The organism is Streptomyces sp. NPDC051907 (assembly GCF_040681075.1).
Classification (GTDB): Bacteria; Actinomycetota; Actinomycetes; order Streptomycetales; family Streptomycetaceae; genus Streptomyces.
The window spans coordinates 1-56,425 of record NZ_JBFAYB010000048.1; the positions used below are offsets into that span (position 1 = coordinate 1).

At 72.0% G+C, this 56,425-nt stretch carries 50 protein-coding genes and 1 pseudogene (1 of these 51 cut by a window edge); 22 read left to right on the plus strand and 29 right to left on the minus strand.

What is annotated here, in order from left to right:
• On the plus strand, positions 1-797 hold a 797-nt coding region (locus AB0M39_RS23620), incomplete at its 5' end, for an FAD-dependent oxidoreductase (protein WP_365367473.1).
• Between the two features lie 156 nt (positions 798-953).
• Positions 954-1,928 (plus strand): DeoR/GlpR family DNA-binding transcription regulator, encoded by a 975-nt coding sequence (locus AB0M39_RS23625; protein WP_365367475.1) that lies wholly within the window; start codon positions 954-956, stop codon positions 1,926-1,928.
• 195 nt (positions 1,929-2,123) lie between these two features.
• On the opposite strand, the gene AB0M39_RS23630 is transcribed toward AB0M39_RS23625, so the two are convergent.
• Positions 2,124-2,747: a helix-turn-helix domain-containing protein gene (locus tag AB0M39_RS23630; RefSeq protein ID WP_365367477.1), complete on the minus strand. Its 624-nt coding sequence runs from the start codon at positions 2,745-2,747 to the stop codon at positions 2,124-2,126.
• A 68-nt stretch (positions 2,748-2,815) separates the two neighbouring features.
• On the opposite strand from AB0M39_RS23630, the gene AB0M39_RS23635 reads away from it, so the two are divergent.
• Complete coding sequence (locus tag AB0M39_RS23635) at positions 2,816-4,222, plus strand: MFS transporter (RefSeq protein WP_365367479.1); 1,407 nt, start codon at positions 2,816-2,818, stop codon at positions 4,220-4,222.
• An 88-nt stretch (positions 4,223-4,310) separates the two neighbouring features.
• Here the strand turns inward: AB0M39_RS23635 and AB0M39_RS23640 are convergent, their stop codons facing one another.
• On the minus strand, positions 4,311-6,062 hold the full coding sequence (locus tag AB0M39_RS23640; RefSeq protein ID WP_365367481.1) for a biotin carboxylase N-terminal domain-containing protein: 1,752 nt from the start codon (positions 6,060-6,062) through the stop codon (positions 4,311-4,313).
• Between the two features lie 359 nt (positions 6,063-6,421).
• On the opposite strand from AB0M39_RS23640, the gene AB0M39_RS23645 reads away from it, so the two are divergent.
• Positions 6,422-6,871 (plus strand): hypothetical protein, encoded by a 450-nt coding sequence (locus tag AB0M39_RS23645; protein ID WP_365367575.1) that lies wholly within the window; start codon positions 6,422-6,424, stop codon positions 6,869-6,871.
• 90 nt (positions 6,872-6,961) lie between these two features.
• Here the strand turns inward: AB0M39_RS23645 and AB0M39_RS23650 are convergent, their stop codons facing one another.
• The gene (locus AB0M39_RS23650; RefSeq protein ID WP_365367483.1) at positions 6,962-7,573 is read right to left on the minus strand and encodes a nucleoside triphosphate pyrophosphatase; all 612 of its coding nucleotides are present in this window, start codon (positions 7,571-7,573) and stop codon (positions 6,962-6,964) included.
• 839 nt (positions 7,574-8,412) lie between these two features.
• Between AB0M39_RS23650 and AB0M39_RS23655 the strand changes: the two genes are divergently transcribed.
• Positions 8,413-9,681 (plus strand): SGNH/GDSL hydrolase family protein, encoded by a 1,269-nt coding sequence (locus AB0M39_RS23655; protein ID WP_365367485.1) that lies wholly within the window; start codon positions 8,413-8,415, stop codon positions 9,679-9,681.
• Positions 9,682-9,786: 105 nt separating this feature from the next.
• Here AB0M39_RS23655 and AB0M39_RS23660 read toward each other — a convergent pair whose 3' ends face one another.
• Positions 9,787-9,993 (minus strand): acyl-CoA carboxylase epsilon subunit, encoded by a 207-nt coding sequence (locus AB0M39_RS23660; RefSeq protein ID WP_365367487.1) that lies wholly within the window; start codon positions 9,991-9,993, stop codon positions 9,787-9,789.
• A gap of 9 nt (positions 9,994-10,002) precedes the next feature.
• Positions 10,003-11,604 carry an acyl-CoA carboxylase subunit beta gene (locus AB0M39_RS23665; RefSeq protein WP_365367489.1) on the minus strand — a complete coding sequence of 534 codons (1,602 nt, stop codon included), beginning with the start codon at positions 11,602-11,604 and terminating at the stop codon, positions 10,003-10,005.
• 152 nt (positions 11,605-11,756) lie between these two features.
• Between AB0M39_RS23665 and AB0M39_RS23670 the strand changes: the two genes are divergently transcribed.
• From AB0M39_RS23670 to hutH, 5 genes are all read left to right on the plus strand, one after another.
• Entirely contained in the window at positions 11,757-12,623 is an 867-nt protein-coding gene (locus AB0M39_RS23670) for a biotin--[acetyl-CoA-carboxylase] ligase (RefSeq protein WP_365367491.1), read from the plus strand.
• Between the two features lie 394 nt (positions 12,624-13,017).
• Positions 13,018-14,109: an adenylate/guanylate cyclase domain-containing protein gene (locus AB0M39_RS23675; RefSeq protein ID WP_365367577.1), complete on the plus strand. Its 1,092-nt coding sequence runs from the start codon at positions 13,018-13,020 to the stop codon at positions 14,107-14,109.
• A gap of 858 nt (positions 14,110-14,967) precedes the next feature.
• Positions 14,968-15,762 carry an enoyl-CoA hydratase-related protein gene (locus AB0M39_RS23680; RefSeq protein WP_365367493.1) on the plus strand — a complete coding sequence of 265 codons (795 nt, stop codon included), beginning with the start codon at positions 14,968-14,970 and terminating at the stop codon, positions 15,760-15,762.
• A gap of 54 nt (positions 15,763-15,816) precedes the next feature.
• A complete protein-coding gene (locus AB0M39_RS23685; RefSeq protein ID WP_365367495.1) occupies positions 15,817-17,013 on the plus strand; it encodes a diguanylate cyclase in 1,197 nt (398 codons plus the stop codon).
• A gap of 150 nt (positions 17,014-17,163) precedes the next feature.
• On the plus strand, positions 17,164-18,705 hold the full coding sequence (hutH, locus tag AB0M39_RS23690; protein WP_365367579.1) for a histidine ammonia-lyase: 1,542 nt from the start codon (positions 17,164-17,166) through the stop codon (positions 18,703-18,705).
• Between the two features lie 113 nt (positions 18,706-18,818).
• On the opposite strand, the gene AB0M39_RS23695 is transcribed toward hutH, so the two are convergent.
• A complete protein-coding gene (locus AB0M39_RS23695; protein ID WP_365367497.1) occupies positions 18,819-19,184 on the minus strand; it encodes a hypothetical protein in 366 nt (121 codons plus the stop codon).
• 107 nt (positions 19,185-19,291) lie between these two features.
• Here AB0M39_RS23695 and AB0M39_RS23700 point away from each other — a divergent pair, with 107 nt between their 5' ends.
• The 3 genes and pseudogenes from AB0M39_RS23700 to AB0M39_RS23710 form a co-directional block, all read left to right on the plus strand.
• A complete protein-coding gene (locus AB0M39_RS23700; protein ID WP_365367499.1) occupies positions 19,292-19,669 on the plus strand; it encodes a hypothetical protein in 378 nt (125 codons plus the stop codon).
• 280 nt (positions 19,670-19,949) lie between these two features.
• A complete protein-coding gene (locus tag AB0M39_RS23705; protein WP_365367581.1) occupies positions 19,950-21,215 on the plus strand; it encodes an Ig-like domain-containing protein in 1,266 nt (421 codons plus the stop codon).
• A gap of 228 nt (positions 21,216-21,443) precedes the next feature.
• Positions 21,444-21,719 (plus strand): annotated as a pseudogene (locus AB0M39_RS23710) (DUF1330 domain-containing protein); the annotation flags it as partial.
• Positions 21,720-21,841: 122 nt separating this feature from the next.
• On the opposite strand, the gene AB0M39_RS23715 reads toward AB0M39_RS23710, so the two are convergent.
• From AB0M39_RS23715 to AB0M39_RS23730, 4 genes are all read right to left on the minus strand, one after another.
• The gene (locus AB0M39_RS23715) at positions 21,842-23,374 is read right to left on the minus strand and encodes a hypothetical protein (RefSeq protein WP_365367583.1); all 1,533 of its coding nucleotides are present in this window, start codon (positions 23,372-23,374) and stop codon (positions 21,842-21,844) included.
• A 90-nt stretch (positions 23,375-23,464) separates the two neighbouring features.
• On the minus strand, positions 23,465-25,120 hold the full coding sequence (gene abc-f, locus AB0M39_RS23720) for a ribosomal protection-like ABC-F family protein (protein WP_365367501.1): 1,656 nt from the start codon (positions 25,118-25,120) through the stop codon (positions 23,465-23,467).
• Between the two features lie 251 nt (positions 25,121-25,371).
• Positions 25,372-25,797, minus strand: a complete 426-nt coding sequence (locus AB0M39_RS23725) for a cytidine deaminase (RefSeq protein ID WP_365367503.1) — start codon at positions 25,795-25,797, stop codon at positions 25,372-25,374.
• Between the two features lie 11 nt (positions 25,798-25,808).
• Positions 25,809-27,041, minus strand: coding sequence for an epoxide hydrolase family protein (locus AB0M39_RS23730; RefSeq protein WP_365367505.1), 1,233 nt, complete (start codon positions 27,039-27,041; stop codon positions 25,809-25,811).
• Positions 27,042-27,226: 185 nt separating this feature from the next.
• On the opposite strand from AB0M39_RS23730, the gene AB0M39_RS23735 reads away from it, so the two are divergent.
• Both AB0M39_RS23735 and AB0M39_RS23740 read left to right on the plus strand, forming a co-directional pair.
• On the plus strand, positions 27,227-27,664 hold the full coding sequence (locus AB0M39_RS23735; RefSeq protein WP_365367507.1) for a helix-turn-helix domain-containing protein: 438 nt from the start codon (positions 27,227-27,229) through the stop codon (positions 27,662-27,664).
• Positions 27,665-27,690: 26 nt separating this feature from the next.
• The gene (locus AB0M39_RS23740; protein WP_365367509.1) at positions 27,691-28,341 is read left to right on the plus strand and encodes an HAD family hydrolase; all 651 of its coding nucleotides are present in this window, start codon (positions 27,691-27,693) and stop codon (positions 28,339-28,341) included.
• Between the two features lie 51 nt (positions 28,342-28,392).
• Here AB0M39_RS23740 and AB0M39_RS23745 read toward each other — a convergent pair whose 3' ends face one another.
• The 3 genes from AB0M39_RS23745 to AB0M39_RS23755 are packed head-to-tail and all read right to left on the minus strand — an operon-like array spanning position 28,393 to position 31,252.
• Positions 28,393-30,156 (minus strand): caspase family protein, encoded by a 1,764-nt coding sequence (locus AB0M39_RS23745; RefSeq protein ID WP_365367511.1) that lies wholly within the window; start codon positions 30,154-30,156, stop codon positions 28,393-28,395.
• A gap of 10 nt (positions 30,157-30,166) precedes the next feature.
• Complete coding sequence (locus AB0M39_RS23750) at positions 30,167-30,517, minus strand: hypothetical protein (RefSeq protein WP_365367513.1); 351 nt, start codon at positions 30,515-30,517, stop codon at positions 30,167-30,169.
• Between the two features lie 27 nt (positions 30,518-30,544).
• Positions 30,545-31,252 carry a hypothetical protein gene (locus tag AB0M39_RS23755; RefSeq protein ID WP_365367515.1) on the minus strand — a complete coding sequence of 236 codons (708 nt, stop codon included), beginning with the start codon at positions 31,250-31,252 and terminating at the stop codon, positions 30,545-30,547.
• A gap of 24 nt (positions 31,253-31,276) precedes the next feature.
• On the opposite strand from AB0M39_RS23755, the gene AB0M39_RS23760 reads away from it, so the two are divergent.
• Complete coding sequence (locus tag AB0M39_RS23760; RefSeq protein WP_365367517.1) at positions 31,277-31,672, plus strand: recombinase family protein; 396 nt, start codon at positions 31,277-31,279, stop codon at positions 31,670-31,672.
• Positions 31,673-31,711: 39 nt separating this feature from the next.
• On the opposite strand, the gene AB0M39_RS23765 is transcribed toward AB0M39_RS23760, so the two are convergent.
• The 6 genes from AB0M39_RS23765 to AB0M39_RS23790 all read right to left on the minus strand — a co-directional run bounded on the left by AB0M39_RS23765 (position 31,712) and on the right by AB0M39_RS23790 (position 38,232).
• Complete coding sequence (locus AB0M39_RS23765; RefSeq protein WP_365367519.1) at positions 31,712-33,031, minus strand: glycosyltransferase; 1,320 nt, start codon at positions 33,029-33,031, stop codon at positions 31,712-31,714.
• Positions 33,028-33,201: a hypothetical protein gene (locus AB0M39_RS23770; protein WP_365367521.1), complete on the minus strand. Its 174-nt coding sequence runs from the start codon at positions 33,199-33,201 to the stop codon at positions 33,028-33,030. The genes AB0M39_RS23765 and AB0M39_RS23770 overlap by 4 nt, the downstream gene beginning before the upstream one ends.
• Before the next feature lie 161 nt (positions 33,202-33,362).
• Positions 33,363-34,622, minus strand: coding sequence for a nucleotide sugar dehydrogenase (locus tag AB0M39_RS23775; RefSeq protein ID WP_365367523.1), 1,260 nt, complete (start codon positions 34,620-34,622; stop codon positions 33,363-33,365).
• Positions 34,623-35,454: 832 nt separating this feature from the next.
• On the minus strand, positions 35,455-36,048 hold the full coding sequence (locus AB0M39_RS23780) for a hypothetical protein (protein WP_365367525.1): 594 nt from the start codon (positions 36,046-36,048) through the stop codon (positions 35,455-35,457).
• Positions 36,049-36,161: 113 nt separating this feature from the next.
• On the minus strand, positions 36,162-36,827 hold the full coding sequence (gene msrA, locus AB0M39_RS23785; protein WP_365367527.1) for a peptide-methionine (S)-S-oxide reductase MsrA: 666 nt from the start codon (positions 36,825-36,827) through the stop codon (positions 36,162-36,164).
• A gap of 301 nt (positions 36,828-37,128) precedes the next feature.
• Positions 37,129-38,232, minus strand: coding sequence for a hypothetical protein (locus AB0M39_RS23790; RefSeq protein WP_365367529.1), 1,104 nt, complete (start codon positions 38,230-38,232; stop codon positions 37,129-37,131).
• A 197-nt stretch (positions 38,233-38,429) separates the two neighbouring features.
• Here AB0M39_RS23790 and AB0M39_RS23795 point away from each other — a divergent pair, with 197 nt between their 5' ends.
• Positions 38,430-39,584: a cystathionine gamma-synthase gene (locus AB0M39_RS23795; RefSeq protein WP_365367531.1), complete on the plus strand. Its 1,155-nt coding sequence runs from the start codon at positions 38,430-38,432 to the stop codon at positions 39,582-39,584.
• A 168-nt stretch (positions 39,585-39,752) separates the two neighbouring features.
• On the opposite strand, the gene AB0M39_RS23800 is transcribed toward AB0M39_RS23795, so the two are convergent.
• From AB0M39_RS23800 to AB0M39_RS23815, 4 genes are all read right to left on the minus strand, one after another.
• Positions 39,753-39,944 carry a DUF1059 domain-containing protein gene (locus AB0M39_RS23800; RefSeq protein ID WP_365367533.1) on the minus strand — a complete coding sequence of 64 codons (192 nt, stop codon included), beginning with the start codon at positions 39,942-39,944 and terminating at the stop codon, positions 39,753-39,755.
• Positions 39,945-40,044: 100 nt separating this feature from the next.
• Positions 40,045-40,296 (minus strand): hypothetical protein, encoded by a 252-nt coding sequence (locus tag AB0M39_RS23805; RefSeq protein ID WP_365367535.1) that lies wholly within the window; start codon positions 40,294-40,296, stop codon positions 40,045-40,047.
• Positions 40,293-40,763 carry a sigma factor-like helix-turn-helix DNA-binding protein gene (locus AB0M39_RS23810; RefSeq protein WP_365367537.1) on the minus strand — a complete coding sequence of 157 codons (471 nt, stop codon included), beginning with the start codon at positions 40,761-40,763 and terminating at the stop codon, positions 40,293-40,295. Before AB0M39_RS23810 ends, AB0M39_RS23805 begins: the two co-directional genes overlap by 4 nt.
• Positions 40,764-40,787: 24 nt before the next feature.
• The gene (locus AB0M39_RS23815; protein ID WP_365367539.1) at positions 40,788-41,315 is read right to left on the minus strand and encodes a MarR family transcriptional regulator; all 528 of its coding nucleotides are present in this window, start codon (positions 41,313-41,315) and stop codon (positions 40,788-40,790) included.
• Positions 41,316-41,479: 164 nt separating this feature from the next.
• Between AB0M39_RS23815 and ilvA the strand changes: the two genes are divergently transcribed.
• The 3 genes from ilvA to AB0M39_RS23830 all read left to right on the plus strand — a co-directional run bounded on the left by ilvA (position 41,480) and on the right by AB0M39_RS23830 (position 44,842).
• The gene (ilvA, locus tag AB0M39_RS23820; RefSeq protein ID WP_365367541.1) at positions 41,480-42,709 is read left to right on the plus strand and encodes a threonine ammonia-lyase; all 1,230 of its coding nucleotides are present in this window, start codon (positions 41,480-41,482) and stop codon (positions 42,707-42,709) included.
• Between the two features lie 265 nt (positions 42,710-42,974).
• Positions 42,975-43,994: an ATP-binding cassette domain-containing protein gene (locus AB0M39_RS23825; RefSeq protein WP_365367543.1), complete on the plus strand. Its 1,020-nt coding sequence runs from the start codon at positions 42,975-42,977 to the stop codon at positions 43,992-43,994.
• Positions 43,991-44,842, plus strand: coding sequence for an ABC transporter permease (locus AB0M39_RS23830; protein WP_365367545.1), 852 nt, complete (start codon positions 43,991-43,993; stop codon positions 44,840-44,842). Before AB0M39_RS23825 ends, AB0M39_RS23830 begins: the two co-directional genes overlap by 4 nt.
• A 51-nt stretch (positions 44,843-44,893) precedes the next feature.
• Here the strand turns inward: AB0M39_RS23830 and AB0M39_RS23835 are convergent, their stop codons facing one another.
• From AB0M39_RS23835 to AB0M39_RS23850, 4 genes are all read right to left on the minus strand, one after another.
• Positions 44,894-47,218, minus strand: a complete 2,325-nt coding sequence (locus AB0M39_RS23835; RefSeq protein ID WP_365367547.1) for a protein kinase — start codon at positions 47,216-47,218, stop codon at positions 44,894-44,896.
• A 71-nt stretch (positions 47,219-47,289) separates the two neighbouring features.
• Positions 47,290-49,782 carry a PQQ-binding-like beta-propeller repeat protein gene (locus AB0M39_RS23840; protein ID WP_365367549.1) on the minus strand — a complete coding sequence of 831 codons (2,493 nt, stop codon included), beginning with the start codon at positions 49,780-49,782 and terminating at the stop codon, positions 47,290-47,292.
• 106 nt (positions 49,783-49,888) lie between these two features.
• Positions 49,889-50,386, minus strand: a complete 498-nt coding sequence (gene greA / locus AB0M39_RS23845) for a transcription elongation factor GreA (protein ID WP_365367551.1) — start codon at positions 50,384-50,386, stop codon at positions 49,889-49,891.
• A gap of 391 nt (positions 50,387-50,777) precedes the next feature.
• Positions 50,778-51,185: a DUF4307 domain-containing protein gene (locus AB0M39_RS23850; protein ID WP_365367553.1), complete on the minus strand. Its 408-nt coding sequence runs from the start codon at positions 51,183-51,185 to the stop codon at positions 50,778-50,780.
• A 151-nt stretch (positions 51,186-51,336) separates the two neighbouring features.
• Between AB0M39_RS23850 and mca the strand changes: the two genes are divergently transcribed.
• Entirely contained in the window at positions 51,337-52,218 is an 882-nt protein-coding gene (mca, locus tag AB0M39_RS23855; protein ID WP_365367555.1) for a mycothiol conjugate amidase Mca, read from the plus strand.
• On the plus strand, positions 52,211-52,477 hold the full coding sequence (locus AB0M39_RS23860; RefSeq protein WP_365367557.1) for a hypothetical protein: 267 nt from the start codon (positions 52,211-52,213) through the stop codon (positions 52,475-52,477). The genes mca and AB0M39_RS23860 overlap by 8 nt, the downstream gene beginning before the upstream one ends.
• 425 nt (positions 52,478-52,902) lie before the next feature.
• Here the strand turns inward: AB0M39_RS23860 and AB0M39_RS23865 are convergent, their stop codons facing one another.
• Positions 52,903-56,109 (minus strand): tetratricopeptide repeat protein, encoded by a 3,207-nt coding sequence (locus AB0M39_RS23865; RefSeq protein WP_365367559.1) that lies wholly within the window; start codon positions 56,107-56,109, stop codon positions 52,903-52,905.
• A gap of 312 nt (positions 56,110-56,421) precedes the next feature.
• Positions 56,422-56,425, minus strand: the 3' end of a protein-coding gene (locus AB0M39_RS23870; RefSeq protein ID WP_365367561.1) for a Uma2 family endonuclease. The gene runs 563 nt beyond the window's last position; 4 of the gene's 567 nt are visible here — the last part of the coding sequence; the start codon falls outside the window, past its right edge — the gene reads right to left on this strand; the stop codon is at positions 56,422-56,424.

A 56,425-nucleotide genomic window follows, 5' to 3' on the forward strand; every position in this document is an offset into this window, starting at 1 on the left:
CCCTCGTCTCCTCCCGCGACCGCGTGCTGCCCGGCGAGGACCCGGACGCCGCCGCCGTCCTCGAGGACGTCTTCCGCCGGCGCGGCATGAACGTCATGGCCCGCTCGCGCGCCGAGTCCGCCAAGCGCGTCGGCGACCGGGTCGAGGTCACCCTCGCCGACGGCCGGGTGATCTCCGGCACGCACTGTCTGATGGCGGTCGGCGCGATCCCGAACTCGGCCGGGATGGGGCTGGAGGAGGCGGGCGTACGGCTCAAGGACTCCGGCCACATCTGGACCGACAAGGTCTCCCGCACCTCCGCGCCCGGCGTCTACGCCGCGGGCGACGTGACCGGCGTCTTCGCCCTCGCGTCCGTGGCGGCGATGCAGGGGCGCATCGCGATGTACCACTTCCTGGGCGACGCGGTGCAGCCGCTGAACCTGAAGACCGTCTCCTCGAACGTCTTCACCGACCCGGAGATCGCGACCGTCGGCTACAGCCAGGCGGACGTGGACGCGGGCAAGATCGACGCCCGTGTCGTCAAGCTGCCGCTGCTGCGCAACCCGCGCGCCAAGATGCAGGGCATCCGGGACGGCTTCGTCAAGATCTTCTGCCGGCCGGGCACGGGGATCGTGGTGGGCGGCGTGGTCGTCTCGCCGCGGGCGAGCGAGCTGATCCATCCGATCTCGATCGCGGTCGACAACAATCTGACGGTGGAACAGATCGCAAACGCTTTCACCGTGTACCCCTCTCTGTCGGGCTCGATCGCAGAGGTGGCACGTCAGTTGCACACCCGGAAGGCGACCGGCGAGGGGTGAAACCGGGCGTAAACCCGAAGAACCCCGGGCACTCCACGCACGGAGCGATCAACTAAGGGGCCGCCCATACCACTTGGCGGCCCCTTGTATGCACAACTTCTGTTATTCGGCGCATAGTGCTGAAAACTATCGGGCGGTCAGGTTACTGTCAGTTTCGTGTTCGCTGCAGAACGTCGCCAATTGATCCTCGAAATGGTGCGTGCCAACGGGGCCGTGTCGCTCCGTGAGCTCGCCCGCGTCGTCCAGACCTCAGAAGTGACCGTACGGCGGGACGTGCGGGCACTGGAGGCAGAAGGACTCCTCGACCGCCGGCACGGCGGTGCGGTACTGCCGGGCGGCTTCACGCGGGAGTCCGGCTTTCCGCAGAAATCCTTGTCCGCGACCGCGGAGAAGACGGCCATCGCCGACCTCGCCGCGAGCCTCGTCGAAGAGGGCGAGGCCATCGTGGTCGGCGCCGGGACGACCACGCAGGAGCTGGCTCGCCGGCTCGCTCGGGTGCCCGGACTGACCGTGGTCACCAACTCGCTGCTGGTGGCCCAGGCGCTGGCCCACGCCAACCGGGTCGAAGTCGTCATGACCGGCGGCACCCTGCGCGGCTCCAACTACGCGCTGGTGGGCAGCGGCGCGGAACAGTCGCTGCAAGGGCTGCGGGTGTCCCGCGCGTTCCTGTCCGGGAGCGGGCTGACCGCGGAGCGCGGGCTGTCCACGTCCAACATGCTCTCGGCGAGCGTCGACCGGGCGCTGGTGCAGGCGGCGGCGGAGGTGGTGGTCCTCGCAGATCATACGAAGCTGGGCACCGACACCATGTTCCAGACGGTGCCGACGGACGTGATCACCCGCCTGGTCACGGACGAGCCGCCGGGCCACGACGACCGCGCGGCCACGGAACTGCAGGCTCTGGCAGACCAGGGAGTGCAGATCGCGGTGGCGGGGTCGGGCGCGGCGCCGGGCGGCGAGGGCGTTCCGCCGGGGCGCCAGCCCCGCCGGGACGTGCCGCTCCCGGGCCAGCGCCGCACCCGCGGCGGCGGAGGCGGCCCCGGGCCGCAACTGCGCAGCGCATCGGGCGCGCTGGCGGCGGACCAGGTCTCGCCGGAACGAGCGGTCCGGGTGGCGGACCTCCGCCGCCGCTGAGGGGTACGGCGTACGGGTACGGCGTGCCCGACACTCGTGGTTGCGTGTCGGGGATGTGCTTCCGGGAGCGTCAGGCCTGGTGACGGTCGGTTCAAGGACGCCAGGCCGGTAGACGCTCCACTTCATGGCCGCCCGCGTCCGGCCCCCGCGCAGTCGTCGATCCTCGACCCGCAGGGCTCCCGGGCCCCCGCCTCCTCAGCCCGCCGGGTCCTCCGCGCGTAGGCCCCTCAGGGTCAGGCGTAGGAGTCTGTCTGCCAGCTCTCCGTCCTCCGGCGCCTGTTCCGAGGCCAGGGCGATCGCGTTCGTCAGCTGCATCAGGTCGGCGATCGAGACGTCCTCCCGTACCGCGCCGCTCCGCTGTGCCCGGAGCAGCAGGCGTTCGCCTGCCTCCCGCAGCGGGACGCTGCACTGGGCGAGCGCCGACTTCTCGTCCGTCGACGCCGACATCAGCGCCCTCGCCAGGCCCCGGTACTCGCCCGCGTGCGCGATCAGCGCGCGCAGCCAGTCGACCAGCGCGCCGCACGGCTGCTCCGCCGAGGCCAGCTCCCCGGAGTACTGGAGCAGAGACGCCAGGGCCTCCTGGAAGACCGCGTTCATCATCGCCTGGCGGGTCGGGAAGTGCCGGTACAGCGTGCCGATACCCACGCCCGAGCGGCGTGCGATCTCCTCGAGCGATGCATCGGTCCCGTGCTCGGCGAAGACGGAGCGAGCCTCGGTCAGCAGACGTTCGTAGTTGCGGCGCGCGTCCGCGCGCATCGGGCGCGCCGAGCCCGTCTCCGTGCCGGCCGCGGCCGTCGTGCCCGCCGTGCCCGTCTCCATCCGCCGACCTCCCTGAGTCCGCCCCGGGTCCAGAATGCCATCGCACACGAGCTGGAGGCGCCGCCCCCATGTCCCGTCGGCCCGTCCTCGCGCTCGCGCTGATGCTGAGCTGCCAGATGATGCTGATGCTCGACGCGACCGTCGTGAACATCGCCCTCCCCGACATCGGCCGCGACCTCGGCTTCAGCTCCGCCGGACTGTCCTGGGTGCTCAACGCCTACAGCCTCGCCTTCGGCGGGCTCCTCCTGATCGGCGGCCGCGTCGGCGACCTCGTCGGCCGCCGCCGCACCCTGATCGTCGGCGTGCTCGCCTTCACCGCCGCCTCCCTGCTCGGCGGCCTCGCCGACAGCGCGGGCGCCCTGCTCGCCGCCCGCGCCGCCCAGGGCGCCGCCGCCGCGCTCACCGCGCCGTCCACGCTCGCCCTCATCGCCACCGCCTTCGGCGAAGGCCGCGAACGCGATCGGGCGCTCGGCCTCTTCACCTCGATGGCCGCCGCCGGCTCCGCGATCGGGATGATCCTCGGCGGGGTCCTCACCGAGGCGGGGTCCTGGCGCTGGACCCTCTTCATCAACGTTCCCGTCGGGCTATTCGTCGCCGCCCTCCTCCCGGTCGCCGTCGCCGAGACGCCCCGCCGTCGCGCGCCCGGCCGCGGCGGCGTCCGCTTCGACTTCGCCGGGGCCCTGACCGGCACCGCCGGCGTCACCGCCCTCGTCTACGCCTTCATCCGCGCCGCCGACCATGGCTGGGGCGACCCTCCGGTGGCCTGGACCCTCGTCGCCGCGGCCCTGCTGCTGCCCGTCTTCCTCCTCGTCGAGCGCCGGGTCCGGCAGCCGGTCGTGCCCCTGGAGCTGTTCGCCGTACGCGACCGGGTCATCGCCTACGCGGCGATGCTGCTGGTCCCCGCCGCGATGTTCGGCGTCTTCTACTTCGACACGCAGTACTTCCAGTCCGTACGCCACTACAGCCCGCTGCGGGCCGGTCTGGCGTTTCTGCCGCTCGCCGTGGGCATCTTCGCCGCCTCCGCGCTCGCCGGCCGGCTGCTGGCCCGCCACGGCCTGAAGAAGGTCGCGGGGGCGGGGCTCGCCCTGTGCGTCGCAGGGGTGCTGTGGCAGTCCGCGCTCTCCGCGGGCAGCGGCTACTGGACCGCCCTGTTCGTCCCGCTCGCCCTCAACGGCTTCGGCGTCGGCCTGGTCTTCATGCCGCTCAGCGCCCTCATCCTCACCGGCGTACGCCCCGGGGAGGCGGGCGCGGCCTCGGGGATGATGCAGACGATGCAGCAGGTCGGCGGCGCCCTGGGGCTCTCCGCGCTGGTGACCGTGTACGGCGGCGCGGTGCGGGCGGACGGAGGCGCCGGGCCGCACGCGATGGCCCAGGGCTTCTCCGCGGGGCTGCTGGCCGCGGCGGCCTTCATGGCCGCCGCGCTCGCCCTCGTCCTGCTCTCCCGGGTGGGCATACGGGTGGGGCCCGCTCGTTGAGATGCGACGAGCGGGCCCCACACGCGGGTACGGCAGGACGTCAGTCCCTGACGGCGTCAGTTCTCGACGGCGTCAGTCCCTGGCGGCGTCAGTCCTTGATCTCGCAGATGGTGGCGCCGGAGGTGAGGGACGCGCCGACTTCGGCGGAGAGGCCCTTGATGGTTCCGGAGCGGTGGGCGTTGAGGGGCTGTTCCATCTTCATGGCTTCGAGGACGACGACGAGGTCGCCTTCGTTGACCTGCTGGCCCTCCTCGACCGCGACCTTGACGATCGTGCCCTGCATGGGCGAGGCGAGGGTGTCGCCGGAGGCGGCGGGGCCGGACTTCTTGGCGGCGCGGCGCTTGGGCTTGGCGCCGGCGGCGAGGCCGGTGCGGGCGAGCGTCATGCCGAGGGAGGAGGGCAGGGAGACCTCGAGCCGCTTGCCGCCGACCTCGACGACGATGGTCTCGCGGCCTGCCTCGTCCTCGTCTTCCTGGCCGGGCACGGCGAAGGGCTTGATGTCGTTGACGAACTCGGTCTCGATCCAGCGGGTGTGGACCTGGAACGGGTCGGCGGTGAAGGCGGGGTCGGCGACGACGGCGCGGTGGAAGGGGATGGCGGTGGCCATGCCCTGGACGTCGAACTCGGCGAGGGCGCGGGCGGCGCGCTGGAGGGCCTGCTGGCGGGTGGCGCCGGTGACGACGAGCTTGGCCAGGAGGGAGTCCCAGGCGGGGCCGATGACGCTGCCGGTCTCGACGCCGGCGTCGAGGCGGACGCCGGGGCCGGTGGGCGGGTTGAAGGCGGTGACGGTGCCGGGGGCGGGCAGGAAGCCGCGGCCCGGGTCCTCGCCGTTGATGCGGAACTCGAAGGAATGGCCGCGGACCGGCGGGTCGTCGTAGCCGAGGGCCTCGCCGTCGGCGATGCGGAACATCTCCCGGACGAGGTCGATGCCGGTGACTTCCTCGGTGACGGGGTGCTCGACCTGGAGTCGGGTGTTGACCTCGAGGAAGGAGATGGTGCCGTCGGTGCCGACGAGGAACTCGACGGTGCCGGCGCCGACGTAGCCGGCCTCCTTGAGGATGGCCTTGGAGGCGGCGTACAGCTCGGCGTTCTGCTCGGCGCTCAGGAACGGCGCGGGGGCCTCCTCCACCAGCTTCTGGTGGCGGCGCTGGAGCGAGCAGTCGCGGGTGGAGACGACGACGACGTTGCCGTGGGAGTCGGCCAGGCACTGGGTCTCGACGTGGCGCGGCTTGTCGAGGTAGCGCTCGACGAAGCACTCGCCCCGGCCGAACGCGGCTACGGCCTCGCGGACGGCGGAGTCGTAGAGCTCGGGGACCTCTTCGAGGGTGCGGGCGACCTTGAGGCCGCGGCCGCCGCCGCCGAAGGCCGCCTTGATGGCGATGGGGAGGCCGTGCTCCTGGGCGAAGGCGACGACCTCGTCCGACCCGGAGACGGGGTCGGGGGTGCCGGCGACCAGGGGGGCGCCGGCGCGCTGGGCGATGTGACGGGCGGCGACCTTGTCGCCGAGGTCCCGGATGGCCTGCGGGGGCGGGCCGATCCAGGTCAGTCCGGCGTCGAGGACGGCCTGGGCGAACTCGGCGTTCTCCGAGAGGAAGCCGTATCCGGGGTGGACGGCGTCGGCTCCGGAGTCCTTGGCTGCCTGCAGGACCTTGGTCATGTCGAGATAGCTCGCGGCCGGGGTGTCACCGCCCAGGGCGAACGCCTCGTCGGCCGCGCGGACATGCAGAGCGTCCCGGTCCGGATCGGCGTAGACGGCTACGCTCGCGATCTGGGCGTCCCGGCAGGCACGGGCAACGCGGACAGCGATTTCGCCACGGTTGGCGATGAGCACCTTGCGCACGATGGCTCCCTCCTTGAAACAAGCTGAGTTTAGGGACTGCCGACACGGTCCTTCGACCCGTCCCCAATGGTGAGCTTGCCCACACGGAGCGTGATTCGAGGCTCGCGCAAGTCGCGAAATCCCTTGTCGCACCACGGTACGACGGGTTTCCCCTTCGCACAGTAGACCTGAGATGTGGCACAGGTCTCTGTTCGAGCGCCCAGCGACAGGCGACGTTTCTTTGTCGAGTCCCTACGAATGGCCGAATGATTCTTTGCTGTGAGACCCAGCGTGCCGCACCCCTTGTCCAGCCAACTACCCGTTAGTAGCGTTCGCGATGTCGTACGTACTTCCGGTAACTGAGGGGTGGGGGCGCCGTGCTGCGCAGACCGGTGGCCGTGGTGGCTGCGCTTGTCCTGCTGGTCGAGGCCGTCGGAATCGTGGCGATCAACGGCATCATGGCCACCTTCGTCGACAAGCAGGACATGTCCCTGGCGGGCCTGGACCCGGACGCGATGGTCACCGGCACCTGGGCGATGGGCATCGCCTTCGGGCTCTTCCTCGCGTCGTGCGCGGCGGTGCTGCTCGTGGCGGGCCTGCGCGACCGGGCCCCCGGCCGCATCGGCAAGATCATGGTGATCAGCTGCGCGGTCGTGCACGGGGTGCTGGGCGCGCTCACGGTGGGCCTGATGGGCTGGGGCGCGTTCGCCTTCATGATGACCGTGCTGGGGCTGATCGTGCTGGCGCTGCTGGGGTACGGGGACGAGGGCAAGCCGCGCGAGAGCGAGCCGCAGGACACGGCCCCCGCGAACGGGGCCGCGCCGGCCTGAGGCTGACGCGGGGTCGGGTCGGGCGAGGCGCCGTCGTAGCCGTCCGCGTACGGCGAGCCCTGCGCGCGGGGTCGGGCCGGTCGGGTCCGGTCAGGTCCAGAGGTCGGTGATCTCGTGGCCGAGCTCGCGCAGCAGCTTGCGCAGCAGCGGCAGCGAGAGCCCGATGACGTTTCCGTGGTCGCCGTCGATCGAGTCGATGAACGGCGCCGAGCGGCCGTCCAGCGTGAAGGCGCCCGCCACATGGAGCGGCTCGCCGCTCTCCACGTACACGGCGATCTCTTCGTCCGTCGGACTGCCGAAGCGCACCACCGTGGACGCGGTCGCCGAGGCGTAGTGCCCGGTGGCGGTGTCGTAGACGCAGTGCCCGGTCTGCAGGACGCCCGCGCGGCCGCGCATGGACTTCCAGCGGGCGAGGGCCTCCTCGGCGTCGGCGGGCTTGCCGAGCGCCCGCCCGTCCAGCTCCAGCACGGAGTCGCAGCCGACGACGAGCGCGCCGCTGCGGATGACGTCGGCCTTCGCGGCCACGACGGACGCCTTGGCCTCGGCGAGGGCCAGCGCCAGCTCGGCCGGGGTGGGGGCGGATACGGCGTCCTCGTCGACACCGCTGACGATGACCTCCGGGGCGAGGCCGGCCTGCCGCAGCAGGTTGAGCCGGGCGGGGGAGGCGGAGGCGAGGACGAGTCGGCGACGCTGATCGGTCATGAGGTCATCGTAGGCGGCGATCAGCGAGGCCCGACGGACAAGCCGAGAAGCCCACGGCACGTCGCCACGGATCGATCGCCGCGGATCGGTGCGCTGAGGGGTTCTGCACGGGGAGGGGGCCGGTGCGCCGGCGAGTCCGTGCGCCGGTGAGGCCCGTGCGTCGAGGAGCCTGTGCGCCGATGGGATTCGTGCGCTGACGAGACCTGTGCGCGACGAGGCCTGTGCGGTGCCGCGACTCGCGCGGCGAGGGGCCTGTGCGTTGGTAAGACCCGTGTGCCGAGGGGGCCCGTGCGTCGGCAGGTCCCGTCGTCGTCGGGACCTGCACGCTGAGGAGACCTGTGCGTCGGCGAGCCCGTGCGCCGATGAGACCCGCGCGTCGGCAAGACCCATGCGCCGATGAGACCCATGCGCTGACAAGTCCGCGCTTCGGTGAGGATCCGTCATGCCGTGCCGCCTGCGCAGCCAAAGGCTCGTCACGGTGGCGGCCGCCGTGCGGGTGGGTCAGTGGAGGCCGAGGACGAACATCGCCAGCACCATCGCCAGCGCCAGCACCAGCCCCACGCGTCGCATCATGGCCTGCGTCTCGCGCATGTCTTTGGGGGGTTCGTTCTCAGGGTCGGACCACAGCATGCCTTCGATCCTGCTGCCGCCGCGCGCGTCGCGCCTGAGTACGGGTACTCAACCGCCGTGGTTCCGATGGGTTGACTTCGGATGGCCCTCAGGTGGCCAGTAGACGCGCGAGACGATTAAACGGGTCTGGGGTTCCATTAGTAGCTCGCATCCTGCTACTGTCCTGACACGGCTTAAAGGAACTGCCAGCCCATTAGGGGGAACTCGCCATGTACCAGCACGCCCGCCGCACCGCCGTCCCGCTCGTCGTCGCCGCGCTCGGCCTCGCGCTGCTCTCCGGCACCGAGTCTTCGGCCCGGCCGACCACGAGCCAGCCGACGAGCCAGTCGAAGGCGGCGCAGTGGACCGCGGCCTGGGCCGCCTCGCCCCAGACGCCCAGCACCGGCTTCACGCCCAACTGGTCCCAGGAGGGCTTCTCGCACCAGACCGTCCGCCAGGTCGTGCGCGTCACCGAGGGCGGCGACCGGGCCCGGATACGGCTGTCCAACACCTACGGCACCTCCCCGCTGAAGATCACGGGCGCCACCATCGCCCGCACCGCCGGCGGCGCGGCCGTCGACCCCGGCTCCGTACGCCACCTCACCTTCGGCGGGAAGCGCTCGGTCGCCGTCCCCGCGCACGCGGAGCTGCGCAGCGACGCGGCGCGGCTGCCGCTGAAGCCCCTGGAGTCGGTGACCGTCACGCTCTACATCGCCGGCACCACCGGGCCCGCCACCTTCCACTCCCAGGCCTGGACCGACTCCTACCGGGCGGACGGCGACCGCCGCGCGGACCACGCGGGGAAGGCGTTCAAGGACGCGACCCAGTCCTGGTACTACCTCTCCGGCGTCGAGGTCGGCGGGGCCGCGCGGAGCCAGAAGAACGGGATCGTGCTCTTCGGGGACTCGATCACCGACGGCTTCGGCTCCACGCCGGGGGCGAACCGGCGCTGGTCGGACCGGGTCGCCGAGCTCACCCGCCGCCCGGTCGTGAACGCGGGCATCGGCGGCAACCTCGTCCTCAACGACTCGGCCTGGTACGGCGAGCGCGGCACCGCCCGCTTCGGGCGGGACGCCCTCGACCAGCCCGGCGCCTCGACCGTCGTCGTCCTGGAGGGCGTCAACGACATCGGCTTCAGCGAGACGAAGGACCAGCCCACCTACAAGCCCGCGCCGGTCGTGTCGGCGAAGGAGCTCATCGAGGGCCACCGCGCCCTGATCCGCGCGGCCCACGCGAAGGGCCTGCGCATCGTCGGCGCCACCCTGCTCCCGCTGAAGGGCTCGGACCACTGGGGCGCGAACGCGGCGAAGGTCAGCGCCGAGGTGAACGAGTGGATCCGCACGTCGGGCGAGTACGACGCGGTGGTCGACTTCGACAAGGCGATGGCCGACCCGGCCGACGCGGACCGGCTGAACCCCGCGTACGACTTCGGCGACCGGCTGCACCCCAACGACGCCGGCTACCAGCGCATGGCCGAGGAGCTGGCGCGGGTCCTCTAGACCTGCAAGCACCTCGAAGCACCTCGAAAAAACTCGAACGCCGACGGGTCCTGCCCGCCGGCGTTCGAGGTGTTCAGGAGGGGGCGTGCGCCCCCGGCACGCGCGCTAGACCGGCCAGTACGACCGCGCCCACGACCGCGGCCCCGGCTGCGGCCTCTGCGTGCGGGCGATGCGCGCCGGGTCCGACCACTGCTCCGGCAGCAGCGGCTGCCCGTCCGCGGCGGAGGCCGTCGCCGCGGCGCGCGCTTGGACCACCGCCAGTGCGGCGGCCAGCTCCTCCGGGGTGGGATTACCCCGTACGACCTTGATCACAGGGGCTCCTTACAGGGGGATGTTGCCGTGCTTCTTCGGAGGCAGGTTTTCCCGCTTCGTACGCAGCTGACGCAGGCCCTTGACGATGTGCGTCCGGGTCTCCGACGGCATGATCACCGCGTCGACGTAGCCCCGCTCGGCCGCGGTGTAGGGGTTGAGGAGCGTGTCCTCGTACTCCTGGATCAACCGGGCGCGGGTGGCCTCCTGGTCCTCGGCGGCGGCGATGGTCCGCCGGTGCAGGATGTTCACCGCGCCCTGCGCGCCCATGACCGCCACCTGCGCGGTCGGCCAGGCCAGGTTGAGGTCCGCGCCCAGGTGCTTGGAGCCCATGACGTCGTACGCGCCGCCGAACGCCTTCCGCGTGATCACCGTGATCAGCGGGACGGTCGCCTCGGCGTACGCGTAGATGAGCTTCGCGCCGCGCCGGATGATGCCGCCGTACTCCTGGTCGACGCCGGGCAGGAAGCCGGGCACGTCGACGAAGGTGATGACGGGGATGTTGAAGGCGTCGCAGGTGCGCACGAAGCGCGCGGCCTTCTCGGAGGCGTTGATGTCGAGGCAGCCGGCGAACTGCATCGGCTGGTTGGCGACGATGCCGACCGGGTACCCCTCGACACGGCCGTAGCCGGTGACGATGTTCGGCGCGAACATCGCCTGGGTCTCCAGGAACTCGCCGTCGTCCAGCACGTGCTCGATGACGGTGTGGATGTCGTACGGCTGGTTCGCCGAGTCCGGGATGAGGGTGTCGAGCTCGCGGTCTTCCTCGTTTATGCCGAGGTCCGCCTCCTCCGGGAAGGCGGGCGCCTCCGAGAGGTTGTTCGAAGGCAGGTACGACAGAAGGGACTTGACGTACTCGATCGCGTCCTTCTCGTCGCCCGCCATGTGGTGCGCGACGCCCGAGGTCGTGTTGTGGGTGCGGGCGCCGCCCAGCTCCTCGAAGCCCACGTCCTCGCCGGTGACCGTCTTGATGACGTCGGGCCCGGTGATGAACATGTGCGAGGTCTGGTCGACCATCACCGTGAAGTCGGTGATCGCGGGGGAGTAGACCGCGCCGCCGGCGCACGGGCCGACGACCAGGCTGATCTGCGGGATCACGCCGGAGGCATGCGTGTTGCGGCGGAAGATCTCGCCGTACATGCCGAGCGCGCTGACGCCCTCCTGGATGCGGGCGCCGCCGGAGTCGTTGATGCCGACGACCGGGCAGCCGGTCTTGAGGGCGAAGTCCATCACCTTGATGATCTTCTGGCCGTAGACCTCGCCGAGGGCCCCGCCGAAGACGGTGAAGTCCTGCGAGAACACAGCGATCGGGCGGCCGTCGACGGTGCCGTAGCCGGTGACGACTCCGTCGCCGTACGGACGGGTCTTCTCCAGGCCGAAGTTGGTGGAGCGGTGCCGCGCGAACTCGTCGAGCTCCACGAACGATCCCTCGTCGAGCAGCAGCTCGATCCGCTCGCGGGCGGTCAGCTTGCCCTTGGCGTGCTGCTTCTCCACCGCGCGCGCCGAGCCGGCGTGCGTCGCCTCGTCAACGCGGCGCTGAAGATCCGCGAGCTTGCCCGCGGTGGTGTGGCTGCTCTGGTTGAGCGAGAGGGCGGTCTCTTCCGGCTCGGACATCGGGATGCGGCTCCCTGGCTGGTCACGGGGTCGTCACGGGACGTTGTACGGCATTTCAGCAGGTGTCGATGCTGACTTGGCTACTGACTCGTAGCGTATCGGCGCGGATACCGTTCGGCAGTGCGGCGTTTACCACACCTAACCTGGCTTGCATGACGCCCGAGAATGCGCCCGAAGGCGCGCGCGAGAGCCGCTGGTCCGACCTCGACCGGCCGCCGCTGAACGTCCCGGCGCTCCGTCGGGCCCTGCTGCGGCCGGGCGGGCTGTGGACCTCCCTGGACGTGACGCCCGCCACCGGCTCCACCAACTCCGACCTGGCCGACCGTGCCGCCTCCCTCGAGGAGGGCGCGGTGCTCGTCGCCGAGGAGCAGACCGCGGGGCGGGGGCGGCTGGACCGGAGCTGGACGGCGCCGGCCCGCTCGGGGCTGTTCTTCTCCGTGCTGCTGCGGCCGGGGCCCACCGTCCCGGTGCACCGCTGGGGATGGCTGCCGCTGCTCGCCGGAGTGGCCTCGGCGACGGGGCTGGCGAAGGCGGCCGGGGTGGACATGTCCCTCAAGTGGCCTAACGACCTGCTGGCAAAGGTCGGCGGCGAGGAGCGCAAGGTCGGCGGCATCCTGGCGGAGCGCGCCGGCGGGGAGGCGGTGGTGGTCGGGATCGGCGTGAACGTGACGCTGCGCGAGGACGAGCTGCCCGTCCCCGCGGCGGGCTCCCTGGGCCTCGCGAACGCGGTCTCGACCGACCGGGACCCGCTGCTGCGGGCGGTCCTGCGGTCGCTGGAGCAGTGGTACGGGGACTGGCGGGCGGCCGAGGGGGACCCGGGGCTCTCGGGGCTCCAGGCGGCCTACGCGGCGGGCTGCGCGACGCTGGGCCGCACGGTGCGGGCGGAGCTGCCCGGCGGCCGGTCGCTCACCGGGGAGGCGGCGGCGCTGGACGGGGACGGCCGTCTGGTGCTCAGAGGCGAGGACGGGGAGCGGCATCCGGTCGGCGCGGGTGACATCGTGCACCTGCGGGCGGGATGAGCCAGGGTGGCCGTCCCGGACGTGAGCTAGGGCACACCTGCCGTATCGTTGAGGCGATCGAGCGACAGATCGGCAGGGCAGTGCGCAGGGAACGGGCAGGAGGCGGCTGGTGACCGTCGACGACACCACTTCCGGCGCGGGCGCGCAGCCGCCGTCGGACTCCGGTCGCGGCGGGCAGCCGCCGTCGGGCGCCACGTCTGGCGGGCAGCGGCCCTCGGACGCCGCGTCGGGCGAGCGCACGTCAGGCGAGCACACGTCGGGCGAGCGCACGTCAGGCGAGCGCGCGGCGGGCGAGCAGCCGCCGTCCGAGCCCGGATCCCACGCGACGGCGCCCTCGGCGCCCTCGGACGCGGCGCCCTACACGTCCGGCTCGTCCACCGCCACGGCGCCGTCCGTGCACCCGACGCCGCACCACGCCGTCGACCACACGGCGGAGCCGACGGACGACCCGCTCGCCATCCGGCTCGAGCAGCTGATCCTGGGCGCCGAGCGCCGCTACACCGCCTTCCAGGCCGCCCGCACGGCCGGCGTATCGATGGACCTGGCGTCCCGCTTCTGGCGGGCCATGGGCTTCGCGGACATCGGCCAGGCGAAGGCGCTGACCGAGGCGGACGTGCTGGCCCTGCGGCGGCTCGCCGGTCTCGTGGAGGCGGGCCTGCTCAGCGAGCCGATGGCGATCCAGGTGGCCCGCTCCACCGGGCAGACCACCGCCCGACTGGCCGAATGGCAGATCGACTCCTTCCTGGAAGGCCTGACGGAGCCGCCCGAGCCGGGGATGACGCGTACGGAGGTCACGTACCCCCTGGTCGAACTGCTCCTGCCGGAGCTGGAGGAGTTCCTCGTCTACGTCTGGCGCCGCCAGCTCGCGGCGGCCACGGGCCGGGTCGTCCAGGCGGCCGACGACGAGGAGATGGTGGACCGCCGCCTCGCGGTCGGCTTCGCGGACCTCGTCGGCTTCACCCGGCTGACGCGCCGGCTGGAGGAGGAGGAGCTCGGCGAGCTGGTCGAGGCGTTCGAGACAACCTGCGCGGATCTCGTCGCCGCGCACGGCGGCCGGCTGATCAAGACGCTCGGCGACGAGGTGCTGTACGCGGCGGACGACGCGGGCACGGCGGCCGAGATCGCGCTGCGGCTGATCGACGCGATGACGCAGGACGAGTCGATGCCGGCCCTGCGGGTCGGCATCGCGTTCGGCACGGTGACGACGCGGATGGGCGACGTCTTCGGCACCACGGTGAACCTGGCGAGCCGTCTGACGTCGATAGCTCCGAAGGACGCGGTCCTGGTGGACGGGGCGTTCGCCGAGGAGCTGGTACGGACGGGAGACGCGCCGGTCTCCGAGACGGAGGCGGCGGAGGAGGCGGCGACCGCGGAGAAGGAGGGCGAGGAGCCCCCCGCGTACCGCTTCGGCCTCCAGCCGATGTGGCAGCGCCCGGTCAGGGGCCTGGGCGTGGTGGAGCCCTGGCTGCTCTCGCGAAGGGACTGAGACGGCGGTCGCTCCGCGGGCGGCACGGGACGGGTCCGGGTCGCCCAGGCGGGGGTCGGGGGCGGAGCTCGAGCTCGGCGGGGGCGGGGCGCTACGGCTTCGGCCGTGCGGCATCCGGACGGGCCGAGATCGGCCCAGGGGGTCTGGGGCGGAGCCCCGGTGCGGGGAGGTCGCTACGGCTTCGCCGCGCGGCACCCGGACGGGCCCGGGTCGCCGTCAGGCTGGGTCAGGGGCGGAGCCCCCAGCTCAGCCGGAGGCCCGGTGTGGAGGGGGCGCTACGGGTTCGGCCGTGCGGCCCGGGACGGGCTGAGGTTGACCCAGCGGGGTCGGCGCGGAGCCCCCAGCACAGGGGGCGCTAGTGCGGAGGGGCGCTACAGCTTCGGCTGCGCGGACCGGGACGGGCCCGGGTCGCGCGGGCGGGGTCAGGGGCAGAGCCCCAGCTCAGCGGGCGCTAGTGCGGAGGGGTGCTACAGCTTCGGCTGCGCGGCCCCGGACGGGTCCAGGTCGCCCCGGCGGGGTCAGGGGAGCCTCAGCTCGGCGGAGGCCCGGTGCGCTATAGCCGCGCCGCACCGGACGGGCCGGGTCGCTCAGCGGGGTCGGGGCGGAGCCCCAGCTCAGCGGGCCCAGCGCGGGGGCGCTACAGCTTCCGCCGCGCCGCCCCGGACGGGCCCGTGGGCCCAGTCGGGCGCGGTCGCCCAGGCGGGGTCGGGGCGGAGCCCCAGCTCAGCAGGGCCCCGGACGGGCTGGGTCGGCCCAGCGGGGTCGGGGGCCGAGCCCCCGGTGTCGAGGGGGCGCTACAGGTTCCGACTCGCCGCGCCTATGATCCGGTGAACCGTCGTTAACCGGGAGGGTGTGGCCATGTCCGAGTCCGAGCAGCGGTTCGGGGAATTCGTCGTCGTACGCCGGCAGGAGCACGTCGCCGAGCTCGTCCTCGATCGGCCCAAGGCCATGAACGCCGTCTCCAGCGAGATGGCCCGCTCCATCGCCGCCGCCTGCGACGAGCTGGCCGCCGACCGGGACGTGCGCGTCACCGTCGTGAGCTCCAGCAGCGACCGCGCCTTCTGCGTCGGCGCCGACCTCAAGGAGCGGAACTCCTTCAGCGACGCCGAGTTGGTCCGGCAGCGGCCCACCGCGCGCGCCGCCTACACCGGGGTGCTGGAGCTGCCCATGCCCACCGTCGCCGCCGTGCACGGGTTCGCCCTCGGCGGCGGGTTCGAGCTCGCCCTCGCCTGCGACGTCATCGTCGCCGACCGGAGCGCCGTGGTCGGGCTGCCCGAGGTGTCGGTCGGCGTGATCCCCGGCGGTGGCGGCACGCAGCTGCTGCCCCGCCGCGTCGGCGCCGCCCGCGCCGCCGAGCTCGTCTTCACCGCGCGCCGCGTGGAGGCCGACGAGGCACGGGAGTTGGGGCTCGTCGACGTGCTCGCCGAGGACGCCAGGACCGAGGCCCTCGCCCTCGCCGGCCGGATGGCCGTCAACTCTCCTGTCGGCCTGCGCGCCGCCAAGCGCGCCATGCGGCTGGGCCACGGGCTCGACCTGCGCGCCGGCCTCGAGGTCGAGGACGCCGCCTGGCGCTCCGTCGCCTTCTCCGGGGACCGGGCCGAGGGCGTCGCCGCTTTCAACGAGAAGCGGAAGCCCCAGTGGCCGGGTGAGTGACCATCTGGCCACCCAAACCGATCAAACTGGGAGAAACCTCCCTAAGCTGGAGTGATGGCTGAGGATCGGCGGTTGCGGGCCGTGGTGTCGCTGGCGCAGGCGATGGCCGCCGCCCACACCCCACGCGAGTTCTGGCGCGCTGCCGCGCTGGGCGCCTGCGACGCGCTCGCGGGGTCCTTCGCGGCGCTGTCCGTCTGGGAGCGCGAGCTCGGCCGGCTCAAGGTGCTGGTGAACGCCGGCGAACGGACCGCCGAGGAGGAGGAGTTCCCGGAGTCGGAGACGTACGCCGTCAACCGCTTCCCGGAGATCACCGAGTTCCTGCACGAGCAGTGGGCGGGCGGCGGCGAGCCCGAGGCATGGGTCGAGACGGCCGACGGGCCCGCCGCGTCCGGGCGCGGATACCGCCATCCGGCCTCCCCTCCCGCGCACGAGGTGCTGTGGGGGAGGGTCGCCGCGCTGCGCCGGCGCCGCCGGGGCTGCTGCGTGGTCGCCCCGATCGTGCTGCACGGCCGCGCCTGGGGCGAGCTGTACGTCGCCCGTCCCGTCGGCGCGCCTGTCTTCGACCGGGACGACGCGGACTTCGCGACCGTCCTCGCCTCGGTCGTCGCCGCCGGGATCGCCCAGGCGGAGCGCCTCGAAGAGGTCCGCAAGCTCGCCTTCACCGACCCGCTGACCGGCCTCGCCAACCGCCGTGCCGTGGACATCCGGCTCGACGAGGCCGTCGAGCGGCACCGCGTCGACGGCTCGGTCGTCAGCCTCGTCGTCTGCGACCTCAACGGCCTCAAGCGCGTCAACGACACCCACGGCCACGCGGTCGGCGACCGTCTGCTGGAACGGTTCGGCTCGGTGCTGTCCCTGTGCGGCGCGATGCTCCCAGGCGCGCTCGCGGCCCGCCTCGGCGGCGACGAGTTCTGTCTGGTGACGATCGGCCCGTCCGCCGACGACGTGGTCCGCGTCGCCGACGAACTCTGTCTGCGCGCGACCGAGTTGGAGCTCGGCGAGGGCGTCGCCTGCGGCGTCGCGTCGACCGGCGACGCCATCGGCGAGGTCCGCTCGGCCCGCCGTCTGTTCCGGCTCGCCGACGCGGCCCAGTACCGCGCGAAGGCGGCCCACTCCCCGAAGCCCGTCGTCGCCGGGCGCGACGGCTCGGTGATCGCCCTCGCGGACGCCCCGCCGCGCGCGCACCAGGACCGCCGCCGCTTCCGCGACGTACGGCCCGAGGACGCCGAGGAGCCCTGGAGCGAGCCCTGACGGGCAGCCGTGCGGGAGCGTCCCGGGGTGTTCGGGGGTGTTCGGCGGGGTCCGGAGGCGTCCGATCCGCGTAAGGGGCTGCGCACGGGACGGGTCCGGACGCCCCTAGTGACATAGCGGGATTCAATCCGTACGCTGCTGAATATGGATATGCACACTGTCGTGGTGGGGACGTCCGGTACCACCGCCGAAGACGTCATCGCCGTGGCTCGCGGCAACGCCCGGATCGAGCTCTCCGACGAGGCCGTCGCCGCCCTCGCCGCCGCCCGGAGCATCGTGGACGCGCTCGCCGCCAAGCCCGAGCCCGTCTACGGGGTCTCCACCGGCTTCGGCGCCCTGGCCAGCCGCCATATCGGCCACGACCTCCGCGCCCAGCTCCAGCGCAACATCGTGCGCTCGCACGCCGCCGGCATGGGCCCGCGCGTCGAGCGCGAGGTCGTGCGCGCGCTGATGTTCCTCCGGCTGAAGACCGTCTGCTCCGGCCACACCGGCGTACGCCCCGAGGTCGCCCAGACCATGGCGGACGTGCTGAACGCGGGCATCACGCCCGTCGTCCACGAGTACGGCTCCCTCGGCTGCTCCGGCGACCTCGCGCCGCTCTCCCACTGCGCGCTCACCCTGATGGGCGAGGGCGACGCCGAGGGCCCCGACGGCCGGGTCCGCCCCGCCGGCGAGCTGCTCGCCGAGCACGGCATCGCCCCCGTCGAGCTGCGCGAGAAGGAGGGCCTCGCCCTCCTGAACGGCACCGACGGCATGCTCGGCATGCTGGTCATGGCCCTCGCCGACCTCCAGCGCCTCTACACCTGCGCCGACGTCACCGCCGCCCTCTCGCTGGAGGCGCTGCTCGGCACCGACAAGGTCCTCGCCCCCGAGCTGCACGCCATCCGCCCGCACCCCGGCCAGGCCGCCTCCGCCGCCAACATGGCCGCCGTGCTCAAGGACTCCGAGCTCACCGGCCACTTCCAGGAGGAGGAGGCGCCCCGCGTCCAGGACGCCTACTCCGTCCGCTGCGCCCCCCAGGTCGCCGGCGCCGGGCGCGACACCCTCGCCCACGCCCGCCTGGTCGCCGAGCGCGAGCTCGCCTCCGCCGTCGACAACCCCGTCGTCCTGCCCGACGGCCGGGTCGAGTCCAACGGCAACTTCCACGGCGCGCCCGTGGCGTACGTCCTCGACTTCCTCGCCATCGTCGCCGCCGACCTCGGCTCCATCGCCGAGCGCCGCACCGACCGGCTGCTCGACAAGAACCGCTCGCACGGCCTGCCGCCGTTCCTCGCCGACGACGCCGGCGTCGACTCGGGCCTGATGATCGCCCAGTACACGCAGGCCGCCCTGGTCAGCGAGATGAAGCGGCTGGCCGTCCCGGCCTCCGCCGACTCGATCCCGTCCTCCGCGATGCAGGAGGACCACGTCTCCATGGGCTGGTCGGCCGCCCGCAAGCTGCGCACCGCCGTCGGCAACCTCAACCGGATCATCGCCGTCGAGCTGTACGCGGCGACCCGCGCGATCGAGCTGCGCCGCGGTCTGACCCCGGCGCCCGCCTCCCGCGCCGCCATCGAGGCGCTGCGCGCGGCCGGCGTCGAGGGCCCGGGCCCGGACCGCTTCCTCGCGCCGGACCTGGAGGCCGCGGACGCGTTCGTACGGGACGGAAAGCTCCTGGCGGCCGTGGAGCCGGTCACAGGACCGCTGGCCTGACGCACGCGTTGAGGGCCGTCCCGCACTCCATGGGCTCAGGAGCGCGGGGCGGCCCTCGCGCATGTCACAGGGCGCTGGCGGCCGTCACAGGGCGGCGGCGAACCTCGCGTACGTCACAGGGAGGCGGCTGCGTCGCGCCGGCGCACCGAGTAGGCCACGAAGCCCGCGCCGATCCCGAGGAACGCGGTGCCGGTGACGACGTACGGGGTGGTGTCGACGCTGCCCGTGTCGGCGAGGACCAGCGTGTCCGACGCGCTGTCAGACGTGCCGGAGGACCCGTCAGAAGCCGCGTCGGAGGCCGCGTCCGACGTGCCGTCAGTCGATGCGGAGCCTTCCTGCGACCCGCCCGTCGAGCTGCTCGGCGCTCTGTCTCCCGTCTGCTTCTCGACGATGGCGTTCGCCGAGGGGACGAACCACAGAGCACACAGCAGAGTTCCTGCGGCGGTAGCGGTCAGAAGCGGTCGACGTGCGACGGACACGGACTCGATCCCCCTTGAGGCATCCTCGAATTGGCCGGTGCGCTGATGCTAGTGAAAGCAGCGGGTCGCGGGAAAGCCGCGGGCGCGGGAGCCCTACGCTCCGTCGTATGACCACTTCTGAGACATCACGGTTTGTACGGCTACGGGTGGATCTGGTGCTCGAGATCGAGAGCCCCGGCGCGCTGACCGACGCGGCCCTCGACCGGATCGACGCGGACGAGTTCATGCCGGTCGAGGAGCGCGCCCACGCGCAGGCGGCCGTACGCGAGGACGACGCGGAGGCCATCGCCTATCTCGTGGACCCCTTCGACCTGGTCGGCGAGGTGCCGGGGGTGCAGCTGGCCCAGGCGTCCTGGAGCAGCGAGCAGATCGAGTACGACCCCGATGCGGATGAGTGGGACCTGGACGAGGAAGATGGGGAGGGAGCCGAGGATGCGGACGAGGCGGACGACGCAGCCGAAGCGGGCGGCGCGGAGCGCCGGTAGCGACCCCAGGTGACGGGCTTCGGGCCTCGGGTCGCCGGGTAGGCGAACCGGGGCCCGCCGGGATCCGTGGTGTGAGCGGAGCCCTGGCGGGCAAGGCGCAGAACGGAACGGATGCGCCTCACGCACGGACGCATCCGGTGCGCCCCGTGCAACCGCAGGGGCGTCTGACGCGTCGAGAGGTCATTGACGAGTGGTGTGGCCCACATCTTTCGGGGATGTGGAACCGGAACGCCCGGAATGGGTGTTCAAGAAGTAGTCGGGTCAGGGGTAATCGGTGACGATGGAGAAGCGTGTGATCACGGACAGCAAGCGGCGCAGGGTCCTCATGGCCGCGTCCGCGGTGCTCGGCAGCGTGCTCGTGCTGTCGGCCTGCAGCGGCGACGGGGACGGCGGCAGCGGCGCCGACGGCTCGAAGAAGTCACAGGCCCAGGTGGACGAGGCAGCGGCGAAGGACGCCTCCAAGGCCCGAATAGCGATTCTGCCGAAGAACGGCGCCGCCAACGCCTCCATCAACAACGCGGCCAAGGTCACCGTCAGCGACGGCACGCTGACGCAGGTCACCATGACCACCGCCGCCGGCGCGGCCGTCAAGGGCACCTTGGCCGCCGACGGCAAGAGCTGGAAGCCCGACGGACAGCTCGAGCGCTCCACCACGTACAAGATCGCCGCCACCGCGAAGGACTCCGCGGGCCAGGAGGCCCACGAGAACTCCTCCTTCACCACGGTCTCGCCCGCCAACAGCTTCATCGGCAACTTCACGCCCGAGGACGGCTCCACCGTCGGCGTCGGCATGCCCGTGTCGATCAACTTCAACAAGGCGATCACCGACAAGAAGGCCGTGCAGTCCGGGATCACCGTGACGTCCAGCACCGGCCAGGAGGTCGTCGGCCACTGGTTCAACGCCCAGCGGCTGGACTTCCGTCCCGACCAGTACTGGACGGAGAACTCGACCGTCACCCTGAAGCTGAACCTGGACGGGGTCCAGGGCGCGAACGGCGTCTTCGGCGTCCAGCAGAAGACGGTCACCTTCAAGATCGGCCGCAACCAGGTCTCCACCGTCGACGCCGCCTCCAAGACCATGACGGTCACCCAGGACGGCAAGACGATCAAGACCATCCCGATCTCCGCCGGCGCCCCGGACAACCCGACCTACAACGGCCGCATGGTGATCTCCGAGAAGTTCAAGGAGACCCGGATGAACGGCGCCACGGTCGGCTTCACGGACGACGACGGCAAGGGCGAGTACGACATCAAGGACGTCCCGCACGCCATGCGGCTGTCCACGTCGGGCACCTTCATCCACGGCAACTACTGGGGCTCCGACGGCATCTTCGGCAGCGTCAACACCAGCCACGGCTGCGTGGGCCTGAACGACGCCAAGGGCGCGGGCGACCCGAACCAGCCCGGCGCCTGGTTCTTCGACAACTCGATCGTCGGCGACGTCGTCGAGGTCAAGAACTCCAAGGACACCACCATCAAGCCGGACAACGGCCTGAACGGCTGGAACATGGACTGGGCGCAGTGGAAGGCCGGCTCCGCGGTCTGACCGTCGCTCCCGGCCCCGGCCAGGCACGAAGAACGACATGAAGGCGGCAGCCCCGACAGGGGCTGCCGCCTTCGTCGTGCCCCGGCGCGCTCACAGGCCGTCCGCGGTCTTCCGCGCACGGCCCGCCGACTCCCGGCCGGCGCATTACCCCGGCGGTAATCGACGCTCTCCCGGCGTTCCGGCACGATCGAAGACATCAGCCCAGCCGCCCCGCACGAGGAGGACGCCATGACCGCCTACGCCCTCGCCCGCCTGCAGCCCGCCGAGCACCTGGACGAGGAGGTCTTCGCGTACATGGAGCGGATCCAGGCCACCTTCGCCCCCTACGGCGGCCAGTTCCTCGTCCACGGCGCCACCGTCGACGTCCGCGAGGGACAGTGGCCCGGCGCGCTCGTCATCGTCGGCTTCCCCGGCATCGACGAGGCCCGTTCCTGGTACGACTCCGACGCCTATCAGGAGCTCATACCGCTGCGCGCCCGCCATCTGGACGGCGACATCGTCCTGGTCGACGGCGTGGCGCCCGGCTACGACGCGGCGATCACCGCGGACCGCCTCCGCAAGGCCCAGGCGCGCCGGCCGCGCAACCGGGTCACAGGCGCCGCCGCCGAGGCGCCGCGGAGATCAGCTCAGCACCCCGTCGAGCGCCGCAGCCGGTACGGCGAGTCCAGCCGGTACTCGCCCGCCCGCGGCACCGTCAGCCGCGTCCACTCGCCCTCCCGCTCCACGCACGCCCCCGACGCCCGCAGCCACGGCGAGTACGCCACGCGCACCGTCACCGACCCCGCCTGAGGCATCCGCACCACCAGCTCGGCGTCGTCGCCGCCCACCACCTGTGCGGGCGCGGAGACCAGCGGAACCGCGTCCCGCACCCGGTAGACCGTCCAGTCGTCGTCCCGCCACACCCGCTCCAGCCACTGAGGCTCGCTCCGCACGATCTCCGCCTCGCCCTCGGCGGGCCCGTCGGGACGGCCGTGGTGGAGCACCACCAGGCCCACCGCCCAGCGGTCCAGCCACTGCCGGTACGTCGCCGGCGAGAGCGAGCCGTCGTAGAAGAGCCGCCCGCGCTCCACGTCCAGCTGGCGGTTCCAGCCGCGGGCCATGTTCGCGTGCGGGGCGAGGACGGTCGCCTCGCGGTGGTTGCGGGCCGGGACTATCTCGACGCGCATACGGTCCGCGCCCAGCCGCTCCAGCTCGCGCACCACGCCGTCCGTGTGCGCCGCCCACGACGGCACGTCGTTGGAGACGACCAGATCGTCCTCGGTCTTGTCCACGAGCCAGTACGAGTTGAGCGCCACCGCCGCCGCCAGGGCCGCCCGCTGGAGCCGGGCGAGACCGCCGGCCAGCGCCGCCGCGAGCAGCACCGGCGGCCCGGCCAGACCCGCCAGCCGCTCCACGTTCGTGCCGATCGGCGAGGCGATCAGATACGTCAGCACGACGCCGAGGGCGTAGATCCCGGCGCCGTACCGCACGATCCGCCACCCGCGCCCGCTCGGCGCGGCGAGCGCGAGCACGGCGGAGACGGCCAGCGGCAGCCACAGCTTCCCCGTCGCCATGGGCTGCTCGCCCTTGAAGGGGAAGAGCAGCGTCACCACGCCCACGACCAGGAACGGCGGCAGCACCAGCACCGCGCCCTCGCGCCACCGCCGGTCCAGCAGGCACGCCGCCCCCGCCACCACCAGGAAGAGCCCGGCCACCGGAGAGGCCATCGCGGCGAGCGCCGCGCCCAGCGCCGCCGGCGCGGTCCTGCGCAGCCACAGCAGCGCGAACAGCCCGATCGCGACGCCCAGCGCGAACGTCGTACGGCCGGACGCCACGTTGCACCAGAGCGCCACCGCCCCCACGAGCGAGGGCCACACCGCGTGCCGGACCCCGCCGCGCACGAAGAGCAAGGACAGCGCCCACGTCCCGGCGAGCCCGGCGGCGACGGACACCGCGGGCGCGCCGAAGGCCGCCATCAGCGGGGGAGCGAGCAGGCTGTAGTTGGCGGTGTGCGTCCCGCCGTACCAGGAGAGGTTGTACGCCGAGAACGGGTGCCGCTCCATGAATCCGGCCCACGCCAGCTGCGCGGCGAGGTCGCCGCCGCCCGTCGCGAGCCAGCCCGCCCACAGGACGTACAGCGGCACGGCGACGGCGGTCGCGACCAGCGGCGCCCTCGGTATCCGTCGCCGCCAGGGCGGCGGCGCGTCCCCCCGCGCCGCCGCCGGTGCCTGCCGTTCCTCTGTTTGTTTGCTTGTCCCCACGCGCAAACCCTAGTGGGGTGTCATCTCGCCCCTGCCCGAGACCAGTTCCAGCCGGTCGCCCGAGAACCCGCGGCGGAACCGGCGGTCGTGCGACACGACCACGATCGCCCCCTCGTACGCGGCGAGGGCCTCCTCCAGCTCCTCCACCAGGCTGAGCGCCACATGGTTGGTCGGCTCGTCCAGCACGAGCAGGTCGGCGGGGCGCGTCAGCAGCCTCGCCAGCTCCAGCCGCCGCTGCTGCCCGACCGACAGGGCGGCGACCGGGACCGCCAGATCCTCCTCGCGGAACAGCCCGAGGCCGAGCAGCTCCTCGGCGTGCTCCTCCGGCAGCCCGCGCCGGCCCGCCGCGAAGGCGGCGAGCAGCGGCCGGCGGGTAGGGGAGGCGGGCAGTTCCTGCGGGAGATAGCCGATCCGTACGCGGTCCGCGCGCAGCACGGCGCCCTCGTCCGGCCGCAGGTCTCCGGCGAGGACGCGCAGCAGGGTGGTCTTGCCCGCGCCGTTGGGGCCGGTGACCAGGAGACGCCCGCCGGGCTCGATCCGCAGCGGACCGGCCAGCCGCAGGCGGTCGCCGACGGCGATGCCCGCGAGCTCGGCCAGCACCTCGGCCGGCGCCTCGCCGCCCGTGGTCGGCCGCGCCGAGAACCGCAGCGGCTCGGGCGGGGCCGGCACCGGCGCCTGCTGGAGCCGGTGCAGCCGCTGCCGGGCCGCCCTGACATGCCCCGACAGCTTGGCCTCGTGCGAACGGCGGTGCTTGCCGAAGCCCTGCCGCGGGTCCTTGCCGGTCGCCGCGAGCCGCTGCCCGGCCGCGGCGACCAGCTCCTGCGTGCGCGCCACCTCCTCCAGCCACTCCCGGCGGTCCTGCTCCCAGCGGCGGCGGGCGGCGGCCTTCGCGGTGCGGTAGCCGTCCCAGCCGTCGCCGTAGCGGGTCACGGCCCGGGTGTCGCGGTCGACCTCGAGGATCGCGGTCGCGACGCGTTCGAGGAAGGCGCGGTCGTGGGTGACGGCGACGACCGTGCCGCGGTGCGCCCGCAGCCGGTCCTCCAGCCATTCGACCGCCTGCCGGTCGAGATGGTTCGTCGGCTCGTCCAGCAGCAGCACCTCGGGCGCCGCGGCCAGCACACAGGCGAGCTGGAGCCGGGACTGCTCGCCTCCCGACAGGCTGCCGAGGACGCGTTCGCGGGCGATGTGGCCGAGGCCGAGGCCGTGGAGGGCGGCGTCGACGCGGGCGTCGGCCTCGTAGCCGCCGCGCTCCTCGTAGGCGGTGAGCAGCTCCCCGTACGCGGCGAGCTGCTCCTCACCCGAATCCTCGCCCGCGTCCTGGCCCGCCTCGGCCAGGGCCTCCTCGGCCTGCCGCAGCCGCCGTTCGATGTCGCGCAGCTCGGCGAGGGCGAGATCGACGGCGTCCTGGACGGCGAGGGCGGGGTCGAGGGCGAGGGTCTGCGGGAGATAACCGATCCCGCCGGGGGCGAGGACGCTCACCTCGCCGCTGTCGGGCTGCTCCGCACCGGCCAGCAGCCGGAGCAGCGTGGACTTCCCCGATCCGTTCTCGCCGATGACGCCGGCGCGCTCGCCGGGGCTGACGGTCAGCGACACCTGGTCGAGAACGGAGCGGTCCCCATAGGTCTTGGAGACGTCCTTGATGGTCATATGGGCGCGTGCGCGCATGGTCTTTCCCTGAGGATGACGAGCCCGCGGTGGGGCTGGGTTACGTCGGAACGAGCGCAGAAGGGGACGTCAGCGGAAGGTCACGCTGCGTCCGCGCTCGGAATCAGAGAAAGAAGTAGTGCTTGTGCGAACCCATGCCTCCAGTCTAGACGCGCGGCGCGAAAGGGGAATCTGAATTTCCGCGCGGCGGGGCGCAGGGGGCCGCCGGGTCACGGGTCGCAGGGCTACGGTCGCTTGGCTACGGTCGTTGGCTACGGGTTGTGGTCCGCGGATCGGTACGCGTACGGCAGCAACTCCCGTACCGGGACCGCCCGCAGGCCGTTCTCGGTCGCGACGACGACCTCGATCTCCGGGAAGTAGTCGGACAGCACCTGCCGGCACCGCCCGCAGGGCGGCATCACCCCTCGGCCGCCGTCGCCGACGGCCACGATCGCGGTCAGCTCGTACGCGCCCTGCCCGGCCGCCGCCCCGATCGCCACGAGCTCGGCGCACGGTCCGCCCGTGAAGTGGTACACGTTCATCCCGGTGACGATCCCCCCGGCCCGGCAGCGCGCCGCGGCGGCGACGGTGTGGTCGTCGCCTCGGGCGCGGGCGACGACCAGCCGGGTCGCGGCCTCCACCAACTCCTGGTCGACTCCCATGCCGGGACCCATGCCGTCGCTCGTGTCCGTGGTCATGCCGTGCGAGGCTACTGCGCTCCGCTCCCGTCCCGCGTCGGCCGCACCGTCCGCGAGGCCCGGAAGAGCCGGAAGAACTCCCGTACGTCGCCGGCCAGCAGCGCCGGCTGCTCCATCGCGGGGAAGTGCCCGCCGCGGTCGTACGAGGTCCACCGCACGATGTTGTTCGTCCGGTCCGCGATGTGCCGCAGCGGAACGAAGTTGTCGCGCGGGAAGTCGGCCAGCGCGGTCGGGGTGCTCGACGGGTCGGGCGGCGAGCCCCAGTAGTCGGCGTGCGCGCGCTCGTAGTAGATGCGCGCGGAGGAGCCCGCCGTACCGGTCAGCCAGTACAGCATCACGTTGGTGAGCAGCAGATCGCGGTCGACGGCGTCCTCGGGACGGTCCTTGGAGTCCGTCCACTCCTTGAACTTCTCGGCGATCCAGGCGAGTTGGCCGACCGGCGAGTCGGTGAGCCCGTAGGCGAGCGTCTGCGGCCGGGTCGCCTGGATGTCGGCGTACCCCTGCCGGTCGCGCGTCCAGGCCCGGTTGCGCTCCCAGGAGGCCAGCGCGCGCTCCCGCTCCTGTGGGCTGAGCGCGGCCAGCTCCTCGGGCCCCGGCTCCTCGGCCGCCGCGGCGCCGGGCAGCAGGTTGAGGTGCACGCCGACGACCTGGCCGGGCCGGATGCGGCCGAGCTCGCGGGAGATCGCCGCGCCCCAGTCGCCGCCCTGGACGCCGTACCGCTCGTACCCCAGCCGCTCCATCAGCACGCCGAACGCCCTGGCCGCCCGCTGGAACTCCCATCCCCTCTCCCGGGTCGGCCCGGACAGCCCGAACCCGGGGATGCTCGGCAGCACCACATGGAACGCGTCGGCCGGGTCGCCGCCGTGCGCACGCGGATCGGTGAGCGGACCGACCACCTCGGCGAACTCGACGAAGGAGCCGGGCCATCCGTGCGTCATGAGCAGCGGGAGCGCGTCCGGCTCGGGGGAGCGGATGTGGGCGAAGTGGACGTTCGCTCCGTCGATCGTGGTCGTGAACTGCGGCCACTGATTCAGCCGGGCCTCGGCGGCTCGCCAGTCGTACACATGGCGCCAGTAGTGGGCCAGCTCCTGGAGATAGCCGCGGGGGATTCCGTACGCCCAGCCCACACCGGGCAGTTCGTCGGGCCATCGCGTGCGGTCGAGGCGGTGGCGCAGGTCGTCGAGGGCGTCCTGGGGTATGTCGAGGCGGAAGGGCTGAACGCTCTCTGCGGCACTGGTGGTCATGGGCCGGATGCTAGGTCGGGCGGCGGGGGAGCGCGAACGAGATGACGTAAGGGGGCGAGTGGGGGCGGCGCGAACGGGGGTTGGCGCGAGTGGATCAGCGGCGGGCGATTTCGCTGGCCGCGAGATTTCGCCCGGAGCGCAGCGCGAGCGCTCCCCGGCGAGCGCGTCGCTCATACCCTGAGGAGGTGACCGACCAGATGCCGAACCAAGCCCGTGTCATCCCCCTGCGCCCGGCGGGAGCCTCCCCGGCTCGTCGGGACCGTCCGGTCCACCCGGTGCGACCGGTCAGTCCAGTGCGGCCGGTCAGTCCGGTCCGTCCGGTCCGTCCGGCGAAGGAGCCGCTGTGGCGGGACGTCGTCGGCGGTGTGCTGCGCCGGGAGCGGCTCGCCCAGAAGCGCACGCTCAAGGAGGTCGCCGAGACGGCCCGTATCTCGATCGCCTACCTCTCCGAGGTCGAGCGCGGCCACAAGGAAGCCTCCTCCGAAGTCCTCGGCGCGGCGGGCCGGGCGCTGGGCCTCGGACTGGCCGACGTCCTCTCCCTGGCCCAGACGGAGCTCGCCCGCACCAGGCCGACCCCGGCCCGCAGGAGCCCGCACCAGAACGGAGTGCGGCTGGCCGCCTGACGGCCGGGCTCTTCTATGCTGCGGGAATGATCAAGCCGATTGAACTCGTCATATTCGACTGCGACGGGGTTCTCGTCGACAGCGAGCGCATCGCCGCACGCGTCCAGGTCGCCCTGGGCGCCGAGCTCGGCTGGCCGCTGACCGAGGAGGAGGTCGTCGACCGGTTCATCGGCCGCTCCAGCGTCTCCATCCGCGAGCAGATCAGCGCGCGCCTCGGACTGGAGACGGCCGCGATCTGGTGGGAACGGTTCGAAGAGCTCCACCGGGTGGCCGTGGACACCGCGCTGTCCCCCGTCGAGGGGCTGCCCGAGGCGCTCGACGCGATCACCCTCCCCACCTGCGTGGCCTCCAGCGGCTCCCACGAGAAGATGCGCCACACCCTCGGCCGCACCGGCCTCTACGAGCGGTTCGCCGGCCGTGTCTACAGCGCCTCCGAGGTCTCCCGCGGCAAGCCGGCGCCGGACCTGTTCCTCTACGCCGCCCAGCGGATGGGCGTCGCCCCCGCGGCCTGCGTGGTCGTCGAGGACAGCCAGCCCGGCGTCCAGGCGGCGCGCGCCGCCGGAATGCGGGCCTTCGGCTACGCGGGCGGCCTGACCCGCGCCGAGCGCCTCGAAGGCCCGGACACCGTCGTCTTCGACGACATGCGCAAGCTGCCCGGTCTCATCGCCGAGCAGTGACCGACGCTCTGCGGCGTTACTCCTGGCTCGTGTTGCCTGCGGTGGACGGAGCTAGTCTGCGGCGACGATGAAACTGGTCTTCCCCTCGTACGCGAGATGGGCAGCGACGGAGCTGGCAGCGACGTAGGAGCCGGTGGGGAGCCTTCCCGTTTCAGTGGGCCGGCAAGAGGTGTGGCGGTCCCACCGGTAGACGACGGTGGCCGGGGTGCCGGGCGATACGGCGATCCATCGGTCCGGGGTCTTCGCGGTGCAGGACGTCGAGTTCCACAGAGGCTTCTCCTCGCTGGCGGTCATCAGCGTGAGAACAACCTGCTTGGGCACGGCGTTTATCCGGCACGCGGATATGCTTTCGATGGCGAGATCGAGGACCGGAGTGTCCTTTGGGCCGTAGGAATTCCGCTCCGACTTCAAACGCAGCGTCACGGGCGCCACGGACTCGGCTGCCGTGCAGAGGGGCAGACTCATGACGGCCTTCGTGTTCACCGCCTGCTTGCCCAGATCGGGAAATGGGTCCTGGGACTGAGGGGCGGCGGTATGCCGACTGCTCTTCTGCGCAGACGCGGAAGGGCCGGAAGGCTCGCCGGCTCGCTGGCTTCCGTCGGGCCAGGATGCCCAGATCGCGTAGCCGATCCCGGCGACGAAGGCCAGTCCCATGACGACCGCCAGGACGATCCCTGTCCAGTAGCCGGGATCGAACAGACGGCGCAGCTCCCGGTTATGCCTCCTCTTGCTCCGCTTGAGGTCTCGAAGGAGCTGATCGAGGGAGCGTGTGTCGTTGCTGCGCCCGACCGTCTTCTCTCCGCTCGGCGATGACGACGGCGATGACGACGGCGACGGAGACGACGGCTGGCTCGGCTGCCGGCTGGCCCGGCTGGACGCGGGCGGGCTGGTGAGGGGAGGGCTGCTGAGGGGAGGACGCGACGGCACGGGCGTCCCGATGCTCATCGTGCTCTCGTAGCTGGGCGTCCCGGCCCGCTCGGCCATGGAAGGGGGCGGAGGGGCCTGGACCGGTCGTCTGCGGGGCGGCGGCAGGAAGACGAAGTCGTCCAGCGCGATATCGGTGACGATCCGCAGAGTCTGGGGCTGCCCGCGCTTGCGGTACGCGCGATGCAACTCGGTCATCCGGTCCTGCACGGCCTCCTTGAACTCCGCCAAGGTGAGCCCCGCGGTGTGGGAGCGGGCTGTGACGACGTCCGACACCGACCGGGAGAAGAGACTGAACGACTCGCCGGGCCGGACGCCGGTCACGGGGTCGACGAGCGCGTCGTACGGGCGGACGAACAGGGCGAGCTGCGCTGGCGAGCAGGCATAGACGTACGCCACCTTGCGCCGCAGGGCCGCGCCGACCTTCTGCTGACTCCACTGCCGGACGCTCGCGACCCCCATCGACTCCTGCTCGATTCCCTCCCTGCACGCGTCGATCAAGAAGACGACGTGCCGGGCAGGGGTGTCGTCCAGATGCGCACGCCAGTCGATGGCCACGCACCCCGATTCGAAGGGGTGGGTGTCCTCGTCGATGTCCTCCGGCACGAGGTAGTCGCGGCCCTTGGCGTGCACACCGTGACCGCTGAGAAGGATGAACAGCGTGTCGTCGGCGCGCGCACGTCTGAGGAAGCCGGCCACACGGGCGTTCACATAGTTCGCCGAGACCTGCTTTCCGCCTTCCCGCCCGGCCAGGACCTGGACCTCGTCGAAGCCGCTGCCCTTGAGCGCCGAGCCGAGACGGGCGAGATCACCCGGGACGAACGGCAGCGCCGCCACGCCGCGCATCTCGTAGTCGCTGGCCCCGATGAGAAGTGCCCTGTGCCGTCCCATAGCGCACAGGTCACTGCTTGAAGATCAGCACGATGCCATGGCTGCGCTGAACCTGCGCGCTCCCGATGAACTGGACGCCGCCGCTCGCCGTCACCTGGAACGAGAGGTGCGCCTCCTTCAGCGGCAGCGGCCCTCCGCGCGCGGCGGCCTCGGCGAAGACCTGCTGCAACGCGTCCACGGCGTCCGCGAGGTTCTCGCGCAGGGGCCCGAGGGGCACGTTCCTCAATCGAACCTGCCCGTCCGCCGCGCCGAACAGGCCCATGGAGTCGTCCTCGCCCTCGCCCTCGTCGTCGAGTCGATCGTCGGACGACACCCAGAACGGCAGCGCCGGAACGCCGGACGTCTCGTCGGCTGAACTCACGGATCCCCTCTCGCCAGTGACTGCGCGTCAACTGTACGGAGACGGGGGGTGACGCGTGGCCGAGACGGCGAAAACCGCTGCGTCGCCCGATGCAGCAGCGCTCCCGTCGGGCTCTGGTCCACGTGAGGCCTCGGCGGCGTACGCGAGGAGGTCGCTGAAGGCGAGCCATGAGAGCAGGTACATGTTCAGGGGCGCGTAGCCCGGGCGAGTAAGGCTCAGGATGCCCTGGGCGGTGGCGGCCAGTTCCTCTGCCGCTGGGCCGTCGAGGCGGCCGAGGGCCTTGAGATACGAAGAGGCACAGGCGTCGAGCCGGGCGTGCAGGTCGGCGAGCTGTCGTACCTGGGCATCGTAGGAGAGCGACTCGTCGGGGTAGGGGGATCGCCGGAACGCCGCGTGGCGGTCGGCGACAGCAGCGATCAGCCCCAGCCGGGAAGGCGCCGTCTCACTCGGCCAGCGAGGTCCGCGCAGCCTGGCCGCGTCGGCGGCACACGGAGTCCGTCGACCGGCCGCCTTCTCCGTACGACGTCGAGCAGCGAATTCCTCTCTCTCGTAGAGCTGGACCGCTCGGCTCGCTTCCAACGTCTCCAGCGCGCGCAGCAGAGCCGCAGGATCCCTGCGCAGATCGGGAGCGGGACACGCCGTCGCGGCCAGATACGCCCAGGTCGCGTTGAACCCGAGGGGACGGTAGTGCCCGACGGCGCACCTCAGCGCTGTGTGCCGTCGGGCGACAGGCAATCGCTCGTCACGCACCTTGCGGACGTGGGCTCCGAAGCTCACTCGGCGTACTCAGCCTTCGGCCTTGGCGACGCAGGACTCGGGGTCCCGCGTCACGAAGAGGACTGTCGGACACTGTGCGCTCGCATGGGCTCGGATGCCGTCTCCGCTCATCCGGACAACGACGTGAGCGCCGACTCGGGAGCACCCCGCCCTGCGAGGCAGGAGCCGTGGGCGGCGGTGGGCCGAGGCGATGTCGACGCGGTCGCTGTGTGGCATGTGGACAGGCTGACATGTTCCCCGCGCGAGTTGAAAGAATTATCGATCTCGCGGACTGGCACGACCGGCAGCGCACCGGCGCCCGCTCGTCGGCATGGACGACGAGCGGGCGCGACCGTCGGCTCAGTCAGCTCCGGTCGGCCTCGTGATCGACGGCTGTGAGGTACCTCGGCGGCTTGCTCAGCATCGCCTCGTCGGCGCTCACGCGTTCATCAGGTCCTTCGGCTCGGCGCGGTGGCGGCCCTTCGGCAGAGCCGCCTTGGCCGTCAGTCCTCGGGACTGCCACGCGTTGTCCCGGAGCTTGAACAGAGCCCAGTAGCGGGTGGGGCACAGCAGCACGATGTTCATGAAGACGGACGTCGGAGTTCCGACAAGCCATGAGCGCCACCGCTGGCGCGTGGTCATGTCCGGCCGCATGAGCACGTACAGGCCCGACTGGCCGTACCGGACCACGAGGTAGACCCCGAGGTAGACCAGAGCGACGCTGGGGTTGTGATACCGGCCGCCCAGGGTCATCAGCGTCATCACCAGTGTCCAGGCCAGCATCACCGGGGTGACGACGAGCTGGAGCAGACCGAAGGTCGGCGAGATGAGCTGCTTCAGGGACAGCCGCGCGTAGACGAACGGCAGCATCCACCACCATGACCGGGCCCAGCGCAGGCGCTGACGGTAGGTCTTCTTCAGCGTGGTCGGCATGTCGGTGATCACGCCGGCCTCGTTGACGGCCACGACTTCACCGCGCATCAGCGCCCGTAGCGCGAGCCAACGGTCGTCTCCCGTTCCGCACTCCACCTCGTAGGCGTCCAGGTGGTCGTAGAGCAGCTCGGCCCGGTAGAGGGCGAGTGCGCCCGACGTGGTCTCCAGTGCCCCGAGCATGGAGCGCGAGGACCGCATCATCACGCACGACGTGCCGATGTCGATGTCCGCAGCCCTGGAGACCCAGGTCTCCTCGAAGTTGCGGATGTAGATCATCCCGGTGGTGGCCTGGATCTTCGGGTTGCTCATGGCCCGCAGCTGCTGTTCCAGCGCATCCGGGAAGGGCTCGCCGTCCGAGTCGATGGTGAGAACGAAGTCGAAGTGCTTGCTCTGCTCCTGAAGGTGGCGGAGCACCGTGACCTGGGCCCCGCGCTTGCCCTTGTTCTCCTGCCGGTGCCAGAAGACCCGGGGGTGTTCGAAGGGCTCGACGGGGTGTTGCTTCGAGCCGTCGTCGATCACGTGGATCTCGTCGACCGGATGCGTCTGGGCCAGCAGCGACCACACCGTCCGGTGCAGGTTCTCCGTTGGCTCTTCGAAGGCGGGGACGATGGCCACCGTCCGGCCGGGAGCCGTCGGCAGGTGCGTGAAGGACCGGCCCTTGAGGAACGAGACCAGGCAGAGCACGATCACTGTCATGCCCAGCCACCAGTAGAACGTCAGGATCGGGCTCTTCGACTGGAGGTGCACCACCACGGTGGCAGCGGCCAGAGCCGCCACCACCACAGCAGTCACCACGGTGAATCGGACCCGTGATGAAGTGCTCAAGCGGTCACCCGCTGACCGCGGGTCGCCAGGCGGAAGACCGCCACTCCGCTGATGACACAGAGCATGGCCCCGAGCACGATCCATCCCAGAGCCGTGCCGCCCGTGGCGGCCAACGCCGCGCCCCCGGTGGCCGTGCCGATCGCGGCGCCCACACCATTCTGTCCGTACATGCTTGCCTCTTTCTCGAGCGTCGAAGACGCCCGCTGTCGTCGCGGGTCGGCATGGCGCCGCGTATGTCCCGCACATGGGCCGCCTCGGCGGCGACCTCGTGACGTTGAATGCGTCGTGGGGCGTCGGCGGCCCCACGGGTTCTGGTGCTCGACTGGGCTGTCTAGAGCCGCTCGATGTGCGGGGCCGTCGCCATGACGCCACGGGTGTCGAGCACGTAGGCGGCCTCGGCTGCGAGCTGCGTGAGATCGAACTCGCCGTGTGGGGTGAGCAGGACGACCGCGTCGAAGTCGGCGACGCTCACGCTGTTCTCGGCGGCGGAGAAGGGAATCTCTCGGGAGCCGTCGTCCGACAGATAGGGGTCCACGACGGTGACGTCCGCGCCCATGGTGCGCAGCCGGTCGACGACCTGGACGGCCGGCGACTGGCGGGCGTCCGCCGTGCCCGGCTTGTAGGCGGCGCCCAGGGCGAGGATGCGGGCGCCGTGCACGCTGCGGCGGAAGCGGCGGCTGAGCGAGTCCTGCAGGCGGCGCACCACGTAGTCGGGCTGGCTCTCGTTGATGTCCTGAGCCAGCTCGATGAGGCGGAACGTCTGCCCGTGGCGTGCCTTGACGTGGTGGCTGAGGTAGACGGGATCGATGGGCAGGCAGTGTCCGCCGACGCCCGGTCCAGGCAGGAACTTGGTGAACCCGAACGGCTTCGTCGCGGCCAACTCCAGGGTGTGCCACACATCCACGCCCAGTGTGTGGGCCATCCGGGAGAGCTCGTTGACCAGCGCGATATTGACGTGCCGGTAGGTGTTCTCGAACACCTTGGCCAGCTCGGCCTCTTCCAGACCCGAGGCTGGGACGGTGACTTCGGTGACCGAGTCGTAGAAGGCCTTCACCTGGCGCAGGCAGGCATCCGTGAGACCGGCGACGATCTTGGGTGTGTTCTCCAGCCGCCAGCTCGCGTTGCCGGGATCGATGCGCTCGGGGCTGAAGCCCACATGGAAGTCCTGCCCGGCGACCAGGCCCGAGCCCTCCTCCAGCAGGGGGATGAGCACGTCGCGGGTAGTGCCCGGATGTGTAGTCGACTCGAGCACCACGGTGGCTCCCGGCTCCAGCCACGCGGCCAGCACGCCGCCGGCCTCTCGCACACAGCTGAGGTCCGGGGCACGGTCGGTCAGCGGAGTCGGCACGGTGATGACCGCGACGTCGAAGCCCTTGAGGTCCTTCTCGTCCGAGCTGGCGGTGTAGGCGCCCGAACGCAGCACCTGCTGCAGGCGGATGGAGTCGATGTCCTCGATATAGGACGATCCGGCGGTCAGCCTCTCGCAGCGCTTCCGGTCGGGTTCGTAGCCGGTCACCGTGTGTCCGGCCTCGGCGGCCCTCAAGGCCAGGGGCAGGCCGACATAGCCCTGCCCGAGCACGCAGATGTGCATGGTGGTTTCCTCCCCTTCAGCCAGTCCGCGGACATGCGCGAACTGGGAAACGGCGCCCCTGAAGTGCGAACTGCCTGTTCCTGAAGCAGGCAGTCCGCGGCGTCGGGTACTGCATCAAGCGGTGGGGGAGCGGCGAGCGAACCCCCGTTGGGCTGCTGAGAATGCCTCCGCCGGCCCATCACCGCGTCACCGACCTGTTTTCAGGCCCCCTGCCTGAACGTGCACGAAACCACAGTCGGCGATCTTCATGAATCCCCCTGTTTATGGACCTCGGTAAAATCAAGAGAGGTTCGCCCCCGGCCGGGCCGAGTTGCCTTTCCTCAAGGCGAATCGCGGCAGTCGCGAACCGATCGAGGCTGGGCGACCGAGGCGTCTTGACGGTGGTCAACCGCCTTCGATCCGCCAGTCGCCGGCACCCCGACGCATTCGAACGGATCTTCGCAACTCTCCCCGTTCTCTTGCTTGGTCAAGACTTCAATGATTTGCCGCCAAGCGGAAGCCCTGTTTCCAGATCGCGACATTGAGGCCGATGTGCGCTACGAACAGCGCGCGCCTCTGCGCGCGCTCCCCGTGCCACTGTTCAGGCCAATGCGCCGTCTGCCTGAGGTTTACTCAAGCTGCGAACGAAGGTGGATGGTTGGGGCGAGCACGGCCGGGATCCGTGCTTGGAAGGCGTGCGGGCCGGCATCGGTGTCAGAGCTTGGGCGTACTGTCCGGGCATGGCGATCAGACCATCTGATAAATGGCGTGCTGGGATATTGCCGAGGCGCCAGAACAGCGACGTGGGCCGATCGCCTGCGCACCCGCAGCCAGGCGTGCCCTCGAGGCAGCGCTACAACTCGCCCAATGCATCGGTCGCAGCCTGCAAGAAGCCTTGCCGTAGAGGCACTACATCGATGGCCTGATCCCAGGAGCCGTTGTAGAGAATCTCTTCGGCGATCCTGGTCATCCGATCTTGCAGCTGAGGGTCGTCAGTCTCACGGAATTGGGTATGGATGGCGTCGAACTCGGCTCGAACGTCAGCCGGTAGCGCCATCGCGGTAAGTCTGCTCAGCGCCTGCTCGGTGGCAGTCGTGATGCTTTCAGGGCCGACGATTCGAATAGCGAATGCGGCTGTGCTGAGCCGTCCGCTGAACTCCTGCACGCTGCGCCAGTTCTCGTACTTCGGTGGCCGCTCAATATGAAATTTCCCCCGGGCCAAGGTGTATTCGTCCCAGGCCCTGAGGAATTGTGCGTAAGCCGTGGCGCGTTGAGCGCGCACCCACTGTGCGTGCTCCGTGTGGGCTTGGTGATTGACTTGCTGGAGTATGGCGACAGCGTTCTTGTCTGCGCCGATCTTCGCTCCAATGATCGCAGCCAAGCCCCCGAGCGTGGCTCCCACCACACCGATCGCGCCAGCCGCTATCGCTGCCACCCCTGTGTCCATGACGCCATCCTCGCCATGGGCGACGCCTGGCAATCCTGGGATCTTGTGGAAGAGCCGGTGGGTTCCCGCTATGCGTCGTGGGTGGTGTTCAAGCGGGGCTCGGGGAGAAGGGCTCAGCCATCTGCCTTCGCGACGCCGATCGGGCAGGAGACGCCCGTGCCCCCGATGCCGCAGTACCCCGCCGGGTTCTTGTCCAAGTACTGCTGGTGATACGGCTCCGCCGCATAGAACGGGCGGCCCTCCGACGGGAGCAGTTCCGTTGTGATCGTGCCGTAGCCCGACGACGTCAGGACTCCCTGGTACGCCGTCCTCGACGCCTGTGCCGTCTGGGCCTGGGACGGGGAGTGGGTGTAGATCGCCGAGCGGTACTGCGTGCCTACGTCGTTGCCCTGGCGGAAGCCCTGCGTCGGGTCGTGGGACTCCCAGAACACCCTCAGCAGCTCCTCGTACGACACCTTCGACGGGTCGAAGACGACCCGGACCGCCTCGGTGTGGCCCGTCAGGCCCGAGCAGACCTCTTCGTACGCGGGGTTCTCGGTGTAGCCGCCCTGGTAGCCGACCAGCGTCGTCCAGACGCCCTTCGTCTGCCAGAACTTGCGCTCCGCGCCCCAGAAGCAGCCCAGGCCGAAGTCCGCGATCTCCAGGCCCTCGGGGTACGGGCCCTGCAAGGGGTTGCCCAGGACCGTGTGGCGGTCGGGGAGCTGGAATTCAGGGGTGGGGCGGCCCTTCAGGGCCTGGTCGGGGGTGGGGAGCTCGGGGGTGCGGCGGGACAGGAACATACGGGTCTCCTCGACAGTCGTCCTCTGTCACAACGTCCGGGGGCGGGCACAGATTCCTGGCCCCGGACGCCCTGCCCCGCGCCTTCCGCGGGGTGCCCGTGCAGGGCATGTCACCCTCGCCCCAGGGGGCTGCGCCCCCGTACGCCCTTCGGGCGTGTCCTCAAGCGCCGGACGGGCTGGGTTTCCCGGGCTTGGGCGCGCACATTCAGCCCCGTGGGGGTCCCCCGGACGAGGTCTGGGGGAGTTTGAGGCGCGGGGTCCGGGGCAGCGCCCCGCCAGCCGCCCGGGCAGGACACCCCACTCACCTCGGCAGCGTCGCCGGGTTCCCCCCGTTCGCCTCGTAGCCTGCGACCGCCAGGGCGCGGTAGACCGTGTACTCCGCCGCCGGGTCGTCGCTGTGCGTCCAGGGCAGCGCGCCGATGTGGCCGTCCACCCGGACCAGTTGGTGCATCGCCTCCGTCCACCTCTCCGACCGGACGAGGAAGAGGATCAGCAGATGCCGTACGTGCGCGAGCATCGGATCGTCCGGGCGGGCCGCGTGCACCGCGAACAGCGCGCCCTCCATCGCCTTGGACACCACCGCGCTCTGATAGAACCCCTGCACCATGACCAGGTCCGGGATGTGCTCGTACACCGCGAACAGCGGGAGCGCCGCCAGCAGCGAGCCCTGGGGGGCGCGGGCCGCCGAGGTGGTGGCGAAGTGGTCCGCCTCCTGGCGGGAGCCGTGCCACTTCTCGCACCAGTAGTGCAGGGCCGCCAGATGCGCGCCCATGTGCGACGGCGCGCGGTCGATCACCTTCGCCCACAGCTGGTCGAACTGATCGTGGGGGTACGCAAGTCCGCGGGCCACCGCCAGTTCGACGATGTACGGCACGGGGTCGCCGGGCGCGAGCAGCGCCGCCTCGCCGCAGAGCGTGCGCGCCTCCTCCAGGATGATCCGGAAGTCGTCCGTCCCGGCCCTCGACGACCGCCACGCCTGCTGCACCAGGAACTCCGCGTGCACCTGCGCGCCGCCCGCGTCCTTCGGGGAGTCCGAGCGCCAGGCCCGCAGCCACGCCCCGCCGACGCCCGGCTGCTGCTGGAGCTCCAGCGAGGCCGCCCCGGCGAAGGCCTGCACGCGCTGCCAGCGCACCTCGCCCTCCTTCGGGGTGCCCGCGAGCAGCTGCGCGGCGGCCCGCCAGTCCTGGGTGCGCTGGACGACCTCGAGCACGTCGAGGAGATCCTGGTCGGGGCCGGGCAGCCGGATGTCCAGCTCCTCCTGGCGTACGAAGCCGTACGTGTCGGGGTCGGCGGCGTCGGGCGCGCCGGGCGAGACCAGGCGGATGCCGGCGCGGCGGCGGAACACGTACGGGCCGACGACCGCGGTCAGCATCGCGAGCGCGATCAGGAACCAGAGAATCTCCATGCCTCCATTGTTCCGGACCCGCGGCGGAGCCGATCCTCCGCCCAGGCTCTGCCTGAAACTTCAAGGACTTCCGGACGAGGACCTCCGGTCGACGACTTCCGGACGTCGAACGGCCACGCCCCCGCGGAACTCCCCTGTTCCGGACAACGAACGGGGTGCTCCAGCACGCCGGCCCGCGCGGGACTACGCTCGGACCCATGAGCGACCAGCACTCCACGCAGAGCTTCGAGACCCTCGCGATCCACGCCGGAAACACCGCGGATCCGCTGACCGGCGCGGTCGTCCCGCCCATCTACCAGGTCTCCACGTACAAGCAGGACGGCGTCGGCGGGCTGCGCGGCGGCTACGAGTACAGCCGCAGCGCCAATCCCACGCGCACCGCCCTGGAGGAGAACCTCGCGGCGCTGGAGGGCGGCCGGCGCGGGCTCGCCTTCGCGTCCGGGCTCGCCGCCGAGGACTGCCTGCTGCGTACGCTCCTGGCGCCGGGCGACCACGTCGTGATCCCGAACGACGCGTACGGCGGCACTTTCCGGCTCTTCGCCAAGGTCGTCGCGCGCTGGGGCGTGGAGTGGTCGGTCGCCGACACCTCCGACCCGGCGTCCGTCCGGGCCGCGCTCACCCCGAAGACCAAGGTCGTCTGGGTCGAGACCCCCTCCAACCCGCTGCTGGGCATCACCGACATCGCGGCGGTCGCCGAGGTGGCGCGCGGCGCGGGCGCGAAGCTCGTCGTCGACAACACCTTCGCGAGCCCCTATCTCCAGCAGCCGATAGCCCTCGGCGCGGACATCGTCGTGCACTCGCTGACGAAGTACATGGGCGGGCACTCCGACGTCGTGGGCGGCGCCCTGATCGCGGCCGACGAGACGGTCGGCGAGGAGCTCGCGTACCACCAGAACGCCATGGGCGCGGTCGCCGGCCCCTTCGACGCCTGGCTGGTGCTGCGCGGCATCAAGACGCTGCCCGTCCGCATGGACCGGCACAGCGAGAACGCGGCCCGGGTCGCCGAGATGCTCACCCAGCACTCCAAGGTCACGCAGGTCCTCTACCCGGGACTGCCCGAGCACCCCGGCCACGAGGTCGCCGCGAAGCAGATGAAGTCCTTCGGCGGCATGGTGTCCTTCCGCGTCGAGGGCGGCGAGCAGGCGGCGGTCGAGGTCTGCAACCGTACGAAGCTGTTCACGCTGGGCGAGTCCCTCGGCGGCGTCGAGTCGCTGATCGAGCACCCGGGGCGGATGACGCACGCGTCGGTGGCGGGCTCGCCGCTGGAGGTGCCGGGCGACCTGGTGCGTCTGTCGGTCGGCATCGAGTCCGCGGACGACCTGCTGGCCGACCTCCAGCAGGCGCTGGGCTAGCCGACGGGGCATGCGAATGAGCCGGGCGCGGGCCCGGTTCTCTCAAGTCCCCGACGACGCGAGGGACTTGAGGATGTGAGGGGTCTGCCGGCGCGGCGTGCCTAGAGCGCGCCCGTCGGCGGACCCGCCGCCGAGGTCTAAGCCGAGGTCTCAGTGGTCTCAGGAGTCTCAGGCGGGGATCTTCTCGTCCTCCAGGGCCTCGCGGATCTGCGCCCGCAGCTCCGGGCCGTCCGTGTGCTGGTGCACGGAGACCGAGTGCTCCGCGGCCGCCTGGATGACTTCCTCCTCCTCGCCGCTGATGGTGAGGGTGCAGTTCATGACGCTCGGCTGCTTGCGGCAGTCGACGACTTTCCTGGTCATGGTGGCTCCTCTGTCGGAACTTCGTGCCACTCATTCCAGGATAGATCCGAATGAGCCCGGCGTACGGGGGCGAAAGCGGCCCGTCCGCCTGACTCCGGTGCTACCAGCCCTCCAGCGGCGGACTCGTCTCCGACGGCGGCGTGACCCACGGCTCCGCCAGCGACGCCCACACCGCGAAGGCGACGGCCGCCGCCACGAGCAGCGCCCACCACGCCCTGCGCAGGAGGAGGCTCCGGCGCAGCAGCCGGGCGCCGTGCTCCTCGGCGCGGGCCGCGAGGTCCGCGGGGACCGTCGGGCGCCGGGTCTCCAGCATCCGGCGGACCTCGTCCTCCCTGCGGTCCTGGCCGCTCATGACGCGGCCTTCAGCCCGGCGCCGCGGGGGCTGCGCATGGTCGCGACGGCGCGGGTGCAGATCGCCCGGACCCGTTCCACGGGGAGCCCGATCAGCGCCGCCGTCTGCTCCTCGGCCACGCCCTCGTACAGCCGCAGCACCAAGACCAGGCGCTCCTGCGGGCTGAGGCGGTCCAGGACGCCGCCGCGCACCCGGTGGTAGCGCCAGGCGCCACGGGCGAAGCGGGCGGCGAGCGCCTGGCGGGTGCGGTCGTACGGATCCTCGCCGCGCAGCCGGTCCCACTCGGCGTACGTGTGCGCCAGCGCAGCGGTCAGCAGCCGCTGCGCGTGCGGGTTGGCGGCGGGCGGCTCGGCGGTGAGCAGGGTGGCGGCGTGCAGAAGCCGGCCGGCCGCGCCCGCGACGAAGGCCTCGAACTCCCGGGCGCGGCGACGCTTGCTGGCCGTCTGCCGTTCGCTCACGTTCCTCATATAGAGGCAGCCGCGCCGCTCGGGTCAAGAGGTCGGCGGCGTCTCCGTGTCAGCGGCGGGCAGACCGGCCTGGCGGGCCGAGAGCGCGCCGTTGAAACGAGTGAGCAGCGTGCAGAACGACTCGCGCTCCGTCTCCGTCCAGCCGTCCGTCACCTGTGCCATCAGCTCGCGGCGCGAGGAGCGGACCTCTTCGAGGCGGGACGCTCCGCGCGCGGAGAGCTGGAGCACGACCGCGCGGCCGTCCTCCGGGTGCGAGGTGCGCTTGACCAGGCCGGTGTCGACGAGCGGGGCGACCTGGCGGGTGACGGTCGAGGAGTCGATCCCCATTCCGGCCGCGAGCGCCTTGACGCCCATCGGGCCTTCTTTGTCGAGGCGGTTGAGCAGCAGGTAGGCCGCCCTGTCCATGGAGTTGCGGACCTGGCCGACCCCGCCGAGACGGGTCTGCTCCGCGCGGCGCGCGAAGACGGCGACCTCGTGCTGCAGGGCGTCGAGGAGGCCGGGGCCCGAGGGGTCGGAGGCCGCCCCCCGGGAGTCAGGCGCAGTGGTCGTCATGTCCTGAGAAGTGGGCATGGCTGCGGGGGCTCTCTCGTGCGGTGGTCGGTTGGTGGGGGACAGAGTACGCGGCTGTGCCGCAGTACGTACCGGCGCTGCACAAACCCGCGAGTAGGGCTGCACAGGAGCCGCCGCCCCTTCTGTGAGCTGCGAGACTTGAGGTCATGAGCTACACCACGCCTGGCGCCTTTCGTCCCGTCATCCTCGACGACGTCCGGGGGGCGCAGAAGATGCTCGCCGGGGTCGCGCGGATGACCGCCATGGAGGGCAGCAGGCATCTGTCGCAGCTGGTGGGCTCCCCTGTGCACTTCAAGTGCGAGAACCTCCAGCGGACCGGGTCGTTCAAGCTGCGCGGCGCGTATGTGCGCATCGCCGGGCTGTCGCCGGAGGAGCGGGCGGCGGGCGTCGTCGCCGCGTCCGCGGGCAACCACGCGCAGGGCGTGGCGCTCGCGTCGTCGCTGCTCGGGGTGCGCTCGACGGTCTTCATGCCGGTCGGCGCCCCGCTGCCGAAGGTCGCGGCGACGAGGGAGTACGGCGCGCAGGTGCGGATGCAGGGCCAGGTCATCGACGAGACGCTGGCCGCGGCGCAGGAGTACGCGCGCAACACCGGCGCGGTCTTCATCCACCCCTTCGACCACCCCGACATCATCGCCGGGCAGGGCACGGTGGGGCTGGAGATCCTGGAGCAGTGCCCGGAGGTGCGGACGATCGTCGTCGGCGTCGGCGGGGGCGGCCTCGTGGCCGGGATCGCGGTGGCGGTCAAGGCGCTGCGGCCGGACGTCCGGCTGATCGGCGTGCAGGCGGAGGGCGCAGCGGCGTATCCGGTCTCGCTCTCGGTGGGTCGGCCGGTGTCGATCGACGCGCCGGTGACCATGGCGGACGGGATCAAGGTGGGGCGTCCGGGCGACGTGCCGTTCAAAATCATTGGCGATCTCGTCGACGAGGTCCGTACGGTCTCCGAGGACGCGCTCTCCAGCGCGCTGCTGCTCTGCCTCGAGCGGGCCAAGCTGGTGGTCGAGCCCGCCGGGGCGGCGCCGGTCGCGGCGCTGCTCAGCGACCCCGGGTCGTTCGAGGGGCCGGTGGTGGCGCTGCTGTCGGGCGGCAATGTGGACCCGCTGCTGATGCAGCGGATCCTGCGGCACGGCATGGCGGCCGCGGGACGCTATCTCTCGCTGAAGGTGCGGCTGGCGGACCGGCCGGGCGCGCTGGCGAGGCTGCTCGGAACGCTGTCGGAGGTCGACGCGAACGTGCTCGACGTGAGCCATGTGCGTACGGATCCGCGGCTCGGGCTCACCGAGGTGGAGGTGGAGCTGCAGCTGGAGACGAAGGGCCGGGAGCACGCGGAGGAGGTCGCGGTGGTGCTGCGGGACGCGGGTTACACCGTGCTCGACTGACGTCGGGCTGTCGGTCTGTCGGGCGGTCGGTCGGTCGGTCGGGCTGTAGGGCTGTCGGTTCGGGGCGGGGGACGGAGGCCCGGGGCCGGACTGGTTCGAGGAGTGCGGCCAACTCTGTTGTGTATCGCGATACATCGCGTTACCTTGAAGTCACGCCACAGCTCCGCCGGGCGCGAGAAAAGGCACGAACCCAGCCTCTCGTGCGAAGTTCCTACGAGCTTTCTACGAAACAATCCATCCATCTGCCACATCTGGGAGACCCCCTATGCCAGGCGCGATCTACGCCGAGGGCCTAGTGAAGACCTTCGGCGACGTACGGGCTCTGGACGGCGTCGATCTCGACGTCCCCGAAGGCACGGTCCTGGGGCTGCTCGGCCCCAACGGCGCCGGCAAGACGACGACCGTGCGGGTGCTGACCACCCTCCTCCAGCCGGACAGCGGAAAGGCCGTCGTCGCCGGGATCGATGTGCTCAAGCATCCCAACGAGGTGCGCCGCTCCATCGGCCTGTCCGGTCAGTTCGCCGCCGTGGACGAGTATCTGACGGGCCGTGAGAACCTCCATATGGTCGGCCAGCTCTACCAGATGAGCTCGCGCGACGCGAAGGCGCGGGCCGCGGAGCTGCTGGAGCGGTTCAACCTCTCCGACGCCGCCGACCGGCCCACCAAGACGTACTCCGGCGGTATGCGCCGCCGACTCGACCTCGCGGCCGCCCTGGTCGTCTCCCCGCCCGTGATGTTCATGGACGAGCCGACCACCGGCCTCGACCCGCGCAACCGGCAGCAGCTGTGGGAGGTCATCCAGGAGCTCGTCGGCGGGGGCACCACCCTGCTGCTGACCACCCAGTACCTCGAAGAGGCCGACCATCTCGCCGACGACATCTGCGTCGTCGACCACGGCAAGGTCATCGCCCGCGGCACCGCCGACCAGCTCAAGGCCCAGACGGGCGGCGAGCGCGTCGAGGTCGTCGTGCACGAGCCCGAGCAGATCGCCCCCGCCCGCGCGGTGCTCGCGGGCTTCGGCAAGGGCGAGGTCGCCGTCGCCGAGCACACCCGCAAGCTCACCGTCCCCGTCACCGGCGGCGCCAAGCTGCTGGCCGAGGTGATCCGCGAGCTCGACACCCGAGGCGTCGAGATCGACGACATCGGTCTGCGCCGCCCCACCCTCGACGACGTGTTCATCTCGCTCACCGGCCACGCCGCCGAGCTCCCGAGCGAGGACGACGACAAGCCCGAGGACGCCGTGAGCGCCCGAGCCAAGAAGTCCCGGAAGGAGAGCGCCCAGTGACCACGTCCACGGACGCCGTCAAGGTCACGGCCCCCACACCCCGAGGCGGCATCGTGCAGTCGTTCAACGACTCGCTCGTCGTCGCCAGGCGCAATCTGATCCGCATGAGCCGGATCCCGGAGATGATCATCTTCGGGATGATCCAGCCGGTCATGTTCGTAGTGCTGTTCAGCTACGTCTTTGGCGGCTCGATGAACATCGGCGGGAGCACCGACCCCGTCGTCTACCGCGAGTTCCTGATGGCCGGCATCTTCGCCCAGACCGTCACCTTCGCCACCGCGGGGGCCGGCGCGGGCATCGCCGACGACATGCACAAGGGTCTGATCGACCGGTTCCGCTCGCTGCCGATGGCCCGCGGCGCGGTCCTCACCGGACGCACGCTCGCGGACCTCGTCCAGACCACGCTGACGGTCGTCGTCCTGACGATCGTCGCCCTGCTGGTCGGCTGGCGGATCCACAACGGCATCCCCAAGGCGCTCGCGGCCTTCGCGCTGCTGCTCCTGCTCGGGTACGCCTTCTCCTGGATCGGCGCGCTGATCGGCCTCTCGGTCCGCACGCCCGAGGCGGCCACCTCAGGCGGTCTGATCTGGCTCTTCCCGGTCACGTTCATCTCGAACGCCTTCGTGGACTCCAGCCAGATGGCGGGCTGGCTCCAGCCCATCGCCGAATGGAACCCCTTCAGCGCCACGGTCCAGGCCTGCCGCGAGCTGTTCGGCAACCCCGGGGTCTCGCCGTCCGACGCCTGGCCGATGGCCCACCCGGTGCAGGCGTCGCTGCTCTGGTCGGTGCTGATCATCGTGGTGTTCCGGACGCTGTCGGTGCGCAAGTACCGCTCGGCCGCGGCCTGACGGCTCAGGGCCCTGGATCCCAGGGCCCTGACGCTTGACGGCCCCCGCGCCTCAGGGCGCGTAGCCCGACACGATCTGGCCGTCGAAGGTGGTGACGAAGAGCGCCCCTCCGGCGGCCAGAACGCTGTTCGCGCCCTGCTCCGCGTTGCCGCCGTCCGCCGTCTCGAAGTCGACGGAGTTGCCCGCCTCGTCCGATGCCTCGGGGTCGTCCAGCGGCATCGACTCGATCCGCGTCCCCTCGGTCACCAGAAGCCGGTCTCCGGCGAAGGCCAGCTCCTCCGCGGTCGCGTGGTCGGCGTCCTGCCAGCGCTCCCGTCCGGTCGCCAGGTCGTACAGGTAGAAGGCATCCCGGTCGCTGAGCGCCACGACCCCCCGCGCGTTCACCGCGAAGCCGCCCCAGCCCTGGATCCCCCGGGCGAACGTCCGCACGTGCTTCAGCGTCCTGCCGTCGAAGACGGCGATCCCGGCGCCCTCCCCGGCCTGGCAGAGCACGGACTTCTGGTGGACGACGAGGGAGAAGCAGCCCGTCGCCCCCGTGCCCCGCGCGGCCTCCTCGCCGGTACGGGCGTCCAGCGCGACCGGCATGCCTCCCGCCGGCACGTACACCCGCCCGCCCGCGGTCACCGGCCCCTCCGGGATCGAGGCCAGCGGTCTGCGCCACAGCTCCTTGGCCGTCTCGCCCAGCTTCACCGCCGTGACCAGACCGGACTTCTCGTCGGCCACGTTCAGGTACGTCGTGTAGAGCACCCCGTCCAGCATGTCCGTGCCCTTCACCGCCCAGCCGCCCTCGGGCACGGCCAGCCGGCCGTGCTCCTTGCCGTCCTTCAGGCCGTGCACCCGCACGCCGTCCGGTCCCGTGACGTACACCCGGTCCCCGACGACGGCCGGATACTGAGCCGTCGGCCGCGGCAGGGCGCCGCGCCCCGGCCGCGACCAGAGCTTCGTGCCGTCGGCCGCCTTGAGCGCCACGACCGCGCCGCCCTGCCCCGAGCAGAGCAGGATCTCGGGGGAGAGGGCGCAGGGACCCATGCCCTCGTCCACCTTCACCGACCAGGGCGACCAGCCGGCCGGGCGGGCGGAGCGGTCCACTCCGGCCTTGCCGAAGTCGCGGCCGTGCCCCTCGCCGGCGTACGGGTGGACGACCCGGTCGAGCGTGGCGGGCTTGGGCCCGTTCGTCGGCGTGGACCCGCCCCCACCGCCCCCACCGCCCCCGCCGGCCGCGCCCCCGGCGGCCGAACCGCCCTCCCGCTCCCCGTCGTCGAGCAGGGTCACGCCCACGCCCGCCAGCACGCCGACCGCCGCCGCGCCCGCCGCGACCGCCGCCCAGGGACGACGGCGCCGCGCCTTCGCCGGGGCGGCGGCGGGGGCGGTGTCGGGCCGGGCCGACATCGCCGTCGGGGAGTACGGAATCTGCGGGGCGAGCGTCGGCAGGTCGGCCACCCCCGCACCGGACGCCGCCGCCTCGCCGATCCGCCGCGCGGAGTCCCCGTACTCGGCCAGCAGCGAGAGCACCCCGCCCGGCCAGGGGAAGGCCGCCGGCGCCTCGGACCCCGGCGGCTCCAGCAGCTCCGCCAGCTTCGCCGCCGACGGCCGCTCCGCCGGGTCGAGCCGCAGGCAGCGCTCCACGACCGGCCGCAACTCCTCCGGCACACCGTCGAGTTCGGCGTCGGCCCGGCTGATCCGGAAGACGACCGACGCCATCTCCTCGTCGTGGAAGGGCCCGCGCCCGCTCGCCGCGAACGCGAGCACCGCGCCCAGGCAGAACACGTCCGACGCGGGCACGACGGCCCGGCTGCCGGTCAGATGCTCCGGCGACATGAACCCCGGCGAGCCCACGACCAGACCGGTCGAGGTCAGCGCCGTCGCCTCGAAGGCCTGCGCGATGCCGAAGTCGATGAGCTTCGGCCCGGAGGCGCCCAGCAGCACGTTCGCGGGCTTCAGATCCCGGTGGAGCACCTTCGCCTCGTGCACGGCGTCCAGCGCCCGGGCGAGAGCGGCGCCCAGCGCCCGTACCGCAGCCGCCGGCAGCGCCCCGGCCCGTGTGACGGCCTCGGCGAGCGAGGGCCCGGGGACGTACTCGGTGGCCAGCCAGGGCGCCGGGGCGTCCGCGTCGGCGTCGACGAGCTGCGCCGCGTGGGGGCTGGAGACCGAGCGCGCCGCCGTGATCTCGCGCCGGAACCGGGCCCGGAAGTCCCCGTCGAGGTCCAGGTCCTCCCGCACGGTCTTCACCGCGACCATCCGATGCGGGTCGGCCGTCGGCGCGTCCGCCCGGCACGCCAGATGGACCTCGCCCATGCCGCCCGCCCCCAGCCGGGCCAGCAGTCGGTAGGGGCCGACGAATCGCGGGGGCTGCCCGGCGGGCAGTGCTACCAGCACGGAAGGGATTCCTCTCGGTTCTCAGCCGGTTTCTTGGGCAGCTCTACGGATCACCTCGGCAGCTCTGCGGATCACTTCGGCAGCTCTACGGAGGCGACGACGCCCTTGTCGAAGGCGACATGGGCGATCCCGCCGACCGGCAGAACCTCCGGCTCCCGGGTCGTCTTGGCCAGGTTGACGCCCCAGTCGATGTCGAAGGCCTCCTCCGGGGCGCGCGGGCCTGGCGCGCCAGGCACCGCCGTGGTCGTCAGAGCGGCCGGCCTGCCGTCCTTGCCGAGGCGCACGGTGTACAGCGCGCTGTAGTCGGCGTAGACGACCTGGTCGCCGGCGAGCAGCGGGGTGGACCAGCTCTGTTGCAGGCCCTTGGGGGCTTTCTTGATCGGGTACGACCCCAGCCGCTTCCCGTCGCGCGGATCGTGGACCTGGAGGCCGCCGTCGAACACGACGGCGGCCGTGGGGCCGATCACGTCCACGCGCAGCTTCTCGACCGGTGGGGCCAGACGTCCCTTTGAGGCGAGCGTGGCGGAGTCCAGGACCCGCAGGTGCTCGCGCAGGCTGCCGCCGAGGAGGGCGTCCGCGCAGTAGGCCGTCGCCCCGACGATCTTCACCGACCAGCAGTTCTCGGCCTCCTTGTCGGCCTGGCCGCGCACCTCCCCGGTCTTCGCGTCGTACGCGACGAGTCCGCCGTCGCTCAGCGCGTACACCCGGCCGCCGGCGAAGGCCACCGGCTCGTACGGGCGGGTCTCGGCTTTCGAGGTCGTGGCGTTGGTCAGCTCCTTCTTCCACAGCTCGGCGCCGTCGGCCAGGGAGTAGGCGGTCATGCCGACGCGCTCCAGGGTGTTCCCCGCCGTCTTCATGGCGGCGAAGACGACGCCGTCGCCGACGATCGGTCGGGAGTCGGTGCCCTGGGCGCCCAGGCCGCGCTTCTCCCAGCGGACCTTCCCGGTGCGGGCGTCGCGTACCTGCAGCCTGCCGGCGGCGGTGAAGACGACGGCGTCGTCGTGGACGGTCGGCCGGGTCGCGCTGTCCGCGACGAACACCGCGCCGGTCGGACCGATGAAGCTCTCGGAATCGTCCGTCTTCGTGCCGCCGAGGTCCGCCGACCACAGCTTCTTGCCGTTCGCCGGGTCCAGCGCCTCGTACCCCCCGTTCGTCGTCCGGCAGACCAGCACCCTCGTGCCCGCCGCGCAGCCGAACGCGGGCGCGGGGAGCTTCGTCGTCCAGGGCTTCCAGCCGGCGGGACGCTGGGCGGGGTTCTGCGGCACGATCCCGGAGGAGTCCGCGAGGCCCTTGTGGTCGACCCCGGCGATCTCCGGCTGGGGCGTCACGGGCGGCTGGGCGGCCGGGGACTTCTTCTCGCCCTTGGGGAGGAGCACATAGGCGCCCACGCCGCCGGCCACGACCGCGAGGGCGACGGCGACCGCGATCAGTCCCCGGCGCCGCCTCCGCGGCGGGGACGCCGGCGTCGGCGTCGGCGCGAGGGGCGGCAGCGTCGGCAGCTGGTCCACCCCGGGCGCCGCGACCGGGGCCGCGGCCGGCGCCTCGAGGAGCGGACCGCCCGCCGCCACCAGCTGCGCGAGCGCCCTTCCGTACTCCCCGATGTGCTCCCGCACGCTCTCGGGCCACGCGGGCCGCCGCTCCCCGCCGAGCAGCTCCACCAGCTCGGCCGGGGACGGCCGCTCGGCCGGGGCGAGGCGCAGACAGGCGGCGACTGTCTCGCGCAGCTCGTCCGGCACCCGGCTCAGGTCCGCCTCCGCCTGGGAGACGCGGTAGAGGACGGCCGCCAGGGGCCCGTCCCCGAAGGGGTCCTCGCCGGTCGCCGCGTAGCAGAGCAGCGAGCCCAGGCAGAAGACGTCCGAGGCACCGGTGACATGGCGTGCGCCGGCGACGTGCTCGGGCGACATGAACGCGGGGGTGCCGACCATCATCCCGGTCGCCGTCATGGTCGTGGCGCCGTTGCTGCGGGCGATGCCGAAGTCGATCAGGCGCGGCCCGTCGACGGACAGCATGACGTTGCCGGGCTTGAGGTCGCGGTGCAGGACCCCGGCCGCGTGCAGATCGGCGAGCGCGCGGGCGATCCCGGCGCCCAGCTCCCGCACCGTTGACACCGGCAGCGCGCCGCCGCGCCGTACGGCCTGGGACAGGCTCGGCCCCGGCACGTACGCCGTCGCCAGCCAGGGCGTCTCGGCGTCCGCGTCCCCGCCCTCCGGAGCGGCGGCGTACGCGCTCCGCACCAGGGCCGCGACCTTGATCTCGCGGCGGAAGCGGTCGCGGAAGGCGGGCTCGTTCGCGACGTCCCGCCGTACGGTCTTCACGGCGACGTAGGTCCCGGCGACGATTCCCGCGGCCGGTCCGGCGGCCGGCCCCTCGACGGAACCCGGGCCCGACCCCTCGACGGAACCCGATCCCGACCCCTCGACGGAACCCGATCCCGATCCCGGCCCCGCCCCCTGGCCGTTCGACCGGCCCAGGAACACCTCGCCCATGCCGCCGGCCCCGAGCCGCGCCAGCACGTCGTACGGTCCGATCCGCCGTGGTGTGCCCTCGCGCAGCGGTCCCAGCACGTCTCATCTCCCCCTTGTGACGCGACGTCAGCCCGCATCATTACATGTGCATGCAGAGCTAAGGGCCGGACCCCCAGGGGGTCCGGCCCTTGATCGACTCTTCGGCTCAGCCGGTGTACGGCTTGGCCGCGAGGATGGTCACCGCGGCCTTCTTGCCGTTCGGCAGCTCGTACTCGGCTTCCTCGCCGACCTTCTTGCCGAGCACGCCGGAGCCCAGCGGGGACTGCGGGGAGTACGTCTCGATGTCGGCGCTGGCGTATTCGCGCGAAGCCATCAGGAACGTCAGGGTGTCGTCCTCGTCGCCGTCGAAGGCGATGGTCACGACCATGCCGGGCTCGACCACGCCGTCGTCCGCCGGGGCCTCGCCGACCTTGGCGTTGTCCAGGAGCTGGGTCAGCTGGCGCACACGGAGCTCCTGCTTGCCCTGCTCCTCCTTGGCCGCGTGGTACCCGCCGTTCTCCCGCAGGTCCCCCTCCTCACGCGCCGCCTCGATCTTCTTGGCGATCTCGGTGCGCGCAGGACCAGACAGGTACTCCAGCTCGGCCTTGAGCTGGTTGTACGCCTCCTGGGTGAGCCAGGTGACGTTTTCGCTGGTCTGGGTCACAGGTGCTCCTCGTAGGTACTGGGAATACAAAGCATCGCCCTACCCAGAAGGATGGTGCCTCCATGGGCGGGCGAAACCACGAGCCTAACAATTTCGCGGCCCCAGGGGGAGGACGAAAGCCACTAGAATTGCGTTAACGCAGGTCAGGGTCGGAATCCCGGGAGCGGCCGGGAGTGGCCTGGTGCCGTCCGGCTGCTGTGCGGCGAGTCAGTCCGCGCCGCCGCCCTCGGCCCCGGCGCGGAACCCGCTCCGCGTTCGTGGCGCGGAACCCGCTCCGCGTTCGTGGCGCAGGGCCCGCTCCCCGTTCGATCCAAGGTCGCGGGTGCGGAGTCCTTCGTGGCGCAGGGCCCGCTGCCCGCCGTCCTCAGTCTGCCGCAGGACCCGCTCGGCGTCAGCCCGAGGCCGTGCAGCCCACCAGCTCCGCGCTGGTCGCCCTCGCCGTCGTGCGCACCTTCACGACCTCGTCGACCCGGCTCTCGCCGCGCTGGTCGACCCGTACGTCCAGCCGTCCCACCTCGGCGCCGTCCTGGGCGCGCGAGCGCAGCGTGCACGTGCCGGCGGTGTTCTCGTCCTTGCGGATCTCGAGGTGCACCTGCACCTCGGAGTCCGAGGCCACGTCGAACTTGATCACTTCCGCGCTGATCTTCTGGCCGGCGATGTAGTCGTAGCCGAACCAGCCGATCATGGCGAGCAGCCCGACGCCCAGACCCGCGCCCACGATCTTGAGCTTGCGGTCCGCGCGTTGGTCCGCCGAGCGGCCGTATCGGCCCTCTGGGAGCTCCTCGCGCACGGCGGTCATGATCGTTCCTCTCGGATAGGGGCGCCCGGAATTTTCCGCCCCCCGATTCGGTCACTATAGAAGCCGCGCCCCCGCCGTATGACCGCCGCCCTCCCTCGACGTACCAAGGGGCGGTGCATGACAATTGCGACTAATCATTGAGGATCGAGTCTTGACTGATCAGCTGCGACTGATGGCCGTTCACGCCCACCCCGACGACGAGTCGAGCAAGGGCGCGGCCACGATGGCCAAGTACGTGTCCGAGGGGGTGGACGTGCTGGTCGTGACCTGCACGGGCGGCGAGCGCGGCTCCATCCTCAACCCCAAGCTCCAGGGGGACGCGTACATCGAGGAGAACATCCACGAAGTGCGCAGAAAGGAGATGGACGAGGCGCGCGAGATCCTCGGCGTCGGGCAGGAATGGCTCGGCTTCGTCGACTCCGGACTGCCGGAGGGCGACCCGCTGCCGCCGCTGCCGGAGGGCTGTTTCGCGCTGGAGGACGTCGAGAAGGCGTCGGCGCGGCTGGTGGCGTCCATCCGCGCGTTCCGTCCGCACGTCGTCACGACGTACGACGAGAACGGCGGCTATCCGCACCCCGACCACATCATGACCCACAAGATCTCGATGGTGGCCTTCGACGGGGCGGGCGACGCGGAGAGGTTCCCGGAGTCCGAGTTCGGGCCGGTCTGGCAGCCGCAGAAGCTCTACTACAACCAGGGCTTCAACCGTCCGCGCACGGTCGCGCTGCACGAGGCGCTGCTGGAGCGGGGCATGGAGTCCCCTTACGGAGAGTGGCTGGAGCGCTGGAAGGAGTTCCAGCGCGCCGAGCGGACGCTGACCACGTACGTCCCGTGCGGCGAGTTCTTCGAGATCCGCGACAAGGCGCTGATCGCGCACGCCACGCAGATCGACCCCGAGGGCGGCTGGTTCCGCGTGCCCATGGAGATCCAGCAGAAGGTCTGGCCCACGGAGGAGTACGAGCTCGCCAAGTCTCTGGTCGATACCTCCCTCCCCGAGGACGACCTCTTCGCGGGCATCCGCGACAATGCCTGACATGAGCGCTAGCGCAGACCTCGCAATGACGCACGCGGCCACCCTCGCCGCGGAGCTCGACAAGAACAAGGTGACCCCGGGCGTCCTCGGCTTCCTCGTCTTCGCGGCGCTGGCCGTGGGCGTGTGGTTCCTGATGAAGTCGATGAACCGCCACATGGGCAGGATCGACTTCGAGGAGGCCCCGGACCCGCGGGCCTCGGCGTCGGCGTCGGCCTCCGGCTCCAGCTCCACGACGGGCAAGGCCGCGTCCGGCAGCTAGGCGTGCACAGCGCGTGACCGGCGGGTCGGCGGATCATGCGGCCCGCCGGCGGCGCGGATAGCGACCGCGCGCACTCCGACGACGTACGAGTCGATCGGAGTGCGCGCGTGAGGCGGCGGGCGGGGGCGGCTGGGTGAGCGGCGTGGCGGCTACGCGCGCCGCGGCGGCGGGCTCGGCCTCCGGCTCGGTCTCCGGCTCCGGCTCCACTGCCGAGCCGGGTGGTTCGGAGATCCCACGGAAGCCCGCGTCACCGGTCGACGGGCAGCGGCGGGCGGCTGCGTGACAGCCGCGCGGCCCCGCCAACGGGCTGCGGGCGGACGGCGGGGCCCGCGCCGCGACGGCAGCCTCCGCCTCCGGCTCGGACTCCGGCTCCACGACAGCAGCGGGCGCGGCTGCGCCCACCCGCCCCACCCCACCCGCCCCGTCTACGCGTCCGCCTCCACCGGGACGCCCATCACCTCGCGCGCGTGTCGGTTCGGGGCCATGCCCAGGTCCCAGGCCTGCCAGCCGTCCTCCAGGCGGACGCCGCGCTCCAGCATCACCGTCAGGGCCGTCGCGCACTCCTCCAGCTTGCCGTCGCGCGCCGAGTGCGGGCCGGCCGTCAGCTGGGACAGCTCCTCCTGGGCGACCACCGTGCCCACCTCGACGCCGCCCGGCGAGGCGTACGGCAGCAGCGTGCAGCGCAGGAAGCGCGCCCAGTCCCCGCCACGGCGGTCCTCGTACGAGGCGAACAGCTCGATCGCCTGGTCGCACAGCGCCAGCGCCTGCGCGGCGCGGCTGTTGCCCGCGTCGATCAGGGCCAGCTCCAGGCACGTCCACGCCTCGCCGTGGGCCACGCCGATGCGGGCGAAGTCGGCGCGGGCGTCGACCAGGAGCTGACGGGCGAAGCCGGAGTTGCGGAGGTTGCCGGTCTGGGCCGCGCGCTGGTCGCGGGTGACGCGGCCGGAGTGGTGACGGGCGCAGGCCAGGCCGTACACGTCCCGCATCCGGGAGAACATCGTGCGCGCCCGCTCCAGCTCCCGCACCGCCTGGTCGCGGTCGCCGCTCTCCTCCAGCGCCTGCCCCAGGTAGTACAGCGTCCACGCCTCGCCGCGCGCGTCCTCCTGGTCGCGGTGGCGCGCCAGGGCCTGGCGCAGCTGCTCCACGGCCGGGGCGGGGTCGCCGTCCACGAGACGGGCGCGGGCCAGCTGGGTCAGCGCCCAGGCCTCGCCGCGCTCGTCGTGGGTGCGGCCGTACAGGTCCAGCGCGGCCCCCAGCTCCGACTCGGCGCGCGGGACGTCGCCCATGCGCAGACAGACCTGGCCGAGCTGGAAGTGCGTCCAGGCCTCGCCGTGCAGCGACTCGCCCTCGCGGTGCAGGGTCAGCGCCGTGTCCAGCAGCGCCAGGGCCTGTCGGAGATTGGCCCGGTCGCGCTCGACCGCGGCCAGCGCGTGCAGCGACCAGGCGCGGTCCTCGGCCTGCTCCTTGGAGGACTGGAGCTCGATCGCCTCGTTGAGCTTGGCCGCCGCCTCGGTGAGATAGCCCTGGTGGTGCAGGGTGATGCCGAGGGAGCAGAGCGCGAGGGCCGTGCCCGCGTCGTTGTGCGCCTCGCGGTAGAGGCCGACGACCGAGGAGAGCGTGGTGCGGGCCTTGTCGAGCTCGCCGAGCTGCCGGGCCGCGATGCCGGTGCGCCACCGCACGGAGCGCTCCAGCAGACCCTGGTCCACCGCCTGCGACAGCTCGCTGATCTCGCCGAGCCGGTAGAGGTCGCCGCGCAGCAGGCAGTAGTCGCACAGCGCGCCCAGCAGGTTGAGCACCGCCTGCTGGTTCACGCCCTCCGCGTGCCGCAGCGCCGAGGTGATGAAGCTGGACTCGTCGTCCAGCCAGCGCAGCGCGGACTCCAGCGAGGAGAAGCCGTGCGAGCCGAACTGCCCGGCCCGCGTGGAGAGCTTGCCGTCGACCATGCGGATGACCGCGCCGGCCAGCTCGGCGTAGTTCTCGATGAGCCGCTCCTGCGCGGCCGTGCGCTCCGCCGCCTCCTCCTCGTCCAGCAGGCGCGCCCGCGCGAAGGACCGTACGGCGTCGTGCAGCCGGTAGCGGCTGGCCCGCACATGGTCGATCAGGCCGGCGCCGGCGAGGCCGGCGAGCAGCCGCTGGGCCTCCTGCTCGTCGGTGGCCAGCAGCGCGGCCGCGGCAGCCGCGCCCAGCGACGCCCGGCCCGCGAGCGCGAGCCGGCGCAGCAGCCGGCGCGCCTGCTCGGGCTGGTCGGTGTAGCGCAGCCACAGCGCCCGCTCGACCGGGTCCACCGGGCCGTACGCGCCGAGGTCCGCCGCCAGCTGGGCCGTGGAGCGCGGGCCGAGCGAGGAGCCGGCGATCCGCAGGGCGAGCGGCAGCCCGCCGCACAACTCCCGTACCTCGTCGGCGGACTGGGCGTCGTACGGACCGGTCGACGGGTCCTCGGCCGACGCCCGCAGCAGCTGCTCGGCGCCCGCCGAGTCCAGCGCCTCGACGGGGACCTGGTGCACCCACGCCGGGATGTCGTCGGGCAGCTCCAGGCGGGCGCGCGCGGTGACCAGCACCAGACTGTCCGAGCGCTCCGGCAGCAGGGTGCGCACCTGGGCCGGGTCGGTCGCGTCATCCAGCACCACCGTCACCGGCAGGCCGGTCAGATGCTGGTGGTAGAGCTCGCTCAGCCGCCGCACCTGCTGGTCGGCCGACGAGCGTTCCCGGAACAGCAGCTGCTCGCGCGGCGCGCCCAGCCGGTTCAGCAGATGCAGCAGCGCATCGCGCGTAGAGAGCGACTGGCCGCCCTCGCCGCGCAGATCGACCAGGCAGGCGCCGCGGAACTGGTCCTTGAGGTCGTGCGCCGCCCGGATCGCCAGCGTGGTGCGGCCCGCGCCCGCCGCTCCGTACAGCACGACGACGGTCGGCTTGGTCTCGGTGGAGGCGCGGGCGGCGTGCACCCACTGCGCGATCTGCGCCATCTCCTCGCGGCGGCCCTCGAACACGCCCTGCGGCTGCGGCAGATGCCCGAAGGACTGCTCGAGCACGGACCGCCTGCGCGCCGCCGCGCTGCGGTCCGCGCCGCGCAGCTGCGGCCCGGGGGCAGGCTGCTTGGCCGTACGCGTCGAGGCGGCCAGCATCCGCTGCTGGTCGAGGAACGGACGGATGCCCCGCACCTCCAGCGCGGTCAGCCACTGCAGCCGCAGCTGCTCGGGTCCGCCCGGCTGGCTGAGCGCGCCAGCCCGGCGGTGGGCGGCCGGCCAGTGCGACGCGGTCACCTTGGCCACGGTGGTCGCCGCCCCCGCGACGGCGACCAGCGCCCCGGCGGCGAGCGCCGTGTTCGGCGCCGTGCCGAGCGCGACGTCCGCACCGAAGGCGACGGCGGCCGCAACGGCCGTCACCAGCGCGGGAGTCGCGATGTTCTGCCTGCTGAAGTGCGCGGACAGCGGCTGCTGGCCCGCCTCGGCCTCCGCGAGCGCCGCCTCGTACGCCGCGTACTCCTCGCCGGCGCTGGCCGCCATCGCGTCCAGGGCGGATCTTCCGCGCGCCAGCAGCACGCCTGAGTCCGACCGCCCGCCTGAGCGCCGCGCCTCTTCCTCGACGGCGCGTGCCAACAGCCGCTCGGCCTCGGCCCGATGGCTGTCCCGCATATGGGTCCCCCTCCGAAAGCACCGGTTCCGCGTCCGGCGACCAGTGTCCTGTGTACGGCGCGTCAGCGCGAGGAGTCCGACGATCATCCGCACCCGAGAGGGGGAGGGACGACCTGCCGAACCGCCTCGCCCAGAAGGCTTCCCCCTCGCTCCTGCAGCACGCCGACGGCATCCCGGCTGATCGGGCGGGACGGGACTCTGCGGAACGACCGGCCTACGGCGCCGGGAAGCCGAACTCGCGGATCGCGAAGGGCGTTTGGGGCGATGCCCCGGGCGGGCAGCTGAGGCTGCCGTTCTCGCGCATGCGGGTCGTCAG

What these genes read in the sequence shown, in the direction of transcription:
- AB0M39_RS23630 (WP_365367477.1), bottom strand. Translation starts at nt 2,747, where the DNA reads ATGGAGACGGGCACGGCGGGCACGACGGCCGCGGCCGGCACGGAGACG.
- AB0M39_RS23635 (WP_365367479.1), top strand. Translation starts at nt 2,816, where the DNA reads ATGTCCCGTCGGCCCGTCCTCGCGCTCGCGCTGATGCTGAGCTGCCAG.
- AB0M39_RS23650 (WP_365367483.1), bottom strand. Translation starts at nt 7,573, where the DNA reads ATGACCGATCAGCGTCGCCGACTCGTCCTCGCCTCCGCCTCCCCCGCC.
- AB0M39_RS23655 (WP_365367485.1), top strand. Translation starts at nt 8,413, where the DNA reads ATGTACCAGCACGCCCGCCGCACCGCCGTCCCGCTCGTCGTCGCCGCG.
- AB0M39_RS23665 (WP_365367489.1), bottom strand. Translation starts at nt 11,604, where the DNA reads ATGTCCGAGCCGGAAGAGACCGCCCTCTCGCTCAACCAGAGCAGCCAC.
- AB0M39_RS23670 (WP_365367491.1), top strand. Translation starts at nt 11,757, where the DNA reads ATGACGCCCGAGAATGCGCCCGAAGGCGCGCGCGAGAGCCGCTGGTCC.
- AB0M39_RS23680 (WP_365367493.1), top strand. Translation starts at nt 14,968, where the DNA reads ATGTCCGAGTCCGAGCAGCGGTTCGGGGAATTCGTCGTCGTACGCCGG.
- AB0M39_RS23685 (WP_365367495.1), top strand. Translation starts at nt 15,817, where the DNA reads ATGGCTGAGGATCGGCGGTTGCGGGCCGTGGTGTCGCTGGCGCAGGCG.
- hutH (WP_365367579.1), top strand. Translation starts at nt 17,164, where the DNA reads ATGCACACTGTCGTGGTGGGGACGTCCGGTACCACCGCCGAAGACGTC.
- AB0M39_RS23700 (WP_365367499.1), top strand. Translation starts at nt 19,292, where the DNA reads ATGACCACTTCTGAGACATCACGGTTTGTACGGCTACGGGTGGATCTG.
- AB0M39_RS23705 (WP_365367581.1), top strand. Translation starts at nt 19,950, where the DNA reads ATGGAGAAGCGTGTGATCACGGACAGCAAGCGGCGCAGGGTCCTCATG.
- abc-f (WP_365367501.1), bottom strand. Translation starts at nt 25,120, where the DNA reads ATGCGCGCACGCGCCCATATGACCATCAAGGACGTCTCCAAGACCTAT.
- AB0M39_RS23725 (WP_365367503.1), bottom strand. Translation starts at nt 25,797, where the DNA reads ATGACCACGGACACGAGCGACGGCATGGGTCCCGGCATGGGAGTCGAC.
- AB0M39_RS23730 (WP_365367505.1), bottom strand. Translation starts at nt 27,041, where the DNA reads ATGACCACCAGTGCCGCAGAGAGCGTTCAGCCCTTCCGCCTCGACATA.
- AB0M39_RS23740 (WP_365367509.1), top strand. Translation starts at nt 27,691, where the DNA reads ATGATCAAGCCGATTGAACTCGTCATATTCGACTGCGACGGGGTTCTC.
- AB0M39_RS23745 (WP_365367511.1), bottom strand. Translation starts at nt 30,156, where the DNA reads ATGGGACGGCACAGGGCACTTCTCATCGGGGCCAGCGACTACGAGATG.
- AB0M39_RS23770 (WP_365367521.1), bottom strand. Translation starts at nt 33,201, where the DNA reads ATGTACGGACAGAATGGTGTGGGCGCCGCGATCGGCACGGCCACCGGG.
- AB0M39_RS23775 (WP_365367523.1), bottom strand. Translation starts at nt 34,622, where the DNA reads ATGCACATCTGCGTGCTCGGGCAGGGCTATGTCGGCCTGCCCCTGGCC.
- AB0M39_RS23780 (WP_365367525.1), bottom strand. Translation starts at nt 36,048, where the DNA reads ATGGACACAGGGGTGGCAGCGATAGCGGCTGGCGCGATCGGTGTGGTG.
- msrA (WP_365367527.1), bottom strand. Translation starts at nt 36,827, where the DNA reads ATGTTCCTGTCCCGCCGCACCCCCGAGCTCCCCACCCCCGACCAGGCC.
- AB0M39_RS23790 (WP_365367529.1), bottom strand. Translation starts at nt 38,232, where the DNA reads ATGGAGATTCTCTGGTTCCTGATCGCGCTCGCGATGCTGACCGCGGTC.
- AB0M39_RS23795 (WP_365367531.1), top strand. Translation starts at nt 38,430, where the DNA reads ATGAGCGACCAGCACTCCACGCAGAGCTTCGAGACCCTCGCGATCCAC.
- AB0M39_RS23800 (WP_365367533.1), bottom strand. Translation starts at nt 39,944, where the DNA reads ATGACCAGGAAAGTCGTCGACTGCCGCAAGCAGCCGAGCGTCATGAAC.
- AB0M39_RS23805 (WP_365367535.1), bottom strand. Translation starts at nt 40,296, where the DNA reads ATGAGCGGCCAGGACCGCAGGGAGGACGAGGTCCGCCGGATGCTGGAG.
- AB0M39_RS23810 (WP_365367537.1), bottom strand. Translation starts at nt 40,763, where the DNA reads ATGAGGAACGTGAGCGAACGGCAGACGGCCAGCAAGCGTCGCCGCGCC.
- AB0M39_RS23815 (WP_365367539.1), bottom strand. Translation starts at nt 41,315, where the DNA reads ATGACGACCACTGCGCCTGACTCCCGGGGGGCGGCCTCCGACCCCTCG.
- ilvA (WP_365367541.1), top strand. Translation starts at nt 41,480, where the DNA reads ATGAGCTACACCACGCCTGGCGCCTTTCGTCCCGTCATCCTCGACGAC.
- AB0M39_RS23825 (WP_365367543.1), top strand. Translation starts at nt 42,975, where the DNA reads ATGCCAGGCGCGATCTACGCCGAGGGCCTAGTGAAGACCTTCGGCGAC.
- AB0M39_RS23850 (WP_365367553.1), bottom strand. Translation starts at nt 51,185, where the DNA reads ATGACCGCCGTGCGCGAGGAGCTCCCAGAGGGCCGATACGGCCGCTCG.
- AB0M39_RS23860 (WP_365367557.1), top strand. Translation starts at nt 52,211, where the DNA reads ATGCCTGACATGAGCGCTAGCGCAGACCTCGCAATGACGCACGCGGCC.
- AB0M39_RS23865 (WP_365367559.1), bottom strand. Translation starts at nt 56,109, where the DNA reads ATGCGGGACAGCCATCGGGCCGAGGCCGAGCGGCTGTTGGCACGCGCC.